Here is a 57,130-nt window from a genome sequence, read left to right on the forward strand (position 1 = left end):
CCCTGAACCCTGAACCCTGAACCCCATGCCCCCAATCAAAACCCTCTTCGCCAACGACATCGACCGCCGCATCGAAGAGGTCATCAAGGTCGACCAGGCCGACGAGACGATCATCCGCGACGAGCTGGCTGAATACGTCGTCACCGACTCGATCCGTGCGCATTTTCTCAAGATCTTCGAACACTACCTGGCCACCTGGCAAAAGCCCAACGAAGGCATCGCCATCTGGACCTCGGGCTTCTTCGGCTCGGGGAAGTCCGGCTTTGCCAAGTACATCGGTCTCGCTCTCGCCAACCGTTTTATCCTCGGGCAAGGCGCGGGGGAGCTGCTCGCCGAGCGCTGCAAGGACACCAAGTCCCGGGTCCTGCTGACCAGCATCGCAGAGCAGATTCCCACCGAGGCGGTGATCTTCGATGTCTCCACCGACCGGGGCATCCGCACCGGCAATCAGAGCATCACCGAGATCATATACCGGCTCTTTCTGCAGAGCCTGGGCTATGCGCGGGATCTCGATCTCTCGGAGCTGGAGATCACCTTGGAGGAACAAGGCCGCCTCGACGCCTTCAAGGCCAAATACCGCGAGGTCTTCGACAAGGACTGGGACATCGAGAAAGGCAAGATCGCCATTGCCGTCCAGCAGGCAAGCCGCGTCATGCACGCCATGGAGCCGGACACCTATGCCACGGCCGATAGCTGGCGCGAATCGGCCATGAAACGCGCCGACATCACGCCCGGGGATCTGGCGACCCGGTGCATGGAGTTGATGTCGCGCCGGCGGCCCGGCAAGACACTCCTGTTCGTGATCGACGAGGTCGGCCAGTTCGTTGCCCGCGACGTTCAGAAGATGCTTGATCTCCAGGCAGTCGTGCAGAGCTTCGGGCGGGTCGGACGCGGCAAGCTGTGGATCCTGGTCACCTCCCAGGAAAAGCTGACGGAGCTCGTCGGCGGTCTGGACGATCGTCGCGTCGAACTCGCCCGCCTCATGGACCGCTTCCCGTCCGAGCTTCAGGTTCACCTGGAGCCCTCGGATATTTCGGAGGTCACCAGTCAGCGCGTGCTTGCGAAGAACGCCGAGGCCGAAAAGACGCTGCGCGAGCGCTTCACCGAACACCGCGGCCGGTTGACCGACAACACCCGACTCACCGCCGACATCAAGCTGCCGGAGCTGACGGCCGACGCCTTCATCGAGCTTTATCCGCTGCTCCCCTATCAGATCGATCTCATCATCCAGATCGTCTCCGGCCTGCGTACCCAGGGCGGGGCGAGCAAGCACGTCGGCGGTGCCAACCGCACCATCATCAAGCTCGCCCAGCAATTACTCATCCATCCGGACGTGGACCTGGCCAACCAGCCGCTCGGCACCCTGGCGCGGGTGGACCAGATCTACGACCTCGTTTCCGGCAACATCGGCAGCGAGATACGCGCGAAGATCGCGGACATCGGAACCAAGATCGCGCACCCGCTTGCCCAGCCGGTCGCCAAGGTGATCTGCCTGTTGCAGTACGTGCGCAGCGTCCACCGGACGGCCGAAAACATCGCCGCCGCGCTGCATCCGGCGATCGATGCCGATTCACGCCTGGCCGAGGTCCGCCAGGCCCTCGATGCCTTGGAAAAGGGTCTCATGGTCCGCCGCGGCGACGACGGCTACCGGATCCCCAGCCCGGCCGAGGATGACTGGGAACGCCAGCGCTCGGGTCTCGTCCCCAAACCCGGCGATACCGCCCGCCTGCATGCGGAGGCCGTCACCGCACTCTGGCAGCCGCAACCCTCCCACAACCTGCTCGACGTCAAACCCTTCAAGGCCGGCTTGTACCTTGGCGAGCGGTTGGCGGTGGAGGGGGACATCCCGTTCCATCTGGCCCTGGCCGAGACCGGGACTGAATTCGATCAACAGGTGGAGGAGTTCCGCCGTCGCAGCCAGACCGAGACCAAGGCTGTCTTCTGGGTTGCCGCCATCGGCGACGCCATCGACCGCGAGACCGTCGAGCTCCACCGCTCCAAGGAGATCCTGTCGCGCAAGGAGCGTGGCGCCCAGACCAAGGACGAGTCCGCCCTGGTGGCGGAGGAGAAGATCCGCCAGCGCCGCCATCAGGATGAACTGAAGCGCCTCGTCAAACAGTCCCTGCTCAACGGCAGCATCTTCTTTCGCGGCAATGACCGCAGCCCGGACGAGGGTGCCGGCGATGTCTCCCGCTGCGCGGCCAAGGTCCTCTCCCGGGTCCTGCCGGAGGTCTTCGACCGCTTCGAGGAGGCCGCCGCACGGGTCGCCAAGGCCGACCTGGATTCTCTGCTGACCACCGAAAACCTGCGTGGACTGACGCCTGTCTACTCGGATCTCGGATTGGTTCGGGACCAGGGCGGCAAGCCCGTTTTCAACGTAGAGACCGGGGTACTCGCCGAGGTGCTGGCCCGCATCGAGAACCGTACCAGTTACGGCGAGACCGCCAGCGGGCGTTGGCTGACCGACGAGTTTGCCAAGGAACCCTTCGGCTGGGAGTTCGACACCGTGCGGCTCCTCGTCATCGCGCTGCTGCGCGCCGGCAAGATCGAGGCAACCAGTAAGGGGCAGGTCATCGACTCCGCCCTGTCGCTCGAGGCGCGTACGAATTTCACCAACAACAACCTGTTCCGCCAGGCATCCTTCCGCCCGCGGACCACCGACTGCGCGTTCACGGACTACATCGAGGCCGGCGAAGCCTACAAGAGCTGCTTCGGGAAAGAGATCCAGGAGTACGACGAAAACCTGATCGCGCAGGCCATCCGCGAGACCAGCGAGACCCATGAGGAAACCCTGCGGGACGTCGTCGCCCAGCTCGACAAACATGGGCTGCCCGGAAGCGAGGTGCTTGCCGCCTCACTGAGCAACATCGTGGGCTTTCGCCGCCAGAGGGATTGCCAGACGCTCAAGGCATTCAGCGCCTGCCACCAAGCGCTGAAAGAGGCCATCAAGCGGGGTGCCGAGCTTACCAACGCATTGACGGAGCCCGCACTCCACGACTTGGACCGCGCCCGCAAGGCGCTTGACAGCCTCTGGCCCTTCCTGGAGCCCGAGCCCGACCTCGGCGAGGATGACCGGGACCACGCCGAGCGGCTCAAGGACCTGCTGGCCCGGGAATCCTTCTTCCGCGAGCTGCCGGCCATCGATCAGCACACCAAGGCGCTGGAAACCGCCTACCAGGCCCGCCTCCAACAGGCGCTCGATGCGCGGACCCAGGCTTACGCAGACGCACTCCAACAACTGAACGGCACGCCCGGCTGGGACGATGTCGGCGAGGACCAACGTGATCGCATCGCCGAGCCGCTGGCAGCCTACGCTGTCGCGAAGGCACCCAACCCGACGATACCCCAGCTCCGAGCGGACCTCGACGCCTGTCCCGTGCGTCGCGACAAGGCCATCGAGGAGCTCATGCGCCTGATCGACGGCAACCGCGTTGTCAAGGTCTCGGCATCGAGCTACTTCGCCGGCGGTATCGAGAACGAGGAGCAGCTCGATCAGGCGCTCGACGGCCTGAAAGAGGAGTGTCTGGAGCTGATCGCCGCGGGCAAGAAGGTATTGGTACAGTAGGGTTCAGGGTTCAGGGTTCAGGGTTCAGGGTTCAGGGTTCAGGGTTCAGGGTGCGGGGTTCGGCCCTCGTCTTGATGGTGATCACCGGTCGGGGCACACTGGGTCGTTGGGGGCAGATCGGATCTTAGAGCGAGGTTTTCTGTCATGACACCGAGTGTTGAAGGCGTTTATGAAAACGGTCAGGTGCGTCTGTTGGAGCCGTTGCCGGGGGTGGCGTGGGCGCGGGTCGTGGTGACTGTCCTCCCGGATGCCTCGCCCCGAGGGTCACTGCTAGGGCTGTCGCCCATGGTGCCTTTGCCAGCCGCAACGGAGCCAGAGGCGACGGCGACGCCAGTCGCGCCATTGACCGGCGTTGACGCAGTCGACCATGGCCAGCCGCGCACCGAGCTTGGCCTTGAGCTCCTGGCCATTCGCCGGCGCGCCATCGCACGGGGCCTGCTGCTCCAAACCGCCGACTCCATCCTGGAGGAGGTGCAGCAAGGGCGTACGGAGGTCGGCGATGATCAAGACCTACGTTGACGCCAATGCGCTGATCGCCGCGTTTCGCGGTGATCATCCGGCTTCCGATCAAGCACTTAGGTTGCTTGGAGAGCCCGGCAGGGCCTTCGTCGCCAGTGCTTATCTGCGGCTTGAAACGTTGCGCAAACCCCTGTTCTATAAACGCGAAGATGAGATCGCGTTTATGGACTGCTATTTTTCCGCGGTCAGTTTGTGGGTCCCAACCACGGACACCTTGGTCGAGCATGCCCTCGTGTTGGCGGCTCAACGGGATCTCGGCGCCATGGATGCGCTGCACGCCGTCGCGGCATTGCAGGCCGGTGCAGAGGTCTTTGTGACCCTGGAGCGTCCGACTAAACCCTTATTCCACGTACCGGGACTGAACACGATTTCACTGCATCCCAAGCAAATTGATTTATGACCCTCTTCATTTGCCTGATTGAGGCCGCGGACGAGTCCACCGTCCCAGCTCCAGCCTCAATTGCTAGACACTGCCCGATGATAGGCTCCTGCGTGGAACGGAATAGAGCGCCGCAAATATGAGCGCGCGCGGATACTTTTCACGCGCGCGTGTATTTCCGCGCGGTAATCAATCGCAGCAAAGGCTTAGGAGTTCCAATCGTAGCTTCTCAATAAGTCGGGGCGAACTCGCGTGATCACTAAAGCAAATCAACAATTTGCGGAACCGCATCGGCTGTTTGCCACGGGTTATTGAGAAGTTACTTCCAATCCGGCCGCGAGCAACTGAGCCCCGAACCCCGAACCAATGGACAAAGACACCAGAAACCGCATCCAACGCGCCACCCAAGCCGCTCGCAAACTGCTTGAGGATGACTTCGAGGCCCAGTTGGCGGGTGTCTTCGACATCCGACTGGACGGGAGCATGTCGGCCGAGCCCGGTAGCCATCTGGATGCGGCGCAGCGGATTGTGCGGGCTAAGTTGGTGGCAGCGATCGAGCATATTCGGGTTTCAGGGATCGGGGTTCAGGTTTCAGCAGAACAGGGACGCTTTGCCGAGGCCGTAGCTGGTTTTCTGAGAGAGGCGTCGTTCACGACCTTGAACCGGTTCGTCGCGCTCAAGATGCTGGAGGCCCGAGGTCTGGTTCAGGAATGCATCTCACGGGGCGAGCAGTCGTCGGGGTTCAAGGAGTTCTGCGGCCTGGCACCTGGGCTGGTGCAGCTTCCGGATCGCGGTTATCGGCTCTATATCGAGGGTCTGTTCGACGAGATTGGCCGCGAAGTGCGAGTTCTGTTCGACCGGCGCGATCCGGCGAGCCTGCTCTGGCCAAGAAGGCAAGCGTTGACGGATCTGCTGGAGATTTTGAACCATCCGGGATTTGGAGGGTTCAGTGCGAAGGGTTCCGGAATCAAGGTTCAGGGTTCAGTAGCCACCTTCCCTGAACCCCGCACCCTGAACCCGGAACCCTCGACGGTATGGGATCAAGACGAGACCATCGGTTGGGTCTACCAGTACTACAACGACCCAGCCGAGCGCAAACGCATGCGTGACGAATCCTCCGCGCCGCGCAACAGTCGTGAGTTGGCCGTTCGCAACCAGTTATTCACGCCTCGCTATGTGGTCGAGTTCCTGACCGACAACAGCCTGGGGCGAATCTGGTATGAGATGACCTGCGGCGAAACCCGTCTGAAGGAGCAGTGCCGCTACCTGGTGCGGCATCCCAACGAGATCTTTCTTCAGTTCGACGAGGCACCGTCGCCGCAGTCAGGCCCAGCGGCTGAGCTCAGCCAGGAAGAGCTTCTCGAGCGGCCTATTGAGATTCCCTATCGTCCGCTGAAGGACCCCCGCTTGATCCGCATGATCGACCCGGCGTGCGGCTCGATGCATTTTGGTCTCTATGCCTTTGACCTCTACCAGATCATCTACGAGGAAGCTTGGGATCTCGACCTCCCCTTGCCCTCCAGAAGCGGTGCCGGGGCTGAGGGCCTTGCGCCGTTACACGCGCTTTACGCGACCAAGGACGATTACCTGCGCGACATCCCGCGGCTGATCATCGAGCACAACATCCACGGCATCGACATCGACCCGCGGGCCGCGCAGATCGCCGGCCTGTCGCTCTGGCTGCGCGCTCAGCGGGCCTGGCAGGAGCAGGGATTGCGACGGGAGGACCGCCCGCGCATCCGCCGCTCCAACATCGCGTGCGCCGAGCCCATGCCTGGCGAGGGCGCCTACCTGGATGAATTCATTGCGGCCCATCTGTCCACCACGCCCGAACAGAGGCTCCTCGGCCAACTGGTCCGCCGGGTGTTCGCGGCCATGCGCCTCGCTGGCGAGGCCGGATCCTTGCTCAAGATCGAAGATGAGATCGCCGGGGCCGTGGCCGAGGCGCGGCAACAATGGCTCACCGGCGCGAAAAAGCCCGAACAATTGGGACTGTTTGGCGACGACCGCCCCGCCCCTGAGCAACTCGCGCTGGGTCTGGACGTCACCGGGATCACTGACGCGGCTTTTTGGGAAAAGGCTGAAGAACGCATCTACGCCGCGCTCCGGGACTACGCGGAACGCACCGCGCACAGCGGCGGCTACCAGCGCCGGCTGTTTGCCAACGATGTGGCCCGCGGTTTTGCCTTCATCGACCTGTGCCGACAGCGTTATGACGTGGCGCTCATGAATCCGCCCTTCGGCGACGCCAGCCTCCCCTCGAAGCCCTACATCGAGGACACCTACGGCGACACCAAGGGCGATGTCTACAAAGCCTTCGTCGAGTGCTTCCAGGCCCGGTTGGTCCCCGCCGGCTATCTGGGTATCCTCAGCTCACGGACCGGGTTCTTTCTCGGCCAGAGCGAGGACTGGCGCATACGCGTCGTGCTGCGACTTTATCGGCCCATCTGCCTCGCCGATCTCGGCAGCGGCGTGCTCGATGCCATGGTCGAGGTCGCAGCCTATGTGCTGCGGAGCCTCTCCGAGACTGAAGCCCGCGACCTCACGCTCTCGCTGGTGCCCGTGCTCAACAGCGTCGTGCGCGACAAACAGGACCGGTTCAGTCTGCCCAAGTGGCAGGCCGCCCGGGATGGGCTCAAGCGCCATCAAGCCGTTGCCGAACTTGAGCACCTTGAAACCCATGGGTTCATCAAGCGTAGCCCTGGCGACATCGTGCGCTATACACCCCATTGGCAGGCAGCAAAGAAGGTCATGGCTGCGTCCGACCCTGTTTTCCCGGCACTCGTGTCTATCAGGGTACTGGTGGATGCGGATAAAGGCTCGGCAATTCTCTGCGCTGTTAACGCTCGATCGGATGTCCGTCGATTTATCAGCCAGCCAGCTGACTTTGCAGCAATGCCAGCAACGCCATTCTCCTACTGGGTTCCTGCGAATGTGCGACGCGTATTCAGCATCGCGGAGAAATTTGAGACTGAGGAGCGAACCGCAAGGCGAGGCCCATGCACGAGCAACGATTTTCGTTTGCTACGTCTTTGGTGGGAGGTAAATGTACCTGACATCTCTCGTCAGCGACTGTGGGTGCCCTTCGCGAAGGGGGGGGCGGCAGCGCGCTTCTACGCGGACCAATCACTGCTTGTCGCGTGGGAAGAGCGTCGATTTACCTTCCAAGGATTTTTTGGAAGGCCCGGACGCTGGATAGAGCGGCTTGAGTCCTCCGATTGCTTCTTCCGCCCAGGGATAACTTGGCCGCTGCGTGCAGCATCGCTATCGCCCCAAGTTCTTCCTCCTGGGTGCGTATTTAGCGCTCGAGGATACGCAGCATTCGCTCCTGATGATCAACTTCATGCGTTGCTGGGGTTAATGGCATCCCGCCCTTTCGATTTTATTTTTAAGAGCGTGCTAGGGCGTTTTGGTTTTCCGGAGTTTGTTGTTGGAATGCTCCAACAGCTTCCGCTACCGGACTTCGCACCTTTGGAGAGCCGGCGCATCGGTAATTTGGTTCGTCGTGCTTGGTTTGAGAAGCGTGCGCTGGACGCGGTTAACGCTGCTTCCCATGCTTTCCTTGTTCCCGCCCTGCTCACGACATCAGCAAGAACACTTGCCGAACGTACCGGAGTATGGGCCGACTGGATCCGGGTGAGCGAGGAAACCGTCACCGCGATCCAAGCAGAAATCGACGACCTCGCCTTTGACATCTATGGTCTCAGTGCCGACGACCGGGCCGCGTTGACCTCTACCCTCGCCACGGAAGCCACCGGCGAAGCGCCTGAAGCTGGCGACGAGGAGCAAGATGAAGTCTCCGCAGCCGACACCTCCGCACTCACCGCCGAGCTGCTGGCCTACGCCATCGGCTGCGCCTTTGGCCGCTGGGACATTCGTTACGCGACCGGCGAGCGCCCCGCGCCGGAAGCGCCGGACCCGTTCGATCCCCTGCCCATCTGCCCGCCCGGCCAATTACAGAACGCGCAGGGCCTGCCGACCGGCCCCGAGGACCTGCCCCCCGCCTATCCCATCGACATCCCTTGGGACGGCATCCTGGTGGACGATGCGGGACATGAGCGAGATCTGGCCGCAAGAAGCCGTGTTGTCTTCGATATCGTCTTCGCCGATGGCGCGGACGCCGCCTGGCTCGAGGCCGCCGAGATCCTCGAAGGCCGGGGGAATAACCTCCGGGCCTGGCTCGCGCGGTCATTCTTCGCGGACCACATCAAGCGCTACTCCAAGAGCCGCCGCAAGGCGCCGATCTACTGGCAGCTCGCCACCCCCTCCGCGAGCTATTCGGTTTGGCTCTATTACCATCGGTTCACTCGCGACACCCTGTACAAGGTCCTCAATGACTCCGTGACCCCCAAACTCCAACACGAGGAGCGCAAGCTGATGGGGCTGCTCCAGGGGGCCGGTGGAACCCCGACTGCCAGCCAGCGCAAAGAAATCGCCGAGCAGGAAGGCGTTGTCGAGGAGGTCCGTGCCTTCCGGGAAGAAGTCGCCCGGGTCGCGCCCCTCTGGAATCCTGATCTCAACGACGGCGTCATCATCAATTTCGCGCCCCTGTGGCGCCTGGTGCCTCAACACCGCGCCTGGCAGAAAGAGTGCAAGGGCTGCTGGGACAAACTCGCCGCCGGCGACTACGACTGGTCGCACCTTGCCATGCACCTCTGGCCCGAGCGGGTGGTACCCAAGTGCGCCACGGACCGCAGCCTCGCCATCGCCCACGGACTGGAAGATGTCTTCTGGAAGGAGGGAGACAAGGGAAAATGGCAACCGAGTACGGTTACCCAGGCAGAGGTGGACCGCCTCATCGCCGAGCGCACCTCCGCCGCGGTGAAGGACGCGCTGAAGAGCCTGCTGGAGGCCCCCGCGCCGGTCACTGGCCGCGGAGGCGGTCGCAAATCGTCGGGCCGGACTCCGGCTCGCCGTGTTTCAACCGCCCCGCGCTCAGGCAACCCCGGTCCAGACTCCAGACCATCAACGGGCTTATCGGCCCCTGATCCGGCCGCACTCGACGCCGTCAGTCAGGCCATCGCCTCCAGTCAGGGCGGCATCAGCAAGTCCGAGGTTCTCGCCGCGACCGGCCTGACCGGCGCCCAGTGGAATCTCGCCATCAACGCCCTGCTGACCGAAGGCACGGTCGCCAAGACCGGCGCCGCCCGCGGTACACGCTACCATCCAGCCAACGGCGGCAAGCATTAGGCGAACAATTGACATGCTCCAATACCTGCAATTTCAGGACGTTGGCCCTGCTCCGCAGATGGAAGTCGCGTTTCATGAGCGCATGAATTTCCTGGTTGGCGATAACGGGTTGGGGAAGACCTTCTTGCTGGACGCGGCCTGGTGGGCCTTGACCCGTACCTGGGCGCGACAAAAGCTCCTGCCGCATCGTCCTCCGACCACTCCGAAGATCACCTACCGTTACACGAAGAAAAGGGGGAGGCACGAGTACACGAGCAAGTTCGATCGAGAATCCGAACACTGGCCTCTGGCCCAGGGCCGCCCGCCAATCCCGGGATTGGTGCTCTACGCCCAAGTCGATGGAGGCTTTTCGGTGTGGGATCCGGCGCGTAATTATTGGAAGGGTGAGAACCCTGAGCGGCAGCCCGCCTATCTGTTTTCGCCGCAATCGGTTTGGGATGGATTGCCGCTGAACGAACCGGTTAAGTACTGCAACGGTCTGATCGCGGACTGGTCGAACTGGCAGCTCGAAAACGGTCAGGCATTCGAGCAATTGCAGAGTGTCTTGCGGGCGCTCTCGCCCTCTGACGAGGAGCCATTGGAGTCCGGCGCCCTGGTCAAGGTCTCTTTGAGCGACGCGCGCAAACACCCCACCATCAAGATGCCCTATGGCTTGCAGGTCCCACTGATACACGCTTCCGCGGGAATACGCCGCATCGTCTCCCTCGGCTATCTGCTGGTGTGGGCCTGGCAGGAGCACCTCGCCTCGGCCGATCTTCAGGGGGTTGCGCCGGCGCGGGAGATCGTGTTTTTGATCGACGAAGTGGAGGCCCACCTGCATCCCCAGTGGCAGCGTCGCATCGTGCCCGCGCTTCTGGACGTCATGGAAGCGCTCACCGGAACGCATACGATCCCAGTGCAGTTGATCACCGCAACGCATTCGCCGTTGGTGCTCGCCTCGTCGGAGTCGCGCTTCGACGATCGTAAAGATGCCATCTGGGAGCTTGATCTGAACCATGGCGCGGTGCAGCTACGAGAGTTCCCATGGAGCCGCCTGGGCGATGCCAACGCATGGTTGACGTCGTCGGCCTTCGACTTGAAGGAGCCCAGATCCTTGGAGGCGGAGCTGGCCATGACCCAAGCGCTGGCGTTGTTGCGAAAGGAATCCCCGTCTCTCGCGGAAATCGATAAGGTCGATGCAGCATTGCGGGGCGTGTTGAGCGACATCGACCGATTTTGGGTCCGCTGGTCCCACTATCGGGATTCGCAGAAGGTGCGTGGCAGTTGATCAGGGTTACGCCGGCTCCCGAGCCACCCGATTTCGATGCAAAGGTGCGTCAACCCGGATTGCGTGCAATCGCCGAGATGACTGGTCAGGTGCCAGCCTATCCGCGCAGGTCGGGCAAGGCATTCAAGCAACGGACCCGCCAGGAGGTCCAGTCCGACGGTACCAGCATCTCCGTCTCGATCGACCGTCCGGAGGATCTGCCGGCGTCCGAGATCGAACCCTATTGGACCAATGCGATCGCTGATCTGATGCAAGCCTACGACGAAGTCTGTGCCTATTCGTGCTTTCGCATTCACCCGGTGACGGGGGCGGCCTCGGTCGATCACATGGCCCCGAAGTCGCGGGCCTGGGATCGCGTCTACGAGTGGGATAATTATCGGCTGGCGGCTGCGCGATTGAACGCGCGCAAGAACGCTTTCGGGGACGTGCTCGATCCGTTCGAGGTGCAAAACGGGTGGTTCGAGTTGGAATTGGTCGGATTCCAGATCATCCCGGCACATGGGCTGACGAAGGATATTTGCAAACAGGTCCAGAATACGATCGATCGGCTCCGGCTGAACGACTTCCGATCCAGTCGCGAGGAGGACGCAGTTATCTATTGGGAGAGGCACATTTCATTCGCTCGGCTGATGAGGGAGTCTCCATTCGTCGCGATGGAGCTACGCCGTCAAGGACGGCTGCGTGATGGAGACGCCTGATGCACACTTTCCACGCCTATCTCTGCGAACATCTTGACAGCCTGCTACGCAAGCGCTCGGTGGTCGTGTTCTACGACCCACGCAGTGAATTCACCCCCTTTTTCGACCGTGAGCTGGAGCCGCTCGATGGCGGCCCGCTGCCTAGGGTGGCGATCGGCACCAGCTCCCCCTTTCTCGCCCGCTACGAAGGCAGCTTCTTCGGTCTACGTGCGGCGGTCGAGCCGATCGTGGCGGCCGACCAGCCGGAATCCTTGATCCTGTATCTGCCGGGCATTGCCAAGGATCGGCAGGGCTCGGTGCTGATGGAGCTGGAGCGGGCCGGGACCTGCTACGAGCCGCAGCTCAGGCGGCTGGCGCTCAACGTGCTGCGTCAGCGGTTTACCGACGGGCAGATCGACGAGATGCTCCGGTCTTCGGCGGTGACCTATGACGATATCGTCGCCTTCCTCGGCCAGGGCGGACAGGTGGCTTCGGTGCTCCACACCCTGTTCGGCGGTGCCCAAGGCGAGATGCTGCTGACCCAGTGGTTGGCGTCCGACGCCAGGGACGAGACCCTGCTTGAGAAGGATGCGCTGCCCGAGTTGCGCAAGCTGATCAAGGTCCGGTTGGGCTTGGACCTGCCGGCGGACACGAGCCTCCCCAAGGCGCGCGAGCGGACCTGCCGCTATGTCCTGGTCAACGAGTTCCGTGCCGATCTGTCCTGTGCGCCGCCGAAGTCTGTCGGGATGGTGCCGGACCCGCCTGGCAAGGAGTACGCCGAGCGTATCCGCGATGTCGCAGAAGGCCTGCGAAGGCGCTCTCCTGATGTGTACCCGGGCCTGGCGGATTCCGTAGAACAGGAGCTGGGTCTCGCAGGGGCAGGCGTCGAGGCCGCACACCTGGGGGGTATCGACACCTTCAGGTTCGAGGAGGAGCGGCTCCTTGCCCATGCCGCGGCGCTGATTGCCGGCAAAGGCTACGACGCGGCACTCGCAATCATCGACGCGCGCGTGCGCAGCTTCTGGGTCGATCGCGACGTGCGACGTCAGGCGCAGTGGGGTGCCTGTCGGCAGATGGCAGAGCTGGGGCGCACGCTCGAGGAGATCCGCTCGGCGCTCGGCAGGGTGGGGAGCGATCCCGCAAAGTGGCTGGCGGCCTATGTCGCGGAGGACGGCTGGCACCGTGCCGACGGCCTGCAGCGGCGGCTGGAGACCTGGGTCGCCGGGATGGACGACGAACCCGAGGCGGAACGGGCCTTGGCCGTTGTTCGGCAGGAGCATGAGCATCTGCTGCGCGCGATGGCCGACGGGTTTACCAAGGCGTTCCGAACGTCCGCATGGACCATCGCTGGGGCGCTGCACCAAACCCGCATCTATCCGGAGGTCGTGCAGACCATGGGTGGACGGGTCGCCTATTTCCTCGTCGATGCCATGCGCTACGAGATGGGTGTGGAGCTGGCGCGCCAGATCGAGGGGGCCAGGGAACTGACGGTGCGCGCGGCGATTGCGGCGCTGCCCTCGATCACCCCGGTCGGCATGGCCGCGCTGCTGCCCGGAGCGGCGGCGAGCTTCGACGTGGTCGACGCCAAGGGGAAGCTCGCGGCGCGGATCGAAGGCACCGAGCTCAAGGAATCACCCGACCGCATGCGCTTTCTCAAAACCAAGGTCCCGGACGCGGTGGAGATGACGTTGGGCAAGCTGCTCAGCAGCTCTCAGGCCAAGGTTGCGAAGGATATCGGCACGGCGCCGCTGGTCGTGATCCGCTCCCAGGAGATCGATCTCGTCGGCGAGATGGACGTTGACCTGATCGCGCGCCAGATCATGGACAGCCTGATCGGCAACCTCGCTCGCGCGGTGAAGAAGCTCGCCGCCGCGGGCATCGAGCGTTTCGTGATTACCGCCGACCATGGTCACCAGTTCTCGATCCGCAAGGACGACGACATGAAGACCGACAGCCCCGGCGGAGTCACCCTGGATCTGCATCGGCGCTGCTGGATCGGACACGGCGGCAGCACGCCCGCCGGCGCGGTGCGAGTGCCCTGCGCCGAGCTCGGTTATCGGACCGATCTGGATGCGGTCTTCCCGACCGGTCTCGGGGTCTTCAAGGCAGGCGGGAGTCTGAGCTTCCACCATGGCGGATTCAGCCTGCAGGAGTTGGTGATCCCGGTGATCAGCCTACGCCTGGCCGCCGGCAAACCGGCCGCGGTACCCGGCATCCAGGTTCGCATCGAAGGCTATCCGGCGGCGGTGACCAATCGCACCTTCGGGCTCAAGCTCGCCGCAGCGGGTGATCTGCTGGCAACCGAGCCGCTCGTGGTCCGCGTTCTCCTGATGGCCGGCGCCGAGGAGGTCGGTCGCGCCGGGATGGCGGTCGGCGCCGACCTCGATCGGGTGACCGGCGCCCTGACATTGGCGCTGGGGAGCGAGGCGAGTGTCGGCATGATGTTGACCAACGACGCCTGCCAATCGCTGCGCGTCGTGGTGCTGGATTCACATACGGACAGCGTGTTGGCCGAGTCCGACGAGCTGGCGGTCAAGCTGGGGATTTGAGGGGGAAGGGTGTGGGGTGCGGGGGACAGGGCTCAGCCGGAACGCCGAACGATCACGAAACATGCCACGCTGACCAATATCTCTAGCACTATTGAAAAAGGACTAAGCGATGCAAAGCCTGACCTTTGAAACAAAGGTTCCGACCGACCACCAGGTACAGCTGCCGGATGATCTGCCGGTGGGCGTTCTCGTCAGAATTACCGTTGAGCGACTGACGGACGATCCGATGGCCGAGGACTATCAGCCTCGCACCGAAATCGGTCGACTGGCTCTCGCGGCGCGTAAGGCGTACCTCGCGAGCGGGGGCGAATTGCGAAGTGCCGATGAGATTAGCGAAGAGGTCCGCCGCCGCCGTGGTGGTCTGTCTGATGAGTAGACGGCGTACCGCCATCGATGCCAATCTGCTGATCGCCGCGTGGTCTGCACGCGCGCCGTTGTTCGAAACGGCGTTGGCGATCCTGGAAGATCCCGACCGCATCTTGATCGTCAGCGACGCGCTCTGGTTGGAAGTGATGCCTAAAGCGATCCATTACAGACAGGTGGCGGAGAGCACCTTTTACCTGTCCGTTTTCGCCCGCGCAGAGCATCAGCCGTGGTCCTCCATGCTCGTCGATTCGGCCAAGCGAGATGCGAATCGCCGCGGCGGTGCAGTGGTATGCGCAAGGGATCCTGTCCCAAGGCAAAGCGGCGGAACTCGCGGAACTGAGCCGCGCGGACTTTCTGGACGAGCTCTTCCGGCGCAAAATTCCGGCCTGCCAGGTCACCCCGGACGAGTTGGCGGAGGAGATCCATGGCGCCTGAGCACTGGACTGTCAACGCCTCGCCGCTCATCCTGCTTGGCAAGGCCGATGCTCTCTGGCTCCTTGCCGAGCTTGGCGGCCCTCAACCCCCATCTTGTCCTCACATACCGGCCCGTGATCAGCCTGTCGCGACTGAGGCGACCAATCCAGCCCTGATGATAAAGCCAATCCAGAACCCCTGAACCCCGAACCCTATGACCAACTCCCCACCCTCCCGCGATTCCCTCGACGACAAGGTTAACCGCGTCTTCGCCGGCAAGGTGGTTCGCAAGGACCTGGTCCGCAAAGTGAAAGTCGGGGCCAATGTCCCGGTCTTTGTCCTGGAGTACCTGCTCGGGAAGTACTGCGCATCATCCGATGAGATGGCGATCCAGATGGGTCTGCAGGTGGTCAACGACACCCTGGCCGACAACTACATCCGCCCGGACGAGAGCACGAAGGCACAGAGCAAGGTCAAAGAGAACGGCCGACACACCTTCATCGACAAGGTGAAGGTCCGTCTGGTGGACTCCCAGTACTGGGCCGATGTGACGAATTTCGGGCATAACCACGTTCACATTCCGGACCGTTACGTGCGGGACTTCGATCGGCTTCTCACCGGCGGCATCTGGGCGCAGGTGGACATGCGCTTCGAGTACGACGAGGAGACCAAAGGGAAGAACCCGTTCTGGATCGACAAGCTCACGCCGATTCAGCTCGCCAGTTTCGATCTGGATGAGTACCGTCGGCTGCGCGCGGAGTTCACCACCGAGGAGTGGCTCGACTTCATCCTGCGCAGCATGGGTTACGAGCCGACGGCGATGGAGCGGCGGCTCAAGCTCCTATTCCTGATCCGCCTGATCCCGCTCTGCGAGCGCAACTACAACCTGGTGGAGCTCGGTCCGCGCGGGACCGGCAAGAGCTATGCGGTGCAGGAGCTCTCGCCCTACGCCGCCCTGCTCACCGGCCCGACGACGGTGGCCAACCTCTTCGGCCACATGAACGGCAAACAGAAGGGCATGCTGATGATCTGGGATGTGGTCGGCTTCGACGAGGTCGCCGATCTGCAGAAGATGCCCAAGGAGGTCATCACGACGCTGAAGACCTTCTGCGAGTCCGGCCAGTTCCAGCGCGGCCAAGAGGCGATGGCGGGCTACGCCAGTATCGCCATGTTCGGCAACACCCAGCAGCCGATCGACGTCATGGTCCAGACCGGGCATCTGTTTGCTCCAATGCCCGATGTGATCCGCGACGACATGGCCTTCATCGATCGGCTGCACTTCTACCTGCCGGGTTGGGAAGTGCCGAAGATGCGCAACGAGCACTTTACCGACCACTATGGCTTCGTGATCGACTATCTGGCCGAGGCCCTGCGGGAGCTGCGCAAGCACAATTTCACCGAGATCATCGACCACTACTTCGCGCTCGGATCACACCTGAACGCCCGCGATCGCAAGGCGGTGCGGCGAACGGTGTCGGGCTTGGTGAAGATCCTCCACCCGCATGGGCAGGTGTCTCGCGAAGATCTCGCCGAGCTCCTCGAGTTGGCGCTGGAGGGCCGTCGCCGGGTGAAGGAGCAGCTCAAGAAGATGGGCTCCTTCGAGTACTACCAGACGTCCTTCAGCTATCTGGTGAACGACACGGGCGAAGAGAGGTTCGTCGGGGTGGCGGAGCAGGGCGGTCGGGATCTCATCTCGGCCGATCCGCTGCCGCCCGGGACGCTCTACACCGCATCGGTCAGCGGAGACGGCACGGTGGGTCTCTACCGTGTCGAGATCACGCTCTCCTCGGGAACCGGAAAACTGAAATTCGCCGGCGGAGTAAGCGGATCCATGAAGGAGTCCGTCAACCGCGCATTCAGCTTTCTCTCTGCAAGCAAGACCGCGTTCGGCGTGCCGCGCGAGATGGACACCTCCGACTTCCACGTCGAGGTCATTGATCTGCTCGGCAACAAGGTCGAGGCCGAGATCGGCGTCGCGTTCTTTGTCGCGGCCTACTCCGCGTTGCGAAAGGCGCCGCCCCAACCCGCTCTGCTGGTGCTCGGAGACATGAGTATCCAGGGCAACGTCAAGCCCGTGCGCTCTCTCACCGAGCCGCTCCAAGTCGCGATGGACAACGGCGGCAAACGCGCGCTGATCCCGATCGAAAACAAGCGACAGTTTCTGGATGTGAATCCAGAGGTTCTGGAGCACGTCGATCCGGTGTTCTTCGGCGACATGCGCCAGGCGGCGTTCAAGGCCCTGGGGCTGGTCACTGGCGCTTGAAATCTTAGCCAATCTGCCATAACCATGTGCTATGGAACGCAAGCTAGTCAAGATTGGTGAAGCCGCCGCGATGATCGGCTCGACCCCCGCGACCTTGCGTAAGTGGGAGTCGACAGGCGAGCTTCTCCCCGCGTGCAAAACGAAGGGCGGGACTCGGTACTACGCTGTTGCCGATCTGCTTGCGCTTGGGGATGTGGACGCCCCGACGATCTGCTACGCGCGGGTGTCGAGCCACGATCAAAAGACGGACCTTGATCGTCAGCACGAGATGCTTGAAGCCTACTGCGCTGCGAAGGGTTGGCGCACGGAGGTCATTCGCGACCTCGGGTCCGGCATGAACTATCGGAAGAAAGGGCTTCAGACGCTCTTGGAGATGATCCTTCGACGCCAGATGCGCCGTTTGGTGTTGACGCACAAGGACAGGCTCCTGCGTTTCGGTTCTGAACTGGTTTTTTCGTTGTGCGAGATACAGGGCATTGAGATCGTCATCATCCACAAGGGTGAGCAGCCGAGCTTCGAAGAAGAGCTTGCCCGGGACGTGCTGGAAATCATCACGGTCTTTTCGGCCCGGCTGTACGGCAGTCGTTCAAGAAAGCACAAGAAGCTGCTGGCGGACCTTCAGTCTGCTGGTGACGCTATTGCGGAAGAACTCGGGATCTACGATGTTGCTCGCCCACAAGATTGAACTGCGTCCGACAGCCGAACAAGCGGGCTATTTAGCGCGTGCTTGCGGGTCTCGTCGTCATTGCTACAACCAGCTGCTTGAACACTTCAGTCAAAAGGACGTGAAGTGGTCGAAAGCTGCGGCGTACCAGCACTATATGAAGGTGATCCGCCCGGCGCACCCCTGGTACAACGAAGTGTCCAGCCGAGTGACCCGCAACGCGATTGATGACCTCGACAACGCCTTCAAGCACTTCTTCCGCCGTGTGAAGCTGGGCCAGAAACCAGGCTTCCCGACATTCAAGAAGGAAGCTGTCGGCGTCGATTTCGGCATCAAGTCTTTGGCGGTCACCTCGGACGGCACCGTCTTCCCTGAGAACAACGCACTGAAGCGGAACTTGAAGGCGTTGAAGAGAAAGCAGCGCAGACTGTCGCGCAAGCAGAAAGGATCGAACCGCCGGGCGAGAGCCAAGCTCGCGGTTGCCAAGCTGCACAAGCGCATCAGCGATCAGCGCCAAGCTGTGCTGCACGAGTTGTCGGACTAGTTAACCCGCGACGATAAGGTCATCTGCCTGGAAGACCTGAACGTCAAAGGCATGGTCAGGAACGGCAGGCTCGCCCGCCCGATCAGTGATGCCGGTTTCGGCCTGCTGCGGCGGATGATCGAGTACAAGGCCGAACTGCGCGGCGTCGAAGTGTCCTTCATCTGGCGCTTCGAGCCGAGCAGCCGGACTTGCTCTGAATGCGGTCAACGGCATGACATGCCGCTATCGGTGCGCACGATGAAATGCGACTGCGGCAACGTCATGGATCGCGACCTGAACGCGGCCAGGAACATCCTGGCTCGTGGTCTGGACACGCTTAGGCCGGACCTTAAACGCACGCACGAGTTGCGTCAGACCTTGGGCTCGCCCAAGGCCGCGACGATGACGGCGTGAACATGCCGGATCAGAGCAGATTGTGTTGATGATCTTAGGCATTTATGAGCGGTTGACATGACTAAGTGTTCGCGTCGATGGCGTGCCCTGTTCCGTGCCCGGTGCCTGATGGCATCACACCGGAGTGGGCTGAAAGACGATGGTCGTCGTCAAGGCCCGTGACCGACCTCAGGGTGTGGTGCGATCCTGTCGCTCCAGCCAAGTGCGGCGAGGATCCGCTGGAATTCGGCTGCCGGCGGCGCGGTGATGCGCAGCGGCTCGCCACTGGTGGGATGGAGGCACTGGAGCGCGGTCGCGGCGAGCAGGAGTCGCTGGTTGTCGAAGTGCTCGCGAAAGAAGCGGTTATGGCGGCCGTCGCCGTGGGTGGTGTCGCCGATGATCGGGTGGAAGATGTGTTTCAGATGACGGCGCAACTGGTGTTGACGACCGGTGCGGGGCCGCAGCTCGAGCAGTGAGTAGCGGGCGGTGCGGTAGCGCCCAACTGGATGCGGCAGTTCGACCCGTGCCAGGCAGCGATATTGGGTGGACGCTGTTTGAGGGGCCTTGTCCCGATCGGCCTGTGCGTCGGCGATCGGATCGAGCCGTTCGGTGAGCGCGGTGTCGATCGAGCCGGTCTCCTGGGTGTAGCCACGCACGATTGCGAGATACTGTTTGCGCACGTGACCGGCGCTGAACTGCTCGACGAGCGCACGCGCGGTGCCTGGGTCGAGGGCAAACAGCAACACGCCAGAGGTGGGCTTGTCGAGACGATGCACCGGGTAGACGCGCTGGCCGATCTGGTCGCGCACCAACTGGACGGCGGCGTGGCGCGCATGCCGATCGATGCGACTGTGATGCACCAGCAGTCCCGCTGGTTTGTGGACCGCGACCAGGGTCTGGTCGAGATAGAGAATGTCCACCGAGGCTAAGTGTTGAGCAGGGTGATGCGTGTTTGAACAGGTGTCATGATCGACAAGGGCCATTGTGCCGGGTCATGCCTCGGGCTCCAACTGGTGATCCGCGCGCGCCGCGAAGAACAGGCGCGCTTCACGCGGAATCTGGTCTTTCAGACTCGGGTTGGCGAGACGATCCCAATGCAGAAGATCGACCTTGATTGACTCCGTCACTCCACAGTGACTGATTTCGCCAGGTTTCGCGGTTGGTCGACATCGGTCCCCTTGAGCACGGCGACGTGATAGGCCAGGAGCTGCATCGGGATGGTGAAGATGATGGGGTCGAGCAGGTCGTCGGTCTCGGGGAGGCGGATGACGGTGACCCCGTCCTCTTCACTCATGGGGACATCGCGATCGGCGAAGACATAAAGCTGTCCGCCGCGCGCACGCACCTCCTCGAGATTGGATTTCAGCTTTTCGAGCAGGCTGTTGTTGGGCGCGACCGCGACGACGGGCATCTGATCATCGATGAGTGCGAGGGGACCGTGCTTGAGTTCGCCAGCCGGATAGGCCTCGGCATGGATATAGGAGATTTCCTTGAGTTTGAGAGCGCCCTCCATCGCGATCGGGTACTGCTCGCCACGTCCGAGGAACAGGGTGTGCTGCTTGTCGACGAAGGTTTCAGCGAGCGCAGCGATGCGCGCATCCAGTTCCAGCACGGCCTCGATCTTGGTGGGCAAGGTGCGCAGGATGGTGACCATGGCGGCCTCGGTGGCCTCGTCGAGGGACTGGGCGCGGCCGAGTGCCAGGGTCAGGAGCAGGAGCGCGACCAATTGGGTCGTGAAGGCCTTGGTCGAGGCGACGCCGATTTCGGGGCCGGCGTGCGTGAGCAGCACCAGGTCGGATTCGCGCACCAGTGAGCTTTCGGGGACATTGCAGATCGCGAGTGTCGCGGCGAAGCCGGACTCCTTCGCGAGTCGCAGGGCGGCGAGGGTGTCGGCCGTCTCCCCCGACTGCGAAAGGGTGACGAAGAGGGCATCGGTCGGGACCACGTGCTTGCGGTAGCGGTACTCGCTTGCGACCTCGACCGTGCAGGGCAGTCCGGCGATGGATTCGATCCAATAACGGGCGACCAACGCGGCGTGATAGCTGGTGCCACAGGCGACCAGGACGACCGAACGGGCTCGCTGGAAGACCTCCGGCGCGCCATACCCGAAACTCTCCGGGACCACGTGAGCTCCGGCGATGCGCCCTTCGAGGGTGTCCGCGACCGCGCGGGGTTGCTCGAAGATCTCCTTGAGCATGAAATGGCGATAGTCACCGCGCTCGGCGGCATCAATCGAAATGGTGGAGGTGGTCACCGGGCGGGTGACCCGTTGACCATCACGATCCCAGATGCGCACCTCATCGCGGGTCAGTTCGGCCAGATCACCTTCCTCGAGAAAGATGAAGCGATGGGTGACCGGCAGCAGCGCGAACACGTCCGAGGCGATGAAGTGCTCCCCGAAGCCCACACCGATCACCAGCGGGCTGCCTTGCCGGGCGGCGACCAGGTGATCGGGATCCTTGGCATCGATGACGCCGAGGGCATAGGCTCCACGCAGGGTGGCGGTGGCACGCCGCACGGCGTCGATCAAGTCCCCGCCAGCCGCGAGTTCGTCGTAGATGGCGTGGACAATGACCTCGGTATCGGTCTCTGAGGTAAAGCGATGGCCGGCTGCGAGTTGGTCGCGGCGCAGCACTTCATGATTCTCGATGATGCCGTTGTGCACCACCAGACAGCGGTCGCGACAGACGTGGGGGTGCGCGTTGCGGGCCGCGGGCTCTCCGTGGGTCGCCCAGCGGGTATGGGCGATGCCGAGCGTGCCGGCCATCGGCGTCTCGGCGACTGCCTCGGCGAGACGCGCCACCTTGCCGAGCGTGCGGGCGCGGTTCAGTGCCCCAGCGGGATCAAGGATGGCGATCCCGGCTGAATCATAGCCGCGATACTCGAGTCGTCTCAGGCCCTCGAGCAGGATGGCCGAGACCGGACGCTGCGCAATGGCGCCGACGATGCCACACATGGATGATTTCCCCGTCAGTGATCCTGAGTCCAGCCGTCAGTGTACCCGGCGTGTCGTGCGGGCGCTCGCCATCGGTTTTCCCGCGATGGGCCGGGCGGCTGACCAGTCCTCGGCGTAACGCCGTTGGCATCAGGGTGTAGGACGTTTCTTGGGCCGCTGCCAGCCGGGAATGGTCGCCTGTTTGGCGCGCGTCAAGGTCAATTCAGCGGCCGGTGCATCGCGCGCGATCACCGAACCGGCGCCGATCGTCGCATCCGCACCGATGCGCACCGGAGCGACCAGCGCGCTATTGGAGCCGATGAAGGCACCGCGCTCGATCGTGGTTTGCCACTTGTTTGCGCCGTCATAATTGCAGGTAATGGTTCCGGCTCCGATGTTCACGTCCGCACCGATCTCGGCGTCGCCGAGATAGCTCAGGTGATTGGCTTTGCTGCCGGTGCCCAGCTGTGTTTGCTTGAGTTCGACGAAATTGCCGACGTGGGTCCGATCGGCGAGTTGGGTGCGCGGGCGCAGGCGCGCGAAGGGGCCGATCCGGGCCTCCGCGCCGACGAGGGCGCCCTCGATGATCGAATGCGCCGAGATCTGGGTGCCGCGCCCGATGCGGCAGTCCTTGAGCACACAGCCCGGGCCGATTTGGACGCCCTCGGCAAGCCAGACCTCACCCTCGATCACGCAGTTGATATCGATGCTGACATCCTGCTCGACATGGAGTCGACCGCGTAGATCGAAGCGCGTGGGGTCGGCGAGGGTGACGCCGGCCCGCATCAGCCGCTCGGCCGCTTGCTGCTGATAGTCTCGTTCCAAGGTCGCGAGTTGGACGCGATCGTTCACGCCGGAGATCTCGGCGAGACGACTGGGTTGGACGGTGGCAATGGTCACGCCCTCGCGGGCGGCGAGGGCGGTGATGTCCGTGAGGTAGTACTCACCCTGACGGTTGTCGTTGCCGACCTGGCTCAACCAGGTCTCGAGACGGGCACGCTCAGCGACCAGGAAGCCCGAATTGATCTCGGTGATGGCTTGTTGCGCCGGGCTAGCATCGCGCTGCTCGACGATCCCCGTGACCCGGCCGCTGGGATCACGCAGGATGCGCCCGTATCCGGTGGGGTCGGCGAGTTCGGCGGTCAGAATCCCCAGCGCGGTTTCTGCCGAGGCCTCGAGCAGCCGCTGCAATGTTGCGACCGTGATCAGTGGGACATCCCCGTAGAGGATGAGGATGCGATCCATGTCGTTGACGATGGGCAGTGCCTGCATCACCGCATGTCCGGTTCCCAACTGTGGGTGTTGGACGACCCAGCGACAGTCGGCGTCGGCCAGCCGCTCGCGCACCAACTCACCACCGTGGCCATGGACGATCACGATGGCCTCGGCGGCAAGTCCGCGTGCCGTTTCGAGCACATGGTCCAGCAGTGGCCGACCGGCCAATGGGTGGAGTACTTTGGGCAGGCTGGACTGCATCCGCTTGCCAAGCCCCGCGGCCAAGATCACGACACCGAGCTTCATGCCTTGCCTCCTACCCTAGCCATCAATGCAAACTGCCGCCCGGGAGCCGCTCGTCCCCACCGAGATCGGCGGACAATTCAGCGTGGGTCGGTTCGCGCACCTCGACAATCCGAATGCGCACCTGCAGTGGTTTGCCCGCGAACGGATGGTTGCCGTCGACCGTGAGCAGACCATTCTCGATCTGCGTGACATGGAATTGCCGAACCTCGCCCTGTTCGTTCTGCATCGGCACTTCGGCGCCGATGAAGTGAAACTCCGATGGGACGTTCTCGAGCTGGTCGGTGAAGGTGAGGCTGGGATCGCGGGGTCCAAAGCCCTGCTCGGGCGCGAGGGCCAAGGCCACCTCGTCGCCGACACAACACCCCTCAATCGCGGCATCCATCCCACCGATGAGTTCGGTCTGGCCGCCGTGGATGTAACCGACGGGGACATCGGTCTGTTCGAGGAGCTGACCCTCATGGTCTTCGATGCGGTAGGTCAGGGCGACGAATTTGCCGGTTCCGATGAGTTCGTCTGGCATGCTGCGGAGGACCTCAGGTTCGGGATCGTCGGAGGGGCCCGACACCGGGCGGCGGATCAGGCCGTTGAAGATAGGCTGGCGGGGTTCTTGAAAGCGTGAGCCCGCTCGAGGGGAGCGGGCCGTCGATCACTGGGGCCGGACGCGCGCAGGGCCGCCTAGCCTTTCATCTTGCGCAGTTTCTCGATCGCACGAAGCTGTGCGATGGCCTCGGCCAACTCGACCTGTGCCTTAGCATACTCGAATTGCGCAGTCTGGCCCGCGAGCGATTCCTCGGCGCGCCGCTTGGCATCGAGCGCGGCGGCCTCGTCGAGATTCGCGGCGCGGATGGCCGTGTCAGCGAGTACCGTCACCAGGTGCGGCTGCACTTCCAGCATGCCACCGGAGACATAGAAGTGCTCTTGTTCGCCCTGCTCGTTCTCGACCCGCACATCACCCGGTTTGAGACGGCTGATGAAGGCGGTGTGACGCGGTGCGATTCCGACCTCGCCAAGCTCGGCGGTGGCATACACCATCGTTGCCAAGCCCGAGTGAATGGCCCCTTCGGCACTCACGATGTCGACGTGGATTGTCATGGCCATGATGATGGACCTCCGTTAATGCGCCAGGCTGTCTCAGCTGCCCATCTTCTCGGCCTTCGCAACGGCCTCTTCGATGCCGCCGACCATGTAGAAGGCCTGCTCTGGCAGATGATCGTACTCGCCACTCACAATCGCCTTGAAGTCCTTGATGGTGTCCTTCACCGACACATACTTTCCCGGTGATCCGGTGAAGACCTCGGCGACGAAGAAGGGCTGGGAGAGGAAGCGCTGCATCTTGCGCGCCCGCGAGACGGTGAGTTTGTCCTCGTCGGAGAGCTCGTCCATCCCCAGGATCGCGATGATGTCCTTGAGTTCCTTGTAGCGCTGCAGCGTTCCTTGAACGGCACGGGCGGTCTGATAGTGATCCTGACCGACCACGTTGGGATCCAAGATCCGACTCGTGGAGTCCAGCGGATCGACCGCCGGATAGATGCCGAGCTCGGCGATCTGACGCGAGAGCACCAGGGTGGCATCGAGATGCGCGAAGGTGGTCGCCGGCGAGGGGTCCGTCAAATCGTCCGCAGGCACGTAGACGGCCTGGAAGGAGGTGATGGAACCGGTGCGGGTCGAGGTGATGCGCTCCTGCAGCGCGCCCATCTCGGAGGCCAGGGTTGGCTGATAGCCCACCGCGGAGGGCATGCGCCCGAGCAGTGCCGAGACCTCGGTGCCCGCGAGGGTGTAGCGATAGATGTTGTCGATGAAGAGCAGGACGTCACGGCCTTCCTCGCGGAAGAATTCGGCCATGGTCAGGCCGGTCAGGGCGACGCGCAGACGGTTGCCCGGGGGCTCATTCATCTGGCCATAGACCAGCGCGACCTTGTCGAGAACGTTCGACTCCTTCATCTCATGATAGAAGTCGTTCCCTTCGCGGGTCCGCTCGCCGACGCCGGCGAACACGGAGAAACCGGAGTGCTCGGCCGCGATGTTGCGGATGAGCTCCATCAGGGTAACGGTCTTGCCGACACCGGCACCGCCGAACAGGCCGACCTTACCGCCTTTCGGAATCGGCATGATGAGGTCGATGACCTTGATGCCGGTCTCGAGGATCTCGGTGCTGGCCGCTTGATCCTCGAAGGCCGGGGGCTCACGGTGGATCGACCAACGCTCCTCGGAACCCACCTCGCCGAGTTCATCGATCGGGTTCCCCAGCACGTCCATGATCCGGCCGAGGGTCTTTTGACCAACCGGGACCTGGATCGGGGCTCCGGTCGCAACCGCGGGCAAGCCGCGTTGCAGACCGTCGGTCGAACCCATGGCGATCGCCCGCACGATCCCGTCGCCGAGCTGTTGTTGGACTTCCAGGGTCAATCCGGTCGCTTCGATCTTCAGGGCCTCATAGACCTTCGGGATCTCGCCGCGCGGGAATTGCACGTCGACGACGGCCCCGATGATCTCCACCACGTTACCAGCGCTCATACTCTTTTCCTCTCATGCCTTGCGGCCAATAGCGATTCTGTCTGGACTCGCGTCCCGGTGAGGGACGTCGAGGGTCACCGGCGGTCGGCTCAGGGCATCCGTCGCATCGACCTCGGGTCGCGCGCGGCGCTCAGACGGCGGCGGCACCACTGACGATCTCGGAGATCTCCTGGGTGATGGCTGCCTGGCGGGCCTTGTTGTAGACCAGCTGCAATTCGCTGATCAGGTTCCCCGCATTGTCCGAGGCCGACTTCATCGCGACCATCCGTGCGGATTGCTCACAAGCGCCGTTCTCGACGACGGCCTGGTAGACCAAGGATTCGATGTAGCGTGTCAGGAGTCCATTCAACACGGTTCGCGCATCCGGCTCGTAGATGTAGTCCCAGCGATGGGGCATCTCGGCCTGCTCTTCGCCCACGATCGGAACCAGCTGTTGGATCGCCGGGCGCTGCGTCATGGTGTTGATGAACTGGTTGCTTGCGATATAGATGGCATCGAGTTTTCCGGCCTCGAAGGCGTCGAGCATCACCTTGATGGGCCCGATCAGATCCTCGATGTGCGGCTTGTCACCGAGATGGGTGACCTGCGCGAGAACCTCCCCGCCGAACCGCTTGAAAAAACCGAGTGCCTTGGTGCCGATCGTGCAGAAGGCGGGTTCGGCCCCGGCCGCGCGCTTCTCCTTGATGTCGATCACCAAGCGCCGGAACAGATTGCTGTTCAGGCCGCCACAGAGGCCACGATCGGACGACACCACGATGTAGCCGACCCGTTTCAGTGGCCGCTCGATCGCCATGAAGGAGTGGCGATACTCGGGGGTTGCGCGCGCGAGATGGCTGATGACCTGCAGCATCTTTTCGGAATAGGGTCGTGAGGATGCCATCCGGTCCTGCGCTTTGCGCATCTTGGATGCCGCCACCATTTGCATGGCGCCGGTGATTTTCTGCGTGCTTTTGATGCTCGCGATCTTGGTGCGGATTTCTTTGGCGCCTGCCATGCTTGAGCTCCCGGCCTTCGATCACCGGCCGCCAGTCTTGTCTCCGGGCGCGGTGGGGTAATGATGCAGTCCTGAGCCGCCGTGGTTGGGCTGCCCGCGGTGGGAGCCCAACCTTGGCATCCGACTACCAGGTGTTGTTTGCCTTGAAGTCTTTCAGGGCCTCATGCATCGCGGCTTCGATCTCCGCGTTGAAGTCCCCGGTCGAGTCAATGCGCTCGAGCAGGGCCGACTGGGCGGATTTCATGTAACTTTGCATCGCCTGCTCGAAGTCGACGACCTTCTTGACCTCGACGTCATCGAGGTAGCCCTCGTTGGCGGCGAACAGCGACAAGGCCATCTGTCCGACGCTCATCGGCGAGTACTGGAACTGCTTCATCAGTTCGGTGACGCGCTCACCGCGCTGCAACTGTTTGCGCGTCGCCTCGTCGAGATCGGATGCGAACTGCGAGAAGGCCGCCAGCTCACGATACTGCGCGAGGGCCAACCGAATCCCACCACCAAGCTTTTTGATGATCTTCGTCTGCGCCGCGCCGCCGACACGTGAGACCGAGAGACCGGCATTGATGGCTGGGCGGATGCCCGCGTTGAAGAGGTCGGTCTCGAGGAAGATCTGACCGTCGGTGATGGAGATCACGTTGGTCGGAACGAACGCGGACACGTCACCGGCCTGCGTCTCGATGATCGGGAGCGCGGTCAGTGAGCCCGTCTTGCCTTTCACGGCCCCGCCGGTGGCTTCCTCGACATAGTGCGCGTTGACCCGCGCGGCCCGCTCGAGCAGGCGCGAGTGCAGGTAGAAGACGTCCCCTGGGTAGGCCTCGCGACCCGGTGGGCGGCGGAGCAACAGCGAGACTTGGCGGTAGGCCCAGGCTTGCTTGGTCAGGTCGTCGTAGACGATCAAGGCATCCTCGCCCTTGTCACGGAAATACTCGCCCATGGTGCAACCGCTGTAGGGGGCGATGTATTGCATCGCCGCGGACTCAGCGGCGGCCGCGGCCACGATGATGGTGTGGTCCATGGCGCCATGCTCTTCGAGCTTCCGCACCAATGCCGCGATCGAGGAATTCTTCTGCCCGACCGCGACGTAGATGCATTTTACGCCGGTGCCTTTCTGATTGATGATGGCATCGACGGCAACGGCGGTCTTTCCCGTTTGCCGGTCGCCGATGATCAGCTCACGCTGACCGCGTCCGACGGGCACCATGGCGTCGATGGCTTTCAAGCCAGTCTGCACGGGTTCGTCGACCGATTGGCGCGCGATCACGCCCGGGGCAACTTTCTCGATGGGTGAGGTTCCGGCGGCCTGAATCGGACCCTTGCCGTCGAGTGGATTGCCCAGTGAGTCGACAACACGACCGAGCAAGCCTTCACCGACGGGCACTTCAAGCACACGACCGGTGCAACGAACCCAGTCGCCTTCGGTGAGGTGCGTGAAGTCACCGAGCACCACGGCGCCGACCGAGTCGCGCTCGAGATTGAGCGCCAAGCCAAAGGTGTCGCCGGGGAATTCCAGCATCTCGTAATACTTGGCGTCCGAGAGGCCGTGCACGCGCACGATGCCATCGGTCAGACTGACGATGGTGCCCTCGGTGCGCGCCTCGGTCTGGAGATCGAGTTTCTCGATCTTCTGTTTGATGAGATCACTGATCTCGGAAGGATTCAGTTGCATGGCGGTGTCCCGTTCAGAATTGCAGTGCTTGAGCCAGTTGCTGGAGCTTCCCGCGGACCGAGTCGTCGATCACGACGTCGCCGGCACGGATCTCGATCCCACCGATCAGCGCGGTGTCGGTCTCGACCGTGATGTCCACGCGGCCGCCGAAGCGTTTGGCGAGAGAGGCCGCGATGGCAGCCTGCTCGGCGTCGGTGATCTCAAACGCGCTGCGGATCAGGACATTGGTGACACCCTGATCGGCGATGCGGCTGGCTTCGAACAGTCGTGTGATCTCGGGCAGTGCGGCCAGCCGGCGGTTGTGCGCGAGCAAGCTCAGAAGATTGGCAGCCTCCGGCGGAAAGTCATCACCGCAGACATCAAGCACGAGCTTGCGGGTGCGCTCGCGCGGGACGTTCGGATTGGCGATCTGCTCGGCGATCCTTGGATCGGACACGATCGCCGCCAGGGTCTGCAAGGCGACCGACCAGGTCTCCACCTGACCGACCTCTTTCGCGCGCTCGAATACGGCCTCGGCATAGGGCCGTGCGATGGTGGTGATGTCTCCGGCCATGGGCGGTCCTTAAAGCTGCTTGGCGAACGAATCGACGAGGCCTCTATGCGTGTCGATATCGATCTCCTTCTGTAGGATCTTCTCCGCGGCGGCCACGGCGAGCGAGGCGACGCGCTCGCGGAGTTCTTCGCGGGCGCGATTGGTCTCGCGATCGATTTCGGCCTGAGCCGCCGCGACCACGCGTCCGCTCTCGTCACGGGCGTCGTTCTTGGCTTCCTCGATGATTTCGTTGGCCCGCTTCTGCGCCTGCGCGACGATGTCGGCAGCGGTGGTCTTGGCCTCCTTGATCAGAACCAACGCGCGCTGCTCACCGAGCTCTTTTTCCTGGTGACCGCGTTCGGCGGCGGCGAGACCTTCGGCGATCCTCATCTTGCGATCGGCAAGCGCCGTGACGATCGGTGGCCACACGTATTTCATGCAAAACCAGACGAACAGCGCAAAGGCGATCATCTGGGCGAACAGGGTTAGATTGATATTCATACCTAAGCCTCGTGCCTAAACCTCGGGGCGCTGCTCGCGCAGCGCGAGCGACGCACTCCCGACCGGAGCCGGACCTTGTTCAGGCGGCAAACATCACGTAGAGGCCCATGGCGATGGAGATGACCGGCAGCGCGTCGGTCAAGCCCATGACGATGAAGAATTGCGTGCGCAACATCGGGATCAGTTCGGGCTGGCGCGCGGCACCTTCGAGGAACCGGCCGCCGAGTACGCCGATACCCACACCCGCGCCGATGGCACCGAGACCCAGCATCAGACCCGCGGCGATGAATTGAATGGCTTGTGCTAATTCCATGGTTGTCTCCAGTCGTATGTCAAAGTGAGTTCTGGTGGTCGTGCAAGATCGCGTATCAATGCGTGTGATGCGCCATGTCCAGGTACACGATGGTCAACACCATGAAGATGTAGGCCTGCAGCGTGATGATCAGGACGTGGAAGATGGCCCAGGCGATCTGTAGCAAACCACCGGACAGCGCCATGATGAGGCCACCGCTGTACATGATCGCGATCAAGATGAAGATCATCTCACCGGCATAGAGGTTGCCGAATAGACGCAAGCCGAGCGAGAGCGGCTTGGAGAAGAGACTGATCGACTCCAACAAGAGGTTTGCGGGCATGCCCCATTTACCAAATGGCTGCAGGGTCAATTCAGCGGCGAAACCACCGGGGCCTTTCATCTTGAAGCTGTAATAGAGGATGAGGATAAAGACCATCAGCGCCATGCCAAAGGTCGCATTGGGGTCCGTCGTCGGCACGATCTTTAAATAGACATGATGTGGGTCGGCACCGAAGAGACTCATGAACTGCGCAAAGAGATGCGGGATCAGGTCGACTGGAACCAGGTCCATCAGGTTCATGAGAAAGACCCAAATGAAGATCGTCAGGGCGAGCGGCGCGACCATGGGATTCTTGCCGCTGAAGGAGCCGCGGACGTTCTCTTCCACGAAATCGATGATCCACTCGGCGAAGTTCTGTGCTCCCCCGGGGACGCCAGCGGTCACACGATCAGCAACCTTCTTGAAGAACCAGAGAAAGACGCCCCCGAGGAGCACCGAAAAGAACAGAGTGTCGACATGAATGGCCCAGAAGCCCATCTCGGCGGCCTCCGCGCTGTTGTGGGCGAAGCCGAATCCGTTCTCGGGATGAACGCCGAGCGTCAGGTTCGTGAGATGGTGCTGGATGTATTCTTGAGCGGTCAGGGTATCGGAAGAAGCCATCGATCAACTCTCACTTCGTGGTTCGTTCAGGCAATTGGGCAGCGATCAGTGGGGGAATGACCTGAATCGCCAGATAAGCACCAAGCAAGGCCGGTAGACTGAGGTCGTCCAGCGTCATGAAAGCAATGGTGAATGCGCCGAGGATCAGACCGAGCTTTGCCAACTCGGCGCCATAGATGCGCATGACCAGACGGCCCGGCTCCTGAGCACGGTAGCCGCGAAAGACCAGCGTTGCGAACAATGCATTAGCCAGGATACAGGCTCCAGCGCCGATAACGACCGAGAGCACGACCGAGGCTCCAAACGGGAGGGCGAACGCCACAGCCACCATGCCAAGGATGGTCTGGTATGTCAGGACCCGTTTGGCCTGGCGCACGTCCGAGTGTTGCATTGGATCGTCACGATATGGCTGAGCAAATTGCTCAAGCGCCGACATTATAAGCGTCCATCGATATTGGGGTCAACGTGCTGTCGGATTCATGGCGCCGAAGCCCATCATTTGATGTGCGAGAGAATCCCATCGAGTTCGTCGAGGCTGTTGTAGGCGATCACCAACTTTCCCGTGCCGCGCTGGCCGGGCTTGATCTCGACCCGAGCGCCGAGGCGGTCGGTGAGATCGCTCTGGAGCCGGCGAATATTGGGATCGAGGGCGGGGTCGCGCTCGCTGACCGGGGTCGGCTCCCCCGGTTGCTGGAGCCGACGCACGAGCCGTTCGGTCTCGCGCACCGACAGACCCGCGCGCACGACCTGAACCGCCGCGCGGACCTGCTCGGGTCCGCGCAGGCCTAGTAAGGCACGCGCATGCCCCATCTCGAGTAGGCCCTGCTCAAGGCGCTCCCGGACCTCGGGTTCGAGATCGAGCAGACGCAGGAGGTTCGTGACCATGGAGCGCGACTTGCCCAGTGCGTCGGCGATCTGTTGGTGCGTGAGTTCGAACTCCTTGAGCAGGCGTTCGAGGGCACCGGCCTCTTCGAGCGGTTTGAGGTCGGTGCGCTGGATGTTCTCGATCAGGCCGATGGCGAGCGCCGCCTGTTCCTCGACGTCGCGCACGATGGCGGGGATCTCGGCGAGTCCGGCCTGCTGGCAGGCCCGCCAGCGGCGCTCCCCGGCGATGATCTCATAGCGGTCGGTGGCGAGTGCGCGCACCAGGATCGGCTGGATCACGCCTTGGGCGAGAATGGAGTCGGTCAATTCACGCAGCGCATCGGGATCGAAATCGTGCCGCGGCTGATAGCGGCCGGGCTTGATCCACTCGATCGGCAGTCGGGTGATCCGCTCGCCGTCGGGCGTGCTGGTCGCGGTGCGGGCGTCGTCCGCGTCGGCGTCGGCGGCAACCGTGACCATGGGCGCGCGCGCGGCCCCGAGCAGCGCATCGAGGCCGCGGCCGAGCCCCTTTTTTTTCGGCGGGACGGTGTGCTCGTTATCCATTAGATTCGGTTGGGTCGTGATCAGCTCGAAGTGCGGTACCGAGGGCATCTCGGCGGGGTTTGGCGGGACGTCCGGCAGCACGGTGCTCGCCCTTGCGCGCGGGTCGGTTGCGCACCGGACGTCAGGCGGCGGACGCGCGACTCGCGCGCCGTCGCAGCACCTCGCTCGCGAGCGCGAGATAGGCGATGGCCCCCTTGGACGCGGGATCGTAGAGCAGCGCCGGCAGACCATGGCTCGGTGCTTCGGCGAGTCGGACATTACGCGGGATGATGGTCCGATACACCTGTTCCTTAAAGTGGGTCACCAATTGGGTCGAGACCTGATTGGCGAGATTGTTGCGCGGGTCGTGCATGGTGCGCAGGATCCCCTCGACCCGCAGTCGTTGGTTGCGGTTGGCGCGGATCTGCTCGATGGTGTCCATCAGGGCCGACAGACCCTCGAGGGCGTAGTACTCACACTGAATCGGGATCAAGACGCCATCGGCCACCACCAAGGCATTCACGGTCAGCATGTTGAGTGATGGCGGGCAGTCGATGATGACCAGGTCGTAAGCCTCGAGCGCGTGCTCCAGCACCCGGGTGAGGCGTAACTCGCGATCCTGCGAACCGATGAGCCCGACCTCGGCGGCGGTCAGGTCGGCATTCGCCGGGAGCAGATCGAAGCCGGGGGCCGGGTCGGCGACGCGACACAGACAGGCGGCCAGCGCACTGTCGCCGAGCAGGAGATCGCAGGTCGAATGGGTGAGCTGATGCTTATCAATGCCGCACCCCATGGTGGCATTGCCCTGTGGATCCAGATCGACGAGGAGGACGCGACGCTTCAGCGAGGCGAGCGAAGCGGCCAGATTGACCGCCGTCGTGGTCTTGCCGACGCCGCCTTTCTGGTTGGCAATCGCGATGATGTTGACCATGGTCGACTCAATCACTCCTTAGGACGAGCAGGTGACGTTCGGCGTCGAGGAACGGGATGCGTAGGGGCTCGATGCTCAGGGTGAGGTCCGCGTCGGTTGGCATCCGCGTGACCTCGGAGAGATCGCGACCCTTCATCAGAAGCACGCGACCAGGTCGCGCAAGCAACCCGTGCTGCAGGACCGGTTGCAGGTGGGCATAGGCCACGGCACGACTGACTATGGTACTGAAGTTTCGCCCCGGCCGGTATGTCGCGATCCGCGCCTGGACGGTTTCGACGTTCTCGAGGCCCAGTTCGAGTATCACCTGGCGCACGAATGTGAGCTTTTTGAGTTGGCTGTCGAGCAGCCAGAAGTGCCGCCGCGGTTCGAGGATGGCCAGCGGCAGCCCTGGCAGCCCCGCCCCGGTGCCGAGATCCAGCACGTGCTCCCCGAACAGGTACGGCCGCACCGCGAGACTGTCGAGGAGATGCCGCGGGATCATCGCGGCCGGCTCGCGCACGGCGGTGAGATTGTAGGCGCGATTCCAGTGCGCCAGCAGGGTGACGAAGTGCAGCAGGCGCGTGTGGGCCAACTCGTCGAGCGGTTGGCCGAGCGCCGTGGCGCCCTGGGTCAAACGCTCGGCGAGTTCAGTCGGTGCGGGGGGCGTGGGCGGGTTCACGCGCAGCGCCGTTTCAGATGGATGAGCAGCAGCGAGACGGCCGCGGGCGTCATGCCTGGAATCCGCGCGGCCTGGCCGATGGTGATGGGGCGGACCCGGTTGAGTTTCTCGCGTACCTCGCTGGAGAGTCCGCGCACCTGATCGTAATCGAGATCCGCGGGCAGGGCACGGGCCTCCTGGTCACGTTGACGTGCGATCTCATCCTGTTGGCGCTCGATGTAGCCCTGATAGCGTGCTTGGATCTCCAGCTGCTCGGTGACCTCCGCGCTTAGGGGCGCCGGCGGGGCGCCGGCCAGTGCGATGACCCCGGCGTAGCCGACATTGGGGCGGGCGAGCAACTCCGTGGCGCGGGTCTCGCGCCGCAACGGCTCACCGAGGATGCGCGTGCTCAAGTCCGGGTCGAGCCGTTCGGGACGGACCCAGGTGTCCTGGAGGCGTTGGCGCTCGCGTTCGAGGGCCTCGCGCTTGTGGGAGAAGTGCCGCCAGCGGGTCTCATCGACGAGCCCGAGCTGCCGGCCGGTCTCGGTCAGGCGCAGATCCGCGTTGTCCTCGCGCAGCAGCAGCCGGTACTCGGCGCGACTGGTGAACATCCGATAGGGCTCGGTGGTGCCGCGCGTGATCAAATCATCGATCATGACGCCCAGGTAGGCCTCGTCACGACGCGGTCGCCACGACTCTCGTTCCTGGACTTGGAGTGCGGCGTTCGTGCCGGCGAGCAGCCCCTGTGCCGCCGCTTCCTCGTAGCCGGTGGTCCCGTTGATCTGGCCGGCGAAATAGAGGCCCTGGAGGGCGCGGGTCTCCAATGATGGCTTGAGGTCGCGGGGATCGAAATAGTCATACTCGATCGCGTAACCGGGGCGGGTGATCCGGGCGTGCTCGAACCCGGTGATCGAGCGCACCAGAGCCTGCTGGATGTCGAAGGGCAGGCTCGTTGAGATGCCATTAGGATAGACTTCATGGGTCTGTAATCCTTCCGGCTCGACGAAGATCTGATGCGAGGCCTTTTCGGCGAAGCGCACGACCTTGTCCTCGATCGACGGGCAGTAGCGGGGACCGACGCCGGCGATCACGCCGGTGTAGAGTGGCGAGCGCGTGAGCCCGGAGTGAATGATCTCGTGGGTACGCGGGTTGGTGTGGGTGATGTGGCAGCTCACCTGCGGCGGGTGATCGGCGGCGCTGCCGAGGAAGGAGAACACCGGGGTGGGTTGATCGCCGGGTTGCTCGCTGAGACGGCGATAATCGATGGTGCGCCCATCGATACGCGGTGGGGTGCCGGTCTTCAGACGCTCGACCCGCAAGCCCAGTGCCCGCAGGCGGCGCGACAAGGCGTTCGACGGTGGATCGCCGGCCCGGCCGCCCTCATAGTTGGACAAACCAATATGAATGCGACCGCCGAGAAAGGTCCCGACGGTCAGCACCACGGCCTGCGCCTGAATCCGCAACCCCATTTGGGTCTCGACGCCGATCACCCGGTCCTGCTCGATCAGGAGATCCTCGACGCTTTGTTGAAAGAGAAAGAGATTGGGCTGATGCTCGACCGCGTGGCGCACGGCAGCCTTATAAAGGGCGCGGTCAGCCTGTGCGCGGGTTGCCCGCACCGCCGCGCCCTTGCTGGCATTGAGGATGCGAAATTGGATCCCGCCGCGATCGGCGGCGCGCGCCATGAGACCACCCAGGGCATCGATCTCCCGGACCAGGTGACCCTTGCCGATCCCCCCGATCGCCGGATTACAGCTCATCTGGCCGATCGTTTCGAGATTCTGGGTCAGCAGCAGGGTCTGGGCACCGCAGCGCGCGGCCGCCAAGGCCGCCTCGGTTCCGGCATGACCACCGCCCACCACCACCACGTCGTACGGATCGCCAAACACCATATCAGGATACTCAAGTCTATGACGGAGCGAAGTTTAACCCAAACGGGCGCGCCCTGGTCGTGGCCCCGGAGCCGAGCGTCGTGATGCGGGGCCCGCAGCGCTCACACGCGAGCGCCGTTCTGTCCGAGCAGCTCCTCACGGCGGCCGGCGCGGTGATCCTCGGCAAGGACCAGGAACTGCGACTCGCGTTCGCGTGCCTGATCGCGCGTGGACATCTCTTGATCGAGGACGTCCCGGGCGTCGGCAAGACCACGCTCGCCCATCTGCTCGCGCGCCTGCTCGGACTCGAGTATGCGCGCATTCAATTCACCAGCGACCTGCTGCCGGCGGATATCGTCGGGGTGTCGGTCTATGATCGCGCCACCGAATCGTTCCGTTTCCACCCGGGCCCGGTCTTCGCGCAACTGCTGCTTGCCGATGAGATCAATCGGGCGACCCCGAAGGCGCAGAGCGCGCTCCTCGAGGCGATGGAAGAGCGCCAGGTGACGGTCGAGGGCGAGACCCGCGCCCTGCCCGAGCCCTTCTTCGTGATCGCGACCCAGAATCCGCTCTTCCAGGTCGGGACGTTTCCGCTCCCGGAGTCGCAGCTCGACCGCTTCCTGATGCGCATCCGGCTGGGCTATCCGGCCGCCGAGCAAGAGAAGGCCCTGCTCGCCGGGGAGGATCGGCGCGCGCTGATCGAGCGCCAACAGCCGGTTCTGTCCCGTGCGCAATTGCTCACGCTCCAGCGGCTGGTCGAGCAAACCCATGCCGCGCCGGCCATTATCGACTATGTGCATGCCATTCTGCGCGCGACCCGCGGGAGCGAGCGCTTTCTGCATGGTCTCTCGCCCCGCGCGGGGTTGGGGATCCTGCGCGCGGCCAAGGCATGGGCACTGCTCGCGCATCGCGATTATGTCATCCCCGAGGACGTGCAGACCGTGCTACCAGCCTGCGTGGTGCATCGTCTGGTCGCCTCCGAACAGGGTGGACGTCTCGACGAGGAGTCGGTGGTCAGCACGATCCTTGAGCATATCGCCTTGACATGAGGACCAGGCGGGCACCCTCACCCCCGCCGGGGTGGCGACTGGGCTGGCAGCGGCTGCGCCGGTCGTTGCTGCGGGGGCTGTTGCGACGCATCCCGGCGGATGCCGATGGGGTTGCGCGCGTTGGGCGACGACGCATCTTCATCCTGCCGACGGCGAGCGGCCTGCGCTTCGCCGCGGTGCTCTTCGTGATGCTGCTGGGATCACTCAACTATCAGAATAACCTAGGCTTGCTATTCACCTTTTTCCTGGCCTCGGTGGCGCTCGTGGCCATGCATCACACTTGGTTCAACCTCTTGGGGTTGGGGGTGCGGGTCCGCGGCGGGGCCCCGGTCTTTGCGGGGGACGACGCCGTCTTCGAGGTCTTGATCGAGAATCCGGGACGTCGCAGCCGCTATGATCTGGTCCTGAGCTGCGCGGCGCGGCGGCTTGATGGGGTCGCGGTCGCGGGTGGGGACGTCGGCACCTTGCGCATCGCCGTGGCCGCGCCCCGACGGGGTCTGCTCGCCCTGGACGACATCCAGCTCGAGACCCGCTATCCACTGCATCTGTTTCGGGCCTGGTGCCACATCATGACGACCGCGACGACCTTGATCTACCCCAAGCCGAGCGCCTTCGCGCCGGTACCGCGGGCGGCCGCGGGCGATACCGAGCCGCGCCGTCAGCAGGGTGTCGAGGGGATGGAGGATTATCTGGGTCCGCGTGGTTATCGCGACGGCGACTCGCCAAAGCAGATCGATTGGAAGGTGTTCGCCCGTGAGCGCGGCCTGTTCGTGAAACAATTCGGTGGGTACGAGGGGCAGGAGGTCTGGATCGACTGGCGGGCGCTCAGGGTCACGGACCCGGAGGAACGAATCAGTCTCCTGGCGCGTCAACTCCTCGATGCCGCGGAGGCCGGCGTCCGCTACGGTTTGCGGTTGCCTGGAGTCCAGGAGTCGCCCGGTCGCGGTGATCTTCATCTCCAACAGTGTTTGACCCATCTCGCGCTCTACGAACCTGATGACGATGCGATCGATCCCACCATCCGAGCGGCCTGAGCGCCCGCAGATCCTCTGGATCACCCTCCTCTTGTGCGCGGCCGCGGTGCCACTGGGGTGGCATCTGGCACCCCAGATCAGCGCCTTTTTCCTGGTGGTCGTCGCGATCCGGCTGGCCGCGCTGCGCTGGCCGGCGCTGCTGCCAGGGATCTGGCCGTTGATCGGTCTGACTCTGATTGGCGTGGCCAATGCACTCATCACCTACCAGGGTTGGTCCGGTCAGAGTGCCGGGACCGCGCTCTTCATCTCGATGCTGGTGCTGAAGCTGATGGAGCTGCGCCGCAAGGGCGATCTTCGTCTGGTCGCGACCCTGATCGGTTTCCTCATCGTGGTGCAGTTCTTGTTCGACCAATCACCCCTGCTGGCGCTCTACCTCGCGGCGGTTGCCTTCGCGGTGGTGACCCTGCTGGTGGAGCTGAACATCGGGCTCGGCAGCCGTCGGCTGCGCGCCACCCTCGGGATCGCGGCGCGGCTGTCGCTCCAGGCCTTGCCGCTGACGCTGGTGCTCTTCGTTCTGTTTCCGCGTCTCAGTGCCCCGCTCTGGAGTCTGGGCCTCGACGGGGGACGGGGGATGACCGGGATGTCGGACAGCATGGAACCGGGTGCCATCAGCGAGTTGGTGCTCAACGGCGAACTCGCCTTCCGCGTGCGCTTCGACGCGTCCCCACCCTCGGCGGAACAGCTCTACTGGCGCGGGCCGGTGCTGTGGGAAACCGATGGGCGGCGCTGGACCCCGGGGAGCGAGGCGCTGCCCGATGCGGGCTTGCCGCACGCACTGGAGTCCGCCTCCGAGCATCTGCAATATGAGGTGACCCTCGAACCGACTGATCAACGCTGGCTGTTTGCCCTGGATCTCCCTGAGACGGTCCCCGCCGAGGCGCACCTGAGCCCGGACTACCAGTTGCTGGCACGTGAGCCGATCACCTCGGCGAAACGCTATGTCGTGACCTCCGCACTGGCTTACCGCACCGCGCCCGCGGATCCGGCGCGGCAGGCCGCCGGTTTGCAACTGCCGCCCAACATCACCCCGCGCATGCGCCGCTTGGTGGAGCGCTGGCGGGGGCAGACGCAGGACGACTGGGCCTTGGTGCAAGCCGCCTTGACCCATTTCAACCAGGAGGACTTCCATTACACCCTGCTGCCGCCCCGGCTGGGTGCGAATCCGACCGATGAGTTCCTCTTCGAGACCCGCCGGGGCTTTTGCGAACACTATGCCAACAGTTTCGTGGTCCTCATGCGCCTGGCCGGTATTCCGGCGCGGGTCGTGCTCGGTTATCTCGGGGGCGAACGCAACCGCGTCGGCGGTTATCACATGGTCTGGCAATCCGACGCCCACGCATGGGCGGAGGTCCTGATCGCGGGGCGCGGCTGGGTGCGGGTCGACCCAACCGCCGCGGTGAATCCGGCCCGGGTCGACAATCGGGGTGCCTCGCGGATGCTCGGTGCCAGTCCCTCGGTGCGCTTCACGCTCGAGCAGGCCGATGCCCTCGCCCGTTTCGCGCGCACCCTGCGGCTGTTCGGGGACAGCCTCGACGCCGCTTGGCAGGATTGGGTGCTGGGGTTTTCGATCGAGGATCAACTGGCGGTGCTGGAGCGCCTGCGACTCGGCGAACTGCGTGAATACGGTCTCGTCGTCCTGATGATCAGCACGGGCGCGCTGACCCTCGCCATCCTCGTCTTGGGCTCGATCCGCGAACGCCAGCGGGTCGCCCCGCTTGAGGCCGCCTACGCGCGTTTCTGCCAACGCCTTGCCCGGATCGGACTGGCCCGCCGCGCGCAGGAAGGGCCGCTGGATTATGGCCGACGGGTCAGCCGCGCGCGACCGGATCTGGCGCCAGATGTCGCGCGGGTGCTCGAGATCTATCTCCCGGCACGCTATGGACCGGCGCCCGATCCGCAGGCCGCGGCGGCATTATCGCGCCTGCTGCGGGCCTTCCGACCGCGGCGGGTCGCGCCGCGAGCGGTCCGACCGGTGTCGCCGATGCCGTGATCGGCGCGCTGTCTTCAAGCCGCCCGCGATGGCCGCTCTGTCCGCATCCGTGGGATCCGGGACGGCGTGGCGAGCCTCGCCAGCGTCCTTGCCTCCCACGAGCCTGAATCAGGAATCCTGGCATGTCCTCCGCCATCGTCCTCGCCACCTTGAATGCTCGTTATGCGCATGCCTCCTTGGCCTTGCGCTATCTCCGCGCGAATCTGGGTGCCTTGCGTGAGGTCTGTGTGCTGCGTGAGTTCGTCGTGGGGGTGGCGCCCGAGGCCGTGGTGAGAGCGTTACTAGCGGAGCGTCCGCGGCTGATCGGCTTGTCGGTCGCCATCTGGAATGTTGTCCCCTTAACGCGGGTCGTGACCATGCTGAAGGCGGTCGCACCGGAGGTCGTGGTCGTGCTTGGTGGGCCCGAGGTTAGCCACGAGGTCGCGGACCAGGAGATCTGCGCGCGCGCCGACTATGTGGTCACCGGCTGGGGCGAGGTGACCTTCGCGCGGTTGGCGGGCGCGATTCTCAATGGAGTCCGGCCCCTCGACCGGGTGCTGGCTGGCGAGCAGCCCTCGTTGGACCACATCATCCTGCCCGGGGCCGAGTTCTCCGAACAGGATTTGCGTCATCGCCGGCTCTATGTCGAGGCCTCGCGCGGTTGTCCCTTCCGCTGCGCCTTCTGTTTGTCCGCGCTCGACCGCACGGCCTGGCCGTTCCCAACCGCTCGGGTTTTGAGTGAATTGGGACAGCTCTACAGCCGCGGAGCACGTGCCTTCCGGTTCGTCGATCGCACCTTCAACCTCAATCTGGACCACGCGCTGGCGGTGCTGTCGTTCTTTCTGGAGCGGCTCGCGGCGGAGCCCGCGGAACCGCTGTTTCTGCATTTCGAACTCATTCCGGATCACCTGCCGGAACCGCTGAAGGCGATGTTGGCGGCTTTTCCCCCTGGTACCCTGCAGCTCGAGGTCGGTGTGCAGAGCTTCAATCCGAGGGTGCAAAGGCTGATCGCCCGTCGTCAGGACAATGCGCGCACCGAGTACCATTTACGCTGGCTGCGCCAGGAGACGCACGCGCATCTGCACACGGATCTCATCCTGGGGCTGCCGGGGGAGGACGTCGCCTCCTTTGCGCACGGGTTCGATCGGCTCGTGCGACTCGCCCCGCACGAGATCCAGGTTGGTCTCTTGAAGCGACTGCGGGGGACGCCAATCACTCATGACGCGGCGCGCTTCGGGATGCGCTTCCAAGCAATGCCGCCTTATGCCTTGATAGCCAACGATCTGATCGACGCGCCCATGCTGCAGCGGCTGGTTCGGTTCGCGCGCTACTGGGATCTGATCGGCAATTCGGGGCGGTTTACCCAGACGCTGCCACTGTTATTGGCCGCGTCGCCGTTCACGCGCTTCTTGGAGTGCGTGGATGCACTCTATGCACGCTTGGGCACCACCCATGGCATCGCCCTCGAACGACTCTATGAGGCCTTGCATGCCTGGTTGCTGGAGCACGGCGGTGACCCCCAGCAGATCACCGCCACCTTGCTCAGCGATTATGCGGCCAGTGGGGCCCGTGGTCAGCTTGGCTTTGCGCCCGAGCGCGTCCGTCCAGCGCCAGCGCGCCGGGAGGATTCCGCGACACCGGCCCGGCAACGCCGTCATCTCAGACCTCGGACGCGTTCCAATTGTTGAACGCGAGCAGCCAGGAGGAGAGCCCCGGGTTCGCGGCGCCCTGGGCCTGTAACGCCTCGCCGAGATCAATCATCAGGGAGCGAAATTCCCGGGTGTACTGGTTCCAGAGTGGCTCGGGTAACCCGGGGTTGTCGGCCATGGTCGCGGCGGCCAACGAGCCGGCACCGGCCCACCAGTCGTTCTGGTCGAGGGCACGGCGTCCGCGCTGCGGATCCTGCTCGAATCGTTCGACTTGATCCGCGACCCAGGCGGCACGAGGATGGTGCATGGCCTCGAGCAGCTCGGCGAGACGCGCCAGGGTTGCGAGGAGACGGGCATCGGATTCGATCATCGTGATCCCCCTGGGAATATCACTCGTTGAGACGATGGCGCACGGAATCTGGAGAAAAGGTGAAGAGCGATGCGGTCGGAATTGTCCATACGAACACTGCAGGAACGTGACTATCCCATCTGGAACCAGCTGGTCGCGGAAGCGGAGTGCGGGAGTGTCTACGCGCTGCCAGCCTATCTCGAGGTCCTCGCGCAGGTCACCGATGCCGACTTCAGGATCCTGGGCGTCTTCAAGGGCGATGAGTGCGTGGGTGGCATGCCGCTCTATCTCTCCCGTTGCGGATTCGGGCGCGTGGCCGCGAATCGGTTGCTGCTCTACTATCACAGCCCGGTGGTGCGTGATGCGGTCACCAAGAGTCCCGCGGAGCGCACCGCGCGCCAGCTGGCGATCCTCGCGACCCTTGAGGAGGCCCTGCGGCAGGTCGACTGCCTGCATCTGCTCTTGCATGTCCGCCATCCGCTCGCGGATCTGCGCCCGTTCCTGAACACGGCCTGGCAGGTCAGCCTGAATTATAGTTATGTGGTCGACATCGGGGATCTCGAGGTGGCCTGGTCGCGGGTGCATCGGAATCTGAGGCGCTTGATCACACGCGCCACGCGGCAGGGTTTGGTGGTCACTCAGGACGATGACTTCGAGAGTTTCTATCGGCTCCATCAGCAGACGCACGAACGCAAGGGTGCGCCCTTGTACCTGCCGCGCCCGGCGTTTCAAACCTATCTGCAACAGTTGCAGGCACGCGATCTCTGTCGGCTGTTTCACGCCCGCTTACCCGATGGGCGGGCCGTGGCGACCCAGTTGGTCCTGACCGGTCCGCATCCGGTGACCCACACCGTCTGCGCCGGTGCCGATGCCGCCTATCTCAACCTGGGGAGCACCCCCTTCTTGCGTTGGCGGGTTTTCGAGGCCCTCTCCGCCGCGGGGGCAAGGGCCAATGACCTGACCGATGCCGCGCTGAACGACGTGACGCGGTTCAAGAGTCAACTCGGTGGCGAGCTGGTGCGCAATACCCTGGTGACGCGCACCGGCAACCGGCTCTTCGGTCTCTACCGTTTCGGCCTGCGGGCGCGACGACGAACCGGTCATCTGCTCCGCCGCTGGCGCCTGCGTCGCCACTGAGCCGCGCTCGCCCCGGCGTCACTCAGTTGTAGAGTTCCGCGATGGTCTGCGCGAAACGGGCCTCCAAGGCCGGGCGCTTGAGCTTCATCGTGGGCGTGAGCAACCCTTCATCGATCGTCCAGGGCGTGAGGCTGAGGTGGAGCGCACGGGCCTGCGCATAGGCGGGAAAGGCCTCAAGGAGACGGTTCACACGGGTCTGGACCAGCGCGCGGATCGCGGGGCTCGCCAGTGCGGCCGGCATGTCGGGATCGAGACCCTGTGACTCGGCCAGCGCACGCCAAGGTGCGGGGGCCAGCACCAAGAGCACGGCGATGTAGGGTTGTCCCTCGCCGACCACCATGGCCTGATCGATCAGCGGGTCCATGGTCAAGGCGTTCTCCAGATCGGCAGGTGGAATCTTCTCGCCGGTGGAGGTGACCAGAATCTCCTTGAGCCGGCCGCGAATCGCGATCCAGCCGTCGCGGATCTCACCAATGTCGCCGGTATCCAACCAGCCATCCGGGTCCAGGACGGTTGCCGTGGCCTCAGGCTGACGCCAGTAGCCTGACATGACGTTGGGTCCTTGGACCTGGAGAACGTCCCCTGGGCCGAGCCGGACCCGCACTCCAGGGAGCGCACGGCCCACCCAGCCGGGTCTGAAGTCCGCGGGTGCGCAGTTGCTCACCACCGGTCCGGCCTCGGTGAGTCCGTACCCTTCGGTCAGGGGAAGGCCGAGACCGACGAAACAGCGGGCAACCGTTGCCGATAAGGGTGCCCCGCCGCTGACGGCGACCCGCATGCGCCCGCCGAGACGCGCGAGCACGGGAGCGGCGACGAGACGCTGTAGGAGACGCCAGCGCAGGCGATCCCACGCCTGCGGCTTGGGGCACCGATCTCCCGCGGCCTCGAAGCGTTGCCAGCCCAGCACCATCGTCTGTTCGAAGAGCCACCGCTTCAACCCGCGTTCACCGAGCTTTGCCTGGATGGCGTGGTAGATCTTGTCGTAGAAGCGGGGCACGGACAGCAGCACCGTCGGTCGGACACTGATGAGATCCTCGCGTAACTGAGCGACCGAGCGTGCATGGGCGACACGGCACCCGGCCATCATGGGGAGGTAATAGCCCACGGTCCGTTCGAAGGCATGCGCCAGCGGCAGGAAGGAGAGAAACACATCACTCGGCCGCGCCGGGATGCGCTGCAAGACCGCCGCAGCATTGGTTAGGATGTTGTGGTGCGACAGCATCACCCCCTTGGGTGGCCCGGTGGTCCCCGAGGTGTAGACCAGGGTCGCCACGGCATGAGGATCCACGACGCTGACGGGCGCTGAGGCGCTCGCGTGCTCATCTTCGCTGTGGGTCGGTAACCAGTCGGCGAGCCGGCGCACCCGTGGGTCGGTGGGTGCGCTGGCCTCGCCGTGCTGGCAGACCAGACGCTGCACGCGGGCCAACCCGTCCGGGTGCCGTGCGGCGATTGCCGCCCACCGCGACGCTTGATCCAAAACCAGCACACGGGCATCGGAGTCGGCCAGGATATGGGCGAGATTGCCAGGGCTATCGGTCGTGTAGAGGGGAACGGTGATCAGACCGAGCCCAAGCGACGCGAGATCGAAACACACCCAATCGAGGCCGTTCGGCAGACTGACGGCGACCCGATCTCCCGGCTCAAGGCCTTCACGCGCCAAGCCCAGCCGCCAGCGCGCCACCTGTTCGGCGAGGGTCTGCCAATCAAGATCTTGCCACCCGGCTGGGCCGAACACGCGATAGGCAACGCGCCGTGGCGTCAGTTCGACACGCCGCTGGAAGAGTCCCGGGAGGGTCCGGGCCTGCGCGGGTGAGATCATCTCCCCTGCGTCGACCGTCTCTTCGGGCTGCGCCGCGGCCACTGCTCCAGTGGCGTGGCGTGGTGTTGGTGGTGTTGCTCGCTGCGTCATCAGTGCCTCTCCGCGAGCGGGCCGTATCCTGAGCGGACTCGGCTGTCCGTGCGGGATGGGTGAGGCTGGACTCAGGCGGCCCGCCGCGTCCGTTGCGTGCGCTCACGCGGGTTCGGCTCACTGCGTATCGGGGTGAATGCCTCTGATCGGCGAGACCTCCAGACGGTCTTTGAGTGTGCTGCTGACGGCGCAGTGGCCAGGATTCATCGACTTACAACCCAGTATAGTCGACGTCAGAGGAGCGTGCTGGTGTGGGGCCAGACGCCAGCACGGATGCGGCGTCAGTGTCCCCGTGGGCTGCGGCGAGCCTCCAACATGTCGTGCAGTCGCGTGCTCACACGCACGAAGGCGCCGGGGTCGGTGGGATGGTCCTGGAGGGCTTGGACGATCTCCTCCTCCGGGACGTGCAGCGTCTCGGCGAGACGGCGCGCCAGGTGTGGCTCATCCGGCGAGCTGGATGGTGCGCGGCTGCGCTCCCGCCAGCAGGCCCGGACGCGGCGCCGGGTTGGTGCCAGGAGCGCCTCGATCGCCCGGTGGCGCCAGAGAAAATCGGCGCTGGCCTCCAAGTGCTCCATGAGATCGTGTCGGTCGCGGCTTGGCACCTCCTGCAAGGGTCCGAGCCGACCGCCCAGTGACCACACCCATACCAGCAGGCAGAGCGCCCCCGAGATCAGGGCGAGCGGTGCCGCCGACCAGAGCAGACGACCCAAGGTGGGGGTCTCGCGGGTATCGAGCAGCCAAATCACCCGTCCGGCTTGCGCTGGGGCGAGGAGGCGTGCGGTGAAGAGGGCGTGATCCAGCTCGCCGATGGCTGTATTGGTCATGAAGTGCCCATCAGCGAGGACTGTGAGCGTCCCTTCGCCCTGTTCGCGTTCGATGAGGAAGAGACGTTCATCCTGTTCAAGCACGCGGTCCGTGGCGCGCGCTCCACCCAACGTGATCCGATCGGACCAGGTGACGCGCAGCGGGGCAGAGCCGGCGGGATCCGGGATGTTCACCAGGACGTTCACCGCGCCCCGCGGGCTGGGGTTGATGTGCAGATCCAGGTCGAAGTGCGCCAGCACGGCCGCGCTGTGCGTGTGATCCGCGGCGGTGATGGGGGCGGCGGGATCCCGGGTCACCATCAGCACCAGCCGGCCCCCCGCCTGGATCCAGTCGTCAAGCGCCGCGAGCTGCTCGTGTGACAGCGCGCGCGCCTCGGTGACCAAGAGGGTGTCGCCCGGCGGTGGCAGTCGGCGCAACCGCGCGCCGGCGTGATCACGTGCGACCGGCAGCTCGAGACGGGCCAAAAAACGCTCGGCGGCCAGCAGCGGATCACGCCGTGCGCTGTCCGATGGGCCCAGTTCGATCTCGATCGTTTGCGGCTCGAGCCGCGTGAAGACGCCAGCCACGGCGACCAGGAGACTCAACAGGACGCCGGTCACGGCCAGGACCAGAAGGCGACGCTCGGCGCTCACAGTCGCGTGCGGGGCGTGGTGGTGGGCGATGCCCGGGTGGTCTCGCGACGACCGAGCACCTGACACCAGCCATCGAACAGCTGTCTCACCAGGCGCGCATCGGGTTCGCGCCGACCATAGGCGACCAGACGCCAGTGTGCGATCACGCGTGTGACGAGCGCCGCGGACGCGGCGGGCAGGCGCGCGCGTGCGCCGCTCAGACAATCACCCTCGGTCGCACCCGGTGACAGTCTCGGTCCCAGTCGCGACACCTCGGCCAGCATCCAACCGTAGAGTCGCGCGAGTGCGGCGCGCGCCTGTTCCGCGTCCAAGAGGGCGCGAATCCGCGTCGCGCTCTCCTCCGGGACAACCGGGTCCGGGGCCTGGCCGAACCAGGTCGGCAAGGCGTTGGGTACGGGATGAGGCGGTCGCCGCAGACGCCGCCGCCAGTCGTGGGCGAGGCGCACCACCAAGCCGGCGAGGATCAGGAGCACGAGGGCGAGCGCCAGCCATTTCAACGCGGTGGCCAACAAGAGCATCCAGGTGCGCACGCCAGGTGACCAGGCGCGTTCGGCGGGATTGTCCGCGTCGGTGGCGCCTGGTGGCAGCCAGAGGGTCACGTCCAGACGACTGCCGAAATCCTCATCGGCGAGGATCTCCTGGATGAGGGTCTGCGCCTGGTCCGGATCCAGCTTGGTGACGGCCATCGCGTCTCCGCTCGCCAGCGTCGTGCACAGGCCGATTAGGGTCAGTCCCGCCAGGGTACCTGGGCGCGGGACGCGGCCTGAGGTCGGTGGCGTTGAGTGTGCACGGCGGAAGGCCACCTCCAAGTCCCAGGCCTCTAGCTCGGTGCGTCGTGTCAGATAGAGTGCGAACCCGGCGCAGACATAGACGGGTGCGATCACGGAGAAGGCCAGCAGATACAGCAACGCGCTGAGCCAATCGAGCCAGGACCCCGCGCCCAGGACAAGCGCGGCGAGATCGATTCTGACGAGCTCCCGCGGGATGAGGAAGACGAGTGTCAGCAACAGGCCGAGCCAGAGAATCGCTTCGAAGTGATAGCACAGGATGGTCAACCACCGCGGCGCGCTCTGATGCAGGGATAATACCCGCCGGCGCTGGCGTCCTGGCTCCCCACGCAGACCCTCGACGATGGTGACGGGCATCAGGAAGGCGCGGCGCAGACTCAGCCGGCGCCACAACAGGAGCGGCAGGAGCGCGCGCGACATGGCCGTTCGCACCACCGCGTGGGTGGCTGACCAGGGCGGTTGCGCGCCGAGCAGGGCGCGACTCGCCCAGAAGAGCAACGGGGCCTCGTACAAGGGTTTACACCACCAGAGGGCAAGCAACCACAGATCGGCCCGCCCACCACTGATCAGGGCCAGGAAGAGGGCATAAGGCAGTGCGGTCACCCACCAGAGGAACCAGAGTGGGAGGAACCAGACACGCGCCATGGCAAATCCCAGGTCGATCCCTTCCCAGGATCGCCGGGGGCGCAGGACCGAGGACACGTGATCAAGCTGCATGGTGCGGGCGCAATCCGGCACGTGCGAGATAGAGGCCGACCAAGCCCCAACCGGCGAGACCAATGCCGTATTTCAAGGCCGCGGGGGCGGGCGTGGCCGACCAGAACGCCTCGATCACCGCGGCCAGGACGAGCAGGATGGCGGCGCCGCCGACCAGGATCACCGCGTCCCCCGCATGCTCCCGGAGCGCCGCCAAGCGGGTCCGATTGCCGGGCGCGACCAGGGCTTGGCCGAGCAGCAGCCCCGCGGTGCCGCAGATGACGATCGCCGTCAGTTCGAATGGCCCATGACCGCTGACGAAGGGCCAAAAGGTCGACCCATATCCGAGCTGCGTCAGATAACCGGCGACCGCGCCGATGTAGAGTGCATTGAAGAGCAAGATGATGAGACTGCCGAGACCCAAGAGCAACCCACCGGCGAAGGTGCGAAAGCCGATGCCGATGTTGTTCATGATATAGAAACCGAACATGGCGACATCGGTGTCGGCTTGGCGATCCGGGCCGCGCCCAGGATGACGGCGCGCCGGATCATAGCTCGCTTCGAGGTCGGCGACCTGGGTGGCGTCCATCAGGCTGTAGACCAGTTGTGGGTCTTGGTGAACGGCGAACGCCATCATGATCATGGGGGCGTAGAAGACCAGCGCGGCGATCCAGAAGACCCCGTGATGGCGACGCAGCGTCGCCGGGAAGTGGCGCGTCATGAAGTCGAGCGCCGCCGCGCTTGACAGGGGGCGTCGACGATAGAGGAGTCGATGACCGCGCCGCACGAGTTGTTCGAGCGCCTCGACCAACCCCGGGCTGTAGCCGCGGCCGCGGGCCAGCGCATAGTGCACGCAGACTTGGCGGTGAAGACGCGGGAACGCGGCCGCGTGAGACCTGGGCCGCGGAAGACGACGACGGGTTCCGGCACGCGCGCTGGTCCCGGCGCGGGCCCCGGCCTCGAGATGGTCGAGCCAGCGGCGGTACTCGTCCCAGACCTCGGCGTGAGCGATCTCGAAGGCGCGCTGTCTCATGCGTTCGATCGAATGGTTGGATCCCCGTTCACTCTAGCATCTGGCATCCGTCGTGGGTGGATGAGTCTCGCCGGGGCGGGTCCGACTGGTCATGGGGGCGGTTGCGCACCCCGCGGGTTGGGCTGGGGCAGGGCGGGCGCATCGCCCGCGCCGCTGGCGATCCAAGCGGCCCATCCCTCGACGGCCGCTACGGCGGCGGATCCGCGCAGGCCGTGCGGTCCGGCGAGAATCTCGGCAAGCTCGCCGCGTCGTGCTGGCGAGAGAGAGCGGCCGCGCTCGGCGAAGGCCAGGATGGCCTGCTGCAGCGCGCTCGGAAGTCCCGGAGGCGGTCTGCGCGGGGGGACGTCGAGGCCTTGGGCCTGCGGTTGCGGTGGGGTGTGATGGATCACGAGGGTGCCAGCGGCGAGATCCCCGAGTCGGCGGAAATCACGGTCAACCAGGCAACTGACGAGCCCCACCGCGTAGAGCAGGGGGAGAAAATCGACGACTCGAAGCAGGTTTCGAATCAGGGAGGCCGAGAGCCCGACGGGGGTGCCATCCTCATGAACGACGGTCAGACCCAGCGCGCGTTTGCCGGGAGTCGCGCCATGGCGCACCTCGTAGAAGACCGGGTACAACCACTCTAGCCCGAACAGCAGTAAGAGGAAGATGCCGGCCCCGACCCCGGGAAGGGCCAGCAGGGGCAGTGCGACCACAAGGATGGCAAGGCGGATCAACACGTCGATCACCAGCGCGAGCGCGCGCACCACGGGACCGGCGACCCGCAGGGCGAGATCGATTCCTTCAGGGGTCTCGTGGAAGCGAATGGTGTCGATGCTCGAAGGCGGGATGCGACGCGCGTCGGGCCTCCCTCCGCACGGCTCCACCGCATCGGTCGCTCTCACCGGTCTCCCACTGGGGGCTCCCGCCGCGGCTCAGTCATTCAGGCCGCCGCCTCCCCCGCGGCGTAGAGTGCGAGGGGAAAACGCTCGGTGATGAGGATCACGGGGCGGCGCTCGATGATGATGCGATAGGTGCGACGGACCGCGAGATGGCCCGCGGGATCCGCATCGAGGCCGACGTCGAGGACTTCACGATAGCTTTCCAGACCACTGTCGCGGATCAGGACGCCGATACCGATCTCGCGATCGATCAGACGTTGCCGCAGATCTTCTGGGATCAACTCGGTGCGAATCTGGGAGCAGGCCGCGGCGAAGCTGCGACCCGAGTCCACGCCGAGCAGGCGTGCATCACGGATCAGACAGCGGTCGCCTGGTTCGAGATCGATGGCCGGGACGGCCGCCGCGGCCGCTTCGAAGCGCTGAGCGATGGTCTCGACGGTCACGGGCTCCCAGAAATAGGCCTCCAGGATCTTGGTCACGGTCCCGTCGGTCACCAAGAGGGCGCGCAGGAAGGGCGGCAGCGCCTGCAGCGACATGGGCTCGCCATCGGGCGTTGCGATGGTGCCATCGCGCACGAAGCCGTCGCAGCGAAACGTCGCCTGCGCGGACCCCAGTGCCGGGATGATCCGGCCATCGTCGCGGCGCATCTGAAGTCTCCTTCGCGGGGGAAGCCGGATCCGAGCCCCAGTCGACTTGGGCCGCGGCAGACACGGGCCGGTGCGAATACGCGCCGGGACGGACGCGGGCGACTGTGTCCAGGTGGGGATGATCCCGAGGATCATGGCCTATGATGCACCATGACCGGGCCTGCTTCCACTGGTCATGAGCTACGGTAGTGTGATGAAGACCGCAACCCGCACCACTCGGGGGCAATCGGAGAAGGGATGTGTTGCATTAATGTAACGTTCTGTGAAAATCTCTTCCGCATCCTCGTCGCACTCTTGATGCGTCGCTGAATTTGCCTCAATCTTCGCAACAGTCTGCGATGGGCGCTGCTTCAGGTGAGCTGATCGTGAATCCTCAAGCAACAGGGTCGCAGTCTTGCTCGGAACACTGAGTGTTGCATTCCCGATTCATGGGAAAGCGACACCTCATGTTCGGAAAAACCCGTGTCAATGTGTTATATAAGTATGGCCTACCGGCCAACCATGGAGATTTAAAACGATGACCAAGATCGTCAAGCTCGCCTCTCTGTCCGCAGCCGCCGTCCTCGGTGTCGCGCTGCTCGGCGGTTGCACGACCGACCAGACCGCGCGTGACATGGCTCAGCAAGCCATGGACACTGCCAACAGTGCCCAGGCATGCTGCAATGCCAACACCGAACGTCTCGACCGCATGTATCAGAAGATCATGGGCAAGTAAGAGCCGTTGCGCCGGCTTCCCACGACTTGTGGGACGCCGGTGTTTTCTCGAATCGCCTTCTCCACCGCACGCCAATCGATCGTCAGGCCTTCGGTGTCCGCAATGGCTTCGGGCACAATCGAACGTGCCGGCTTCGGCGCCACGTCCTCCTCCAGGTGGACCTCCAGATAAAGATCATTGCCCCGCCAACCGAATTTATAGGGTTGGTCGACGATGGTCACCTGGGTGTCTACGTTGACCAGTCCGAACAACTCCTCGACCCCCTCTGGATACATCCGGATGCAGCCCGCGCTCGAGCGCATCCCCAGCCCCCACGGCTTGTTGGTGCCATGGATCAGATAACTGCGCGCGCTGAGCCGCATCGCACGATGACCGAGCGGATTGTCATCCCCAGGCGGCACCACGGCCGGCAAGACCTTGCCTCGTGACAGATAATCGGCCCGCACGGAGGCCGGCGGCGTCCAGGTTGGGTCCTTGACCTTCTCGACGATCGAGAAGGTGCCGAGGGGCGTGTCCCAGCCTTCGCGACCGATGCTGATGGCATAGGTGCGCACTTCGTTGGGGTTGTCGGGTGGGTAGTAGTAGAGCCGTTTCTCGGCGCGATTCATCACCAGGCCGGTGCGCGGGGCATCGGGCAGGATGTAGAAGCTTGGGACCAGGACCTCGGTGCCATCGCCCGGCAGCCACATATCCACATTGGGATTGGCTTGACGCATGTCGTCCCATCCCTGATTGTTGTGGCGCGCCACATCGAGCAGGGTGTCGCCACCACGGGTCGTGAAATAGAAGGGGAAGCCAATCACACTGTCGCCCGGGTTTTCGAGTTGGTAGGTTGCGGCGAGTGCGGGTGCAACCAGACCCGATCCGAGGGATGCCAAGAGGACGATCGCGGCGAGCTGCGCGCGAGTCGAGATCAGGATGCTGATTCCGGCCATGTCCGTACCTAACGTCGTCATTTAAAGATGAAAAAACAGTCGCGATTGTCGCACGTCCGCAACATCGGTGTCGCCGCGCATGTCGATGCGGGCAAGACGACCCTGACCGAGCGGATCCTCTTCTACACCGGTGCATCCTACAAGATCGGAGAGGTGCACGATGGCGCGGCGCACATGGATTATCTCGCCGAGGAGCAGCGACACGGCATCACCATTACGGCGGCCGTGACCAAGGCCCCCTGGCGCGATCACCTGCTCCAGATCATCGACACCCCCGGTCATGTCGATTTCACCATCGAGGTCGAGCGCGCGATGCGCGTGCTCGATGGGTGCGTGCTGGTCCTCGATGGCGTGCGCGGGGTCGAGTCTCAGACCGAGACAGTCTGGCGTCAACGGTCACGGTTTCAATTGCCCGCGCTCGCGTTCGTGAACAAGATGGATCGCCCCGGCGCGGACTATCGCCGAGCCCTTGCGGCGATTCGCCAGCGCCTCGCGATCGAGCCGATCGCGATCACCTACCCCTTGCCTGAGCAGGGCTGCGTGGTGGATTTGATCGACCGAACGCGGATTGGTTTCGTGGGTGAGCAGGGCGAGACCCTGGTGTGCGAACCCTGCCCCGCGCCCCTGTGGGACGACCTCGCGGATCTGCGTGAGTCACTCTATTTGGCCGCCGCGGAACTGGATGAATCGCTCGCCGATAGCGTGCTCGCCGGCGAGATCCCGCAACCGCGGGCCCTGCGTGCCGCCCTCAGGCGTGGGGTGCTCCGCGGTCGCTTCTGTCTGTGTTTTGGTGGCAGCGCGCTGCGCAATGTGGGGGTGCAGCCACTCATGGATGGCATCGTCGACTATCTTCCCGCGCCACTCGATCGCCCGCCGGCGGTTGCGACCACGCCCGCGGGCGAGCCGGTGCCCGTGGCCATGGTGACCGACGGGCCACTCGCTGCCTTGGCCTTCAAGGTCCAACTCTGGGAGGGGCGTCGGCATGTCTTCGCGCGTCTCTACCGCGGGGTTCTGCGGCCCGGTCAGACGATCGCCTTTGCGACCCCATCGGGTGCGATCCAGCGCGAGCAGGTGGCACGTCTGTTCGATGTGGATGCGGGCAAAAAGACGCGGATCGAGCAGGCGCGGGCTGGTGAGATCGTGCTCTTAGCCGGGCTGCGGCATGCCGCGACCGGGGACACCCTCTGCGACCCCGACCAGCTCGTGTGCTTGGAACGGATCGATACGCGCGCCCCCGTGCTGGGGCTCGCGATCGAACCCGCGGCCGGGACCGACGAGGAGAAGCTGCTCGAGGTGCTCGATAAGGTTCAACAGGAAGATCCGACCCTGCGCGTGGAGGAGGATCCCGAAACCGGTCAGCGTTTGATCCGGGGCATGGGCGAGCTGCATCTGCAGATCGTGTTGGAACGCATCGAACGTGAGTTCGGCGTGCGGGTGCGCAGCGGTCGCCCGGCCGTGGCGACGCGTGAAACCATTCGGCGCGCGGCGTCCGCTCAGGTGCTCTTTGCCCCACCACCGAATCCGGATCGCCGTCAGCTGGATTTGATGGCTCGAGTTGGGCTCGAGGTGAGCCCCTTAACGCGGGGCGCGGGCGAACCGATCGGGTGGGAGGCCACGATTGTCCCGGCTGGCGCGGAACTCTCCGCGGCGCAACGCGCGGCCGTGGAGCAGTCGCTGCGTGCGACCTTGGCCGCCGGACCCTTGCTCGCCGCCCCGGTCGAGGATGTGCGGGTGGGTCTGCGTGAGATCGAATTGTTTGGCCCCGGATCGACACCCGAGGCCCTCGCCGCGGCGGCGGCCAAGGCACTGCGCCAGGCGCTCGAGGCGGCCGACCCCGTCGCCATGTATCCCGTCATGCGGGTCGAGGTGGTGATTCCCGAAGGCAATCTCGGCACCGTCCTCGGGGATCTGCAGGCGCGTCACGCGCTGATCGGCGGGACCGAACGGAGCGGCGACATGGTCGCCCTTCACGCCGAGGCTCCCCTGGAGGTCCTACTGGGCTACACCACGACGCTGCGGAGCCTGACGCAGGGTCGTGGGCACTTTAGTATGGAATTCGCCCGCTTCGATCGGGCCTGAGGTGATCTGGTTCACGCCAGGGCGGCCCGTTCGATCCGCCGCGGGCAAGCTACAAGGGCCGGCCCTAGGATTTGAGGCGTCGTGGTCGTGTGATCGACATCAACTGACCACTGCCCGAAGGCAGTTCATCCCACAGCTCCGGCATTTCCAGGCGCGCGACCGTGGCGGTGGGGAGCAACTTCCCGTCCTCGGGGAACTCGAGATCCTCTCCGACCAAATGAAGCAGGAGCTGCTCCAGTCCGGGGTTGTGGCCGATCAGGAGCACCAGGGTGGCCTGATCCGGGCAGCGTGCGAGCACTTGGAGAAGCGTTGGAACGTCAGCCTCGTAGATGGCGGCGTCCCACATGATCTGCTTCTTCTTGATGTCGAGGCATTTGCACACTTTTGAAGCCGTTTGGCGCGCGCGCTCGGCGGGGGAACTGACGACGACATCAGGCACCAGACCCTCGCGATAGAGCCAGGCACCGACCTTGGGGGCATCCGTCTTGCCGCGCTTGGCCAGCGGACGATCGAAGTCGCTCGTCGCGTTGGAGTGCCAATCCGATTTGGCGTGCCGCAAGATGAGCAGTTCGCGAGGCATGGAAAAAAAAGGGTCGGCGTAACTCAAGTCGGTGGTCATTGGCGCCATGGTCGATCTTCCATCAGCTTTTAACATATCTGTCATCGTCAAGGAAATGACGATGATGCAGTCCGGTCAGCTGCTGCTGGATCGCCAGGTGCCGCGGTGCGGGTGGATGGTGGCTGTTGAAATGGACCCAGCGATGCGGGAGCCCGGCGCACCGGAACGCCCCGTCGCCACCGACCGCTCAGCGGATCTCGGCGAGCAGTTGGTCGATCATGCGCTGGGCCTGGGCGCGATAGCCGCCACCGAATAGGTTGAGATGATTGAGGACGTGATAGAGGTTGTAGAGCACCTTGCGGGTGGCAAACTCCGGCGGGAGCGGCCAGGCCGCACGATAGGCGGCGTGGAAGCCGGAGCCGAAGCCACCGAACAGCTCGGTCATGGCGAGATCGGTTTCACGATCGCCATAGTAAACCGCCGGGTCGAACAGCACCGGCTCGCCATCTGGCAGTGCACCGATGTTGCCGCCCCAGAGGTCACCGTGCAGCAGTGAGGCGGGCGGATGATGCCCGATCAGGGCGGAGAGTCCGAGCAGCAAGCGCTCTCCTGCCGCGCCCAAGTCGCGGCCATGACCATTCTGAACCGCTCGCTCCAGTTGAAAGCCGAGTCGGTGATCGCGCCAGAATGACACCCAGTCCGGTGCCCAGTGGTTGTGCTGTGGGGTCGAGCCGATGGTGTTGTCGCGATGCCAGCCGTAGCCTGTCGCGGTGTTGCGATGCAGTTGCGCCAACCCCTCACCGGCGCGCGCGGGATCGAGACGTCCGCTGAGATCGCAATGCGTCATGACGAGATAAGCCTGCGCGTCCGTGGTTCCGCAGCAAATCGGCGTTGGCACACGGATGGCGGCTGCTTGACCCAAGGCCTCGAGACCGGCCGCTTCGGCCTCGAACATGGATAATCGCTCAGCGCTGTTGAGCTTGACGAAGTAGCTGCTGTCCGCGCTGCTGAGGACGACCGCCCGATTGATGCAGCCCCCACCGACGTTCAAGTGACGCCTGAGCTTGAAGGGCTGCCCCGTTGCGCGTTCGATTGCCCGCGCGAGCGGCTCCAGATCAGTCATGCACGGCCTCGTGCAGGCCGCGTGCAATGCGCCGGTGCAGGGGGCTGGAGCGAGGGAAATGGGCGCGCAGGAAGCTCATCTGATCCGCCAGGACATGCCGGCCCATGAGATAGATGTACTCGGCGTGCGTGGGGGTGAAGGGAACGGCGAGCAGCTCCATGCCAGCCGCTTCGGGCGTGCGCCCGGCCTTGTCATTGTTGCAGCGAATACAGGCGGTGACGACATTGTTCCAGACATCCTTGCCGCCCCGACTGGTTGGGCGCACATGGTCGCGCGAGAGGTGCCGCGGCGAGAGACGGGTCCCGCAGTACATGCACATGTGGTCGTCGCGATGGAACAGGGTGCGGTTCGACAAGGGCGGTGCATAATCGTCCTTGAGTTTGGCCAGGGTGTGATGGGTGCCATAGGTGGCGATGATGGAGTGGATCTCCAGCCGACTTTGGCGGTGCGTGTTCGCATTGATCCCGCCTCGCAACACGAAGAGTGGATCGCCGCAGGCATAGGCGACCTGCTCGAGGAAATAGAGCCGGGCGGCGACTCGGTAGTCAATCCACTCCATTGGCATGCCAGCCAGATCCGTCCGCAGAACTTGTTGATTCAATGACAACATTGCAGTATCACCGCGGGGAGTTTCAGCGCATCATACAACGTCGATGGCGACGCGCAACCCAAGACCCGTCCCTGCGGTATCCCCACGATGTCGCCCGCCGGCACCCTTGGCAAGCCGGACATCCTGGTTGTTCGCAACCGATCGGTCAGGTGATCTGATGGTTGCGGGTGGTGTACCGAACACGTGACGGGTCCTATCGCGCACGCGCGGCAGACGCACGCGCGACCTCCGTCAGCGACCTCGCGCGCGTCCTGCCTCGGTGAGCAGCGATGATGTCGCCGGCGAACCGTGAAGCTGTTGATCATTCACAATGTCGGCGCAGAGGCAGCCGGGCGGCGAACGGCGTGCGTGGGGGGCCTCAAGCCCTTCGAGCCTGCGGCGCAAGCTATTGATGAAGAATATTCTTTTAATCCTTTTCAAGATGTTGGCGCGGTGACGAAATCGTCATGACGAGCGGTCTCCAGGCCCCCTGCCCAGTTGTTATCCTCAGATTTATCCACAGACTGGAGCGGGTGGAGGGGGTGGTTCAAGGTGACCAACGGCGCCAGACCTTCCAGCGCGCAGGCGACCTGACAAATCGGGTGGTGGGTTTGGCTCGAAGCGGACGCGGGCGCGCTGCTGTGCGGCGTCGATCCGGTTGGCTCAGGGTCGCGGATGGGCGTCCCGCGGGTGGGGTTGGGCGAGCACCGTGAGCACCGACCCACGTGCGGCGAACGAGTCAAGCGGACCGATCCTGCGGGTGGCGGTCGCCGCGCCTCTGTTGGGGACCTTCGATTATTGGCCACCGCTTGCCCCCTGCGGGACAGACGCCGTCCCGCCGCGCGCGGGATGGGTCCCTGGCGTGCGGGTGTTGGTGCCCTTTGGTCGTTCGCGGCGGGTCGGAGTCCTGTTGGAACTGGCCACGACGACGGAACAGGATCCCACGAGCCTGAAGCACATCGAGCGCGTGCTCGACCCCCAGCCACTGCTTGCCGCGGTGGATCTTGTCCTGATCCGTT

The 57,130-nt window shown here is 64.2% G+C and carries 53 protein-coding genes (1 of these 53 cut by a window edge); 23 read left to right on the forward strand and 30 right to left on the reverse strand.

What is annotated here, in order from left to right; genetic code table 11:
- Nucleotides 1-25 precede the first annotated feature (25 nt).
- From brxC to CKO25_RS00015, 3 genes are all read left to right on the forward strand, one after another.
- Nucleotides 26-3,565 carry a BREX system P-loop protein BrxC gene (gene brxC / locus CKO25_RS00005; protein ID WP_200385867.1) on the forward strand — a complete coding sequence of 1,180 codons (3,540 nt, stop codon included), beginning with the start codon at nt 26-28 and terminating at the stop codon, nt 3,563-3,565.
- 144 nt (nt 3,566-3,709) lie between these two features.
- The gene (locus CKO25_RS00010) at nt 3,710-4,084 is read left to right on the forward strand and encodes a hypothetical protein (protein WP_200385868.1); all 375 of its coding nucleotides are present in this window, start codon (nt 3,710-3,712) and stop codon (nt 4,082-4,084) included.
- Complete coding sequence (locus CKO25_RS00015) at nt 4,065-4,484, forward strand: type II toxin-antitoxin system VapC family toxin (RefSeq protein ID WP_200385869.1); 420 nt, start codon at nt 4,065-4,067, stop codon at nt 4,482-4,484. Before CKO25_RS00010 ends, CKO25_RS00015 begins: the two co-directional genes overlap by 20 nt.
- A 168-nt stretch (nt 4,485-4,652) precedes the next feature.
- Here CKO25_RS00015 and CKO25_RS00020 read toward each other — a convergent pair whose 3' ends face one another.
- Nucleotides 4,653-5,024: a hypothetical protein gene (locus CKO25_RS00020; RefSeq protein WP_200385870.1), complete on the reverse strand. Its 372-nt coding sequence runs from the start codon at nt 5,022-5,024 to the stop codon at nt 4,653-4,655.
- 279 nt (nt 5,025-5,303) lie between these two features.
- Between CKO25_RS00020 and CKO25_RS00025 the strand changes: the two genes are divergently transcribed.
- The 10 genes from CKO25_RS00025 (at nt 5,304) to CKO25_RS20940 (ending at nt 18,790) form a co-directional block, all read left to right on the forward strand.
- The gene (locus tag CKO25_RS00025) at nt 5,304-9,653 is read left to right on the forward strand and encodes an Eco57I restriction-modification methylase domain-containing protein (protein ID WP_200385871.1); all 4,350 of its coding nucleotides are present in this window, start codon (nt 5,304-5,306) and stop codon (nt 9,651-9,653) included.
- A 13-nt stretch (nt 9,654-9,666) separates the two neighbouring features.
- Nucleotides 9,667-10,920, forward strand: a complete 1,254-nt coding sequence (locus CKO25_RS00030; protein WP_200385872.1) for an AAA family ATPase — start codon at nt 9,667-9,669, stop codon at nt 10,918-10,920.
- Nucleotides 10,917-11,618: a hypothetical protein gene (locus CKO25_RS00035; protein WP_200385873.1), complete on the forward strand. Its 702-nt coding sequence runs from the start codon at nt 10,917-10,919 to the stop codon at nt 11,616-11,618. The genes CKO25_RS00030 and CKO25_RS00035 overlap by 4 nt, the downstream gene beginning before the upstream one ends.
- Nucleotides 11,619-11,677: 59 nt before the next feature.
- Nucleotides 11,678-14,146, forward strand: a complete 2,469-nt coding sequence (locus CKO25_RS21760) for a PglZ domain-containing protein (RefSeq protein WP_200385874.1) — start codon at nt 11,678-11,680, stop codon at nt 14,144-14,146.
- A 109-nt stretch (nt 14,147-14,255) separates the two neighbouring features.
- Nucleotides 14,256-14,522, forward strand: a complete 267-nt coding sequence (locus CKO25_RS00045; protein ID WP_200385875.1) for a hypothetical protein — start codon at nt 14,256-14,258, stop codon at nt 14,520-14,522.
- 251 nt (nt 14,523-14,773) lie between these two features.
- Complete coding sequence (locus CKO25_RS00050; RefSeq protein ID WP_200385876.1) at nt 14,774-14,947, forward strand: UPF0175 family protein; 174 nt, start codon at nt 14,774-14,776, stop codon at nt 14,945-14,947.
- Between the two features lie 193 nt (nt 14,948-15,140).
- The gene (brxL, locus tag CKO25_RS00055; RefSeq protein ID WP_200385877.1) at nt 15,141-17,189 is read left to right on the forward strand and encodes a protease Lon-related BREX system protein BrxL; all 2,049 of its coding nucleotides are present in this window, start codon (nt 15,141-15,143) and stop codon (nt 17,187-17,189) included.
- Nucleotides 17,190-17,220: 31 nt separating this feature from the next.
- On the forward strand, nt 17,221-17,874 hold the full coding sequence (locus CKO25_RS00060; RefSeq protein WP_200385878.1) for an IS607 family transposase: 654 nt from the start codon (nt 17,221-17,223) through the stop codon (nt 17,872-17,874).
- Nucleotides 17,852-18,397 carry an RNA-guided endonuclease InsQ/TnpB family protein gene (locus CKO25_RS20935; RefSeq protein WP_242467229.1) on the forward strand — a complete coding sequence of 182 codons (546 nt, stop codon included), beginning with the start codon at nt 17,852-17,854 and terminating at the stop codon, nt 18,395-18,397. The genes CKO25_RS00060 and CKO25_RS20935 overlap by 23 nt, the downstream gene beginning before the upstream one ends.
- A 21-nt stretch (nt 18,398-18,418) precedes the next feature.
- Nucleotides 18,419-18,790 (forward strand): RNA-guided endonuclease InsQ/TnpB family protein, encoded by a 372-nt coding sequence (locus CKO25_RS20940; RefSeq protein WP_338115051.1) that lies wholly within the window; start codon nt 18,419-18,421, stop codon nt 18,788-18,790.
- A gap of 149 nt (nt 18,791-18,939) precedes the next feature.
- Here CKO25_RS20940 and truC read toward each other — a convergent pair whose 3' ends face one another.
- The 18 genes from truC to mnmG form a co-directional block, all read right to left on the reverse strand.
- Nucleotides 18,940-19,752, reverse strand: coding sequence for a tRNA pseudouridine(65) synthase TruC (gene truC, locus CKO25_RS00070; protein WP_207161878.1), 813 nt, complete (start codon nt 19,750-19,752; stop codon nt 18,940-18,942).
- Between the two features lie 9 nt (nt 19,753-19,761).
- Nucleotides 19,762-19,896 (reverse strand): hypothetical protein, encoded by a 135-nt coding sequence (locus CKO25_RS21530; RefSeq protein WP_276568991.1) that lies wholly within the window; start codon nt 19,894-19,896, stop codon nt 19,762-19,764.
- Nucleotides 19,893-21,725 carry a glutamine--fructose-6-phosphate transaminase (isomerizing) gene (gene glmS / locus CKO25_RS00075; protein ID WP_200385879.1) on the reverse strand — a complete coding sequence of 611 codons (1,833 nt, stop codon included), beginning with the start codon at nt 21,723-21,725 and terminating at the stop codon, nt 19,893-19,895. The genes CKO25_RS21530 and glmS overlap by 4 nt, the downstream gene beginning before the upstream one ends.
- Before the next feature lie 129 nt (nt 21,726-21,854).
- Nucleotides 21,855-23,225: a bifunctional UDP-N-acetylglucosamine diphosphorylase/glucosamine-1-phosphate N-acetyltransferase GlmU gene (glmU, locus tag CKO25_RS00080; RefSeq protein ID WP_200385880.1), complete on the reverse strand. Its 1,371-nt coding sequence runs from the start codon at nt 23,223-23,225 to the stop codon at nt 21,855-21,857.
- A gap of 22 nt (nt 23,226-23,247) precedes the next feature.
- Nucleotides 23,248-23,745 (reverse strand): FKBP-type peptidyl-prolyl cis-trans isomerase, encoded by a 498-nt coding sequence (locus tag CKO25_RS00085; RefSeq protein ID WP_200385881.1) that lies wholly within the window; start codon nt 23,743-23,745, stop codon nt 23,248-23,250.
- Nucleotides 23,746-23,900: 155 nt separating this feature from the next.
- The gene (locus CKO25_RS00090) at nt 23,901-24,323 is read right to left on the reverse strand and encodes a F0F1 ATP synthase subunit epsilon (protein ID WP_200385882.1); all 423 of its coding nucleotides are present in this window, start codon (nt 24,321-24,323) and stop codon (nt 23,901-23,903) included.
- Between the two features lie 33 nt (nt 24,324-24,356).
- Nucleotides 24,357-25,739, reverse strand: a complete 1,383-nt coding sequence (gene atpD / locus CKO25_RS00095) for a F0F1 ATP synthase subunit beta (RefSeq protein WP_200385883.1) — start codon at nt 25,737-25,739, stop codon at nt 24,357-24,359.
- Between the two features lie 130 nt (nt 25,740-25,869).
- A complete protein-coding gene (gene atpG / locus CKO25_RS00100) occupies nt 25,870-26,733 on the reverse strand; it encodes a F0F1 ATP synthase subunit gamma (protein WP_200385884.1) in 864 nt (287 codons plus the stop codon).
- Nucleotides 26,734-26,857: 124 nt separating this feature from the next.
- A complete protein-coding gene (gene atpA, locus CKO25_RS00105; RefSeq protein ID WP_200385885.1) occupies nt 26,858-28,399 on the reverse strand; it encodes a F0F1 ATP synthase subunit alpha in 1,542 nt (513 codons plus the stop codon).
- Between the two features lie 13 nt (nt 28,400-28,412).
- Nucleotides 28,413-28,952, reverse strand: a complete 540-nt coding sequence (locus CKO25_RS00110) for a F0F1 ATP synthase subunit delta (RefSeq protein WP_200385886.1) — start codon at nt 28,950-28,952, stop codon at nt 28,413-28,415.
- Nucleotides 28,953-28,961: 9 nt separating this feature from the next.
- On the reverse strand, nt 28,962-29,432 hold the full coding sequence (locus CKO25_RS00115; RefSeq protein WP_200385887.1) for a F0F1 ATP synthase subunit B: 471 nt from the start codon (nt 29,430-29,432) through the stop codon (nt 28,962-28,964).
- Nucleotides 29,433-29,511: 79 nt separating this feature from the next.
- Nucleotides 29,512-29,745 (reverse strand): F0F1 ATP synthase subunit C, encoded by a 234-nt coding sequence (atpE, locus tag CKO25_RS00120; protein ID WP_200385888.1) that lies wholly within the window; start codon nt 29,743-29,745, stop codon nt 29,512-29,514.
- Nucleotides 29,746-29,800: 55 nt separating this feature from the next.
- The gene (gene atpB, locus CKO25_RS00125) at nt 29,801-30,667 is read right to left on the reverse strand and encodes a F0F1 ATP synthase subunit A (protein ID WP_200385889.1); all 867 of its coding nucleotides are present in this window, start codon (nt 30,665-30,667) and stop codon (nt 29,801-29,803) included.
- 10 nt (nt 30,668-30,677) lie between these two features.
- On the reverse strand, nt 30,678-31,058 hold the full coding sequence (locus tag CKO25_RS00130; RefSeq protein ID WP_200385890.1) for an ATP synthase subunit I: 381 nt from the start codon (nt 31,056-31,058) through the stop codon (nt 30,678-30,680).
- 104 nt (nt 31,059-31,162) lie between these two features.
- Nucleotides 31,163-32,095 carry a ParB/RepB/Spo0J family partition protein gene (locus tag CKO25_RS00135; RefSeq protein ID WP_200386296.1) on the reverse strand — a complete coding sequence of 311 codons (933 nt, stop codon included), beginning with the start codon at nt 32,093-32,095 and terminating at the stop codon, nt 31,163-31,165.
- A gap of 121 nt (nt 32,096-32,216) precedes the next feature.
- A complete protein-coding gene (locus CKO25_RS00140) occupies nt 32,217-33,005 on the reverse strand; it encodes a ParA family protein (RefSeq protein WP_200385891.1) in 789 nt (262 codons plus the stop codon).
- Between the two features lie 7 nt (nt 33,006-33,012).
- Nucleotides 33,013-33,663: a 16S rRNA (guanine(527)-N(7))-methyltransferase RsmG gene (rsmG, locus tag CKO25_RS00145; protein ID WP_338115029.1), complete on the reverse strand. Its 651-nt coding sequence runs from the start codon at nt 33,661-33,663 to the stop codon at nt 33,013-33,015.
- Complete coding sequence (mnmG, locus tag CKO25_RS00150) at nt 33,660-35,534, reverse strand: tRNA uridine-5-carboxymethylaminomethyl(34) synthesis enzyme MnmG (protein ID WP_200385892.1); 1,875 nt, start codon at nt 35,532-35,534, stop codon at nt 33,660-33,662. Before mnmG ends, rsmG begins: the two co-directional genes overlap by 4 nt.
- A gap of 83 nt (nt 35,535-35,617) precedes the next feature.
- Between mnmG and CKO25_RS00155 the strand changes: the two genes are divergently transcribed.
- The 4 genes from CKO25_RS00155 (at nt 35,618) to CKO25_RS00170 (ending at nt 41,253) form a co-directional block, all read left to right on the forward strand.
- Complete coding sequence (locus tag CKO25_RS00155) at nt 35,618-36,562, forward strand: AAA family ATPase (protein ID WP_200385893.1); 945 nt, start codon at nt 35,618-35,620, stop codon at nt 36,560-36,562.
- Nucleotides 36,559-37,596 (forward strand): DUF58 domain-containing protein, encoded by a 1,038-nt coding sequence (locus CKO25_RS00160; RefSeq protein WP_200385894.1) that lies wholly within the window; start codon nt 36,559-36,561, stop codon nt 37,594-37,596. The genes CKO25_RS00155 and CKO25_RS00160 overlap by 4 nt, the downstream gene beginning before the upstream one ends.
- Nucleotides 37,565-39,586, forward strand: a complete 2,022-nt coding sequence (locus tag CKO25_RS00165) for a transglutaminase TgpA family protein (RefSeq protein WP_338115030.1) — start codon at nt 37,565-37,567, stop codon at nt 39,584-39,586. Before CKO25_RS00160 ends, CKO25_RS00165 begins: the two co-directional genes overlap by 32 nt.
- Before the next feature lie 122 nt (nt 39,587-39,708).
- Nucleotides 39,709-41,253 carry a B12-binding domain-containing radical SAM protein gene (locus CKO25_RS00170; protein WP_200385896.1) on the forward strand — a complete coding sequence of 515 codons (1,545 nt, stop codon included), beginning with the start codon at nt 39,709-39,711 and terminating at the stop codon, nt 41,251-41,253.
- Here the strand turns inward: CKO25_RS00170 and CKO25_RS00175 are convergent.
- Nucleotides 41,225-41,584, reverse strand: a complete 360-nt coding sequence (locus CKO25_RS00175; RefSeq protein ID WP_200385897.1) for a hypothetical protein — start codon at nt 41,582-41,584, stop codon at nt 41,225-41,227. The genes CKO25_RS00170 and CKO25_RS00175 overlap by 29 nt on opposite strands.
- A 69-nt stretch (nt 41,585-41,653) precedes the next feature.
- Between CKO25_RS00175 and CKO25_RS00180 the strand changes: the two genes are divergently transcribed.
- Nucleotides 41,654-42,700, forward strand: coding sequence for a GNAT family N-acetyltransferase (locus CKO25_RS00180; RefSeq protein WP_200385898.1), 1,047 nt, complete (start codon nt 41,654-41,656; stop codon nt 42,698-42,700).
- Between the two features lie 22 nt (nt 42,701-42,722).
- On the opposite strand, the gene CKO25_RS00185 is transcribed toward CKO25_RS00180, so the two are convergent.
- From CKO25_RS00185 to CKO25_RS00210, 6 genes are all read right to left on the reverse strand, one after another.
- Entirely contained in the window at nt 42,723-44,609 is a 1,887-nt protein-coding gene (locus tag CKO25_RS00185; RefSeq protein WP_242467232.1) for an AMP-dependent synthetase/ligase, read from the reverse strand.
- A 281-nt stretch (nt 44,610-44,890) separates the two neighbouring features.
- Entirely contained in the window at nt 44,891-46,066 is a 1,176-nt protein-coding gene (locus tag CKO25_RS00190; protein WP_200385899.1) for a DUF4350 domain-containing protein, read from the reverse strand.
- On the reverse strand, nt 46,063-47,571 hold the full coding sequence (locus CKO25_RS00195; protein ID WP_200385900.1) for a DUF4129 domain-containing protein: 1,509 nt from the start codon (nt 47,569-47,571) through the stop codon (nt 46,063-46,065). Before CKO25_RS00195 ends, CKO25_RS00190 begins: the two co-directional genes overlap by 4 nt.
- Nucleotides 47,561-48,583 carry a stage II sporulation protein M gene (locus CKO25_RS00200; protein WP_200385901.1) on the reverse strand — a complete coding sequence of 341 codons (1,023 nt, stop codon included), beginning with the start codon at nt 48,581-48,583 and terminating at the stop codon, nt 47,561-47,563. The genes CKO25_RS00195 and CKO25_RS00200 overlap by 11 nt, the downstream gene beginning before the upstream one ends.
- Before the next feature lie 89 nt (nt 48,584-48,672).
- Nucleotides 48,673-49,467 (reverse strand): RDD family protein, encoded by a 795-nt coding sequence (locus tag CKO25_RS00205; protein WP_338115031.1) that lies wholly within the window; start codon nt 49,465-49,467, stop codon nt 48,673-48,675.
- A gap of 38 nt (nt 49,468-49,505) precedes the next feature.
- On the reverse strand, nt 49,506-50,111 hold the full coding sequence (locus tag CKO25_RS00210) for a chorismate--pyruvate lyase family protein (protein ID WP_200385902.1): 606 nt from the start codon (nt 50,109-50,111) through the stop codon (nt 49,506-49,508).
- A 517-nt stretch (nt 50,112-50,628) separates the two neighbouring features.
- Here CKO25_RS00210 and CKO25_RS00215 point away from each other — a divergent pair.
- The gene (locus tag CKO25_RS00215; RefSeq protein ID WP_200385903.1) at nt 50,629-50,826 is read left to right on the forward strand and encodes an alanine-zipper protein; all 198 of its coding nucleotides are present in this window, start codon (nt 50,629-50,631) and stop codon (nt 50,824-50,826) included.
- On the opposite strand, the gene CKO25_RS00220 is transcribed toward CKO25_RS00215, so the two are convergent.
- Nucleotides 50,805-51,761, reverse strand: coding sequence for a L,D-transpeptidase family protein (locus CKO25_RS00220; RefSeq protein ID WP_200385904.1), 957 nt, complete (start codon nt 51,759-51,761; stop codon nt 50,805-50,807). The genes CKO25_RS00215 and CKO25_RS00220 overlap by 22 nt on opposite strands.
- Nucleotides 51,762-51,788: 27 nt before the next feature.
- Between CKO25_RS00220 and CKO25_RS00225 the strand changes: the two genes are divergently transcribed.
- The gene (locus CKO25_RS00225) at nt 51,789-53,840 is read left to right on the forward strand and encodes an elongation factor G (RefSeq protein ID WP_200385905.1); all 2,052 of its coding nucleotides are present in this window, start codon (nt 51,789-51,791) and stop codon (nt 53,838-53,840) included.
- A gap of 64 nt (nt 53,841-53,904) precedes the next feature.
- On the opposite strand, the gene CKO25_RS00230 is transcribed toward CKO25_RS00225, so the two are convergent.
- Complete coding sequence (locus tag CKO25_RS00230) at nt 53,905-54,420, reverse strand: SixA phosphatase family protein (protein ID WP_200386300.1); 516 nt, start codon at nt 54,418-54,420, stop codon at nt 53,905-53,907.
- A 46-nt stretch (nt 54,421-54,466) separates the two neighbouring features.
- Between CKO25_RS00230 and CKO25_RS00235 the strand changes: the two genes are divergently transcribed.
- Nucleotides 54,467-54,715 carry a hypothetical protein gene (locus CKO25_RS00235; protein WP_200385906.1) on the forward strand — a complete coding sequence of 83 codons (249 nt, stop codon included), beginning with the start codon at nt 54,467-54,469 and terminating at the stop codon, nt 54,713-54,715.
- Here the strand turns inward: CKO25_RS00235 and CKO25_RS00240 are convergent.
- The gene (locus CKO25_RS00240) at nt 54,647-55,522 is read right to left on the reverse strand and encodes a fructosamine kinase family protein (protein ID WP_200385907.1); all 876 of its coding nucleotides are present in this window, start codon (nt 55,520-55,522) and stop codon (nt 54,647-54,649) included. The two genes, CKO25_RS00235 and CKO25_RS00240, sit on opposite strands and share 69 nt — an antisense overlap.
- Nucleotides 55,515-56,132, reverse strand: a complete 618-nt coding sequence (locus tag CKO25_RS00245; protein WP_200385908.1) for an HNH endonuclease — start codon at nt 56,130-56,132, stop codon at nt 55,515-55,517. The genes CKO25_RS00240 and CKO25_RS00245 overlap by 8 nt, the downstream gene beginning before the upstream one ends.
- 288 nt (nt 56,133-56,420) lie before the next feature.
- Between CKO25_RS00245 and CKO25_RS00250 the strand changes: the two genes are divergently transcribed.
- Together CKO25_RS00250 and CKO25_RS00255 are read left to right on the forward strand one after the other, a co-directional pair.
- Nucleotides 56,421-56,582 (forward strand): hypothetical protein, encoded by a 162-nt coding sequence (locus CKO25_RS00250; RefSeq protein WP_200385909.1) that lies wholly within the window; start codon nt 56,421-56,423, stop codon nt 56,580-56,582.
- A gap of 238 nt (nt 56,583-56,820) precedes the next feature.
- On the forward strand, nt 56,821-57,130 hold the 5' portion of the coding sequence (locus CKO25_RS00255) for a primosomal protein N' (RefSeq protein WP_338115032.1). Its footprint extends 1,964 nt past the window's final position; only the first 310 of its 2,274 coding nucleotides appear in the window; its start codon is at nt 56,821-56,823; its stop codon lies beyond the right edge, outside the window.

Source organism: Thiocapsa imhoffii (assembly GCF_016583985.1).
Classification (GTDB): Bacteria; Pseudomonadota; Gammaproteobacteria; order Chromatiales; family Chromatiaceae; genus Thiocapsa; species Thiocapsa imhoffii.

Coding starts and splice junctions, on each gene's coding strand:
- CKO25_RS00155 (WP_200385893.1), top strand. CDS start 35,618: ATGCGGGGCCCGCAGCGCTCACACGCGAGCGCCGTTCTGTCCGAGCAG.
- CKO25_RS00180 (WP_200385898.1), top strand. CDS start 41,654: ATGCGGTCGGAATTGTCCATACGAACACTGCAGGAACGTGACTATCCC.
- CKO25_RS00010 (WP_200385868.1), top strand. CDS start 3,710: ATGACACCGAGTGTTGAAGGCGTTTATGAAAACGGTCAGGTGCGTCTG.
- CKO25_RS00015 (WP_200385869.1), top strand. CDS start 4,065: ATGATCAAGACCTACGTTGACGCCAATGCGCTGATCGCCGCGTTTCGC.
- CKO25_RS00210 (WP_200385902.1), bottom strand. CDS start 50,111: ATGCGCCGCGACGATGGCCGGATCATCCCGGCACTGGGGTCCGCGCAG.
- CKO25_RS00225 (WP_200385905.1), top strand. CDS start 51,789: ATGAAAAAACAGTCGCGATTGTCGCACGTCCGCAACATCGGTGTCGCC.
- truC (WP_207161878.1), bottom strand. CDS start 19,752: ATGGCCCTTGTCGATCATGACACCTGTTCAAACACGCATCACCCTGCT.
- CKO25_RS00240 (WP_200385907.1), bottom strand. CDS start 55,522: ATGACTGATCTGGAGCCGCTCGCGCGGGCAATCGAACGCGCAACGGGG.
- CKO25_RS20935 (WP_242467229.1), top strand. CDS start 17,852: ATGTTGCTCGCCCACAAGATTGAACTGCGTCCGACAGCCGAACAAGCG.
- CKO25_RS00020 (WP_200385870.1), bottom strand. CDS start 5,024: ATGCTCGATCGCTGCCACCAACTTAGCCCGCACAATCCGCTGCGCCGC.
- CKO25_RS00115 (WP_200385887.1), bottom strand. CDS start 29,432: ATGAATATCAATCTAACCCTGTTCGCCCAGATGATCGCCTTTGCGCTG.
- CKO25_RS00030 (WP_200385872.1), top strand. CDS start 9,667: ATGCTCCAATACCTGCAATTTCAGGACGTTGGCCCTGCTCCGCAGATG.
- glmU (WP_200385880.1), bottom strand. CDS start 23,225: ATGAAGCTCGGTGTCGTGATCTTGGCCGCGGGGCTTGGCAAGCGGATG.
- brxC (WP_200385867.1), top strand. CDS start 26: ATGCCCCCAATCAAAACCCTCTTCGCCAACGACATCGACCGCCGCATC.
- CKO25_RS00160 (WP_200385894.1), top strand. CDS start 36,559: ATGAGGACCAGGCGGGCACCCTCACCCCCGCCGGGGTGGCGACTGGGC.
- atpA (WP_200385885.1), bottom strand. CDS start 28,399: ATGCAACTGAATCCTTCCGAGATCAGTGATCTCATCAAACAGAAGATC.
- CKO25_RS00060 (WP_200385878.1), top strand. CDS start 17,221: ATGGAACGCAAGCTAGTCAAGATTGGTGAAGCCGCCGCGATGATCGGC.
- mnmG (WP_200385892.1), bottom strand. CDS start 35,534: ATGGTGTTTGGCGATCCGTACGACGTGGTGGTGGTGGGCGGTGGTCAT.
- CKO25_RS00045 (WP_200385875.1), top strand. CDS start 14,256: ATGCAAAGCCTGACCTTTGAAACAAAGGTTCCGACCGACCACCAGGTA.
- CKO25_RS00110 (WP_200385886.1), bottom strand. CDS start 28,952: ATGGCCGGAGACATCACCACCATCGCACGGCCCTATGCCGAGGCCGTA.
- CKO25_RS00085 (WP_200385881.1), bottom strand. CDS start 23,745: ATGCCAGACGAACTCATCGGAACCGGCAAATTCGTCGCCCTGACCTAC.
- CKO25_RS00195 (WP_200385900.1), bottom strand. CDS start 47,571: ATGCAGCTTGATCACGTGTCCTCGGTCCTGCGCCCCCGGCGATCCTGG.
- CKO25_RS00175 (WP_200385897.1), bottom strand. CDS start 41,584: ATGATCGAATCCGATGCCCGTCTCCTCGCAACCCTGGCGCGTCTCGCC.
- CKO25_RS00050 (WP_200385876.1), top strand. CDS start 14,774: ATGCGAATCGCCGCGGCGGTGCAGTGGTATGCGCAAGGGATCCTGTCC.
- brxL (WP_200385877.1), top strand. CDS start 15,141: ATGACCAACTCCCCACCCTCCCGCGATTCCCTCGACGACAAGGTTAAC.
- CKO25_RS00135 (WP_200386296.1), bottom strand. CDS start 32,095: ATGGATAACGAGCACACCGTCCCGCCGAAAAAAAAGGGGCTCGGCCGC.
- atpG (WP_200385884.1), bottom strand. CDS start 26,733: ATGGCAGGCGCCAAAGAAATCCGCACCAAGATCGCGAGCATCAAAAGC.
- CKO25_RS00235 (WP_200385906.1), top strand. CDS start 54,467: ATGGTCGATCTTCCATCAGCTTTTAACATATCTGTCATCGTCAAGGAA.
- CKO25_RS00170 (WP_200385896.1), top strand. CDS start 39,709: ATGTCCTCCGCCATCGTCCTCGCCACCTTGAATGCTCGTTATGCGCAT.
- atpB (WP_200385889.1), bottom strand. CDS start 30,667: ATGGCTTCTTCCGATACCCTGACCGCTCAAGAATACATCCAGCACCAT.
- atpE (WP_200385888.1), bottom strand. CDS start 29,745: ATGGAATTAGCACAAGCCATTCAATTCATCGCCGCGGGTCTGATGCTG.
- CKO25_RS00165 (WP_338115030.1), top strand. CDS start 37,565: ATGCGATCGATCCCACCATCCGAGCGGCCTGAGCGCCCGCAGATCCTC.
- CKO25_RS00140 (WP_200385891.1), bottom strand. CDS start 33,005: ATGGTCAACATCATCGCGATTGCCAACCAGAAAGGCGGCGTCGGCAAG.
- CKO25_RS00130 (WP_200385890.1), bottom strand. CDS start 31,058: ATGCAACACTCGGACGTGCGCCAGGCCAAACGGGTCCTGACATACCAG.
- CKO25_RS00245 (WP_200385908.1), bottom strand. CDS start 56,132: ATGTTGTCATTGAATCAACAAGTTCTGCGGACGGATCTGGCTGGCATG.
- CKO25_RS00230 (WP_200386300.1), bottom strand. CDS start 54,420: ATGCCTCGCGAACTGCTCATCTTGCGGCACGCCAAATCGGATTGGCAC.
- CKO25_RS00215 (WP_200385903.1), top strand. CDS start 50,629: ATGACCAAGATCGTCAAGCTCGCCTCTCTGTCCGCAGCCGCCGTCCTC.
- CKO25_RS00090 (WP_200385882.1), bottom strand. CDS start 24,323: ATGGCCATGACAATCCACGTCGACATCGTGAGTGCCGAAGGGGCCATT.
- CKO25_RS00200 (WP_200385901.1), bottom strand. CDS start 48,583: ATGAGACAGCGCGCCTTCGAGATCGCTCACGCCGAGGTCTGGGACGAG.
- atpD (WP_200385883.1), bottom strand. CDS start 25,739: ATGAGCGCTGGTAACGTGGTGGAGATCATCGGGGCCGTCGTCGACGTG.
- glmS (WP_200385879.1), bottom strand. CDS start 21,725: ATGTGTGGCATCGTCGGCGCCATTGCGCAGCGTCCGGTCTCGGCCATC.
- CKO25_RS00220 (WP_200385904.1), bottom strand. CDS start 51,761: ATGGCCGGAATCAGCATCCTGATCTCGACTCGCGCGCAGCTCGCCGCG.
- CKO25_RS00185 (WP_242467232.1), bottom strand. CDS start 44,609: ATGACGCAGCGAGCAACACCACCAACACCACGCCACGCCACTGGAGCA.